Here is a 57,671-nt window from a genome sequence, read left to right as displayed (position 1 = left end):
TCAGCGATCTCACGTCTACCCCCATACCCGACGGCGACGTTGACAACCAGCCCGGGATTGCCGGATGTGGCTTCCTCGGCCTCCTTGAGGGCGCGGGCGGTGGAGTCGGGCAGGACGTCGAGGGCTCCGACCGGGCGGGTGTTCCAGCCCTCCCGGCGCAGCCGCGCGATGGTCTCCTCGATGATGCGAACGAGGGGGCCGAGCTCGGCCTCGTCACGGGTGAGGTTGTCGGTGGACAGCATCCACAACGTGACGACCTGCACACCGACCTCGTTGCACCATCCGAGGACGTCGAAGATCTTGTTCGCCCCGGCCTGGTGACCCTGCTCGGCGCCCGGAAGACCACTGCTCTTGGCCCAGCGCCGGTTGCCGTCCATGGCCACACCGACGTGCCTGGGAATCTCCTGGCTGGTCAGACCGCGTTCGAGACGCCGCTCGTACAGCCAGTACAGGGGGTCACGGAGCCCCATTGGCGAAACCTCTCAGAGCTGGATCATGGGACGGCGCACTCCTGTGAACGGATGTGCCGACGGGGATGCCTCCAGAGTAGTTCGCCCGTGGACGTCACGTCACGGCGAGCGATTTGCGCACGTGCTTGCGGCCCTGGTGGATACGGGACTTGACCGTTCCCAAGGCGAGGTTGAGCTCGGAGGCGATCTCGTTGTAGTCCATCTGGCACAGGTCGCGCAGGACCAGCGGGGCCACGAGGTTGGGCCGGTCCTTCTCCAGCTGGTCGAGCGCCTCCAACAGGTCGATGCGCGAACCGGCGATGACGCTCGTGGTGCGGGGGTCGCGCTGGTTCGGCATCCGCTCGGCCTCGGTGGGGAACTCGGCCGACCGGCGCTTCATGGAGCGGTAGGTCTGCCGGGCGGAGTTGGACACCACCGTGTAGAGCCACGTGGTGAAGAGGGAGTCGCCCTTGAAGCTGTCGATCTTGCGGGCGACCCGCAGGAGCGCGTCCTGGCAGGCCTCCTCGGCGTCCTGACGGTAGGGCAGGAACCGGGCGCAGCGGCGCAGTACCTCGGGCTGGATGCGGCGCAGGAGGTCGTCGAGGGCCACCGCGTCACCGTGCTTGGCGCGGCGCGCGAGCTCCTCCAGCTCCTCGTCGACGTTGCTGGCCACCCGGCGGCGGGGGGTGGGGGTCTCCTCGTTCTCCGAGTTGTCACTACTGTGCATGGCTCATTCTCTTCCTGGCTTGCGGCAGACGTCCGGTGGTCCGTACGAACGCGTACGCGCCCACTCATGAGAGGGTCACACGTCAATGGGACGCCTATGAGCCCCGCTCGGCTCCCGCCTCGCGAATCCCATGGTCTGCGCCCCCCGGTGCACATGGCGCACGGAACTCGAAGGGAACCTCCAGTCTCCATGCCCCGGAGGCGTCGACGATACCCGGGGGTGGGGATCATATCCACGGAAGTCCACGTGAAGGCGCAGATGGTGTATTAGTGGGCAACGACCGCGTATTCACCCCCGACAGACCGAGGCAAAGATGAGCCAACCGGAGGCCTTCGGACGTTACCGCGTCATCAGGCGTTTGGGTTCCGGTTCCTTCGCCACCGTCTGGCTGGCGCAGGACGATCTGCTGAACTACCCCGTGGCCATCAAGGTACTCGCCGAGAACTGGGCGCACCAGATGGACATCCAGCACCGCTTCCTGGAGGAGGCGCGCATCCTGCGCCAGACCGACTCCACGTGGCTGGTGGCGGTCCACGACGTCGACGTGCTGCCCGACGGGCGCCCGTACATGGTGATGACCTACGCCGACCAGGGCAGCGTCGCCGACCTCGTCCACCGGGGCCAGCTGCCCCTGGACGAGGCGCTGCGGCTGCTCACGGAGATCGGCCAGGGCATCACGGTGCTGCACGGCCACGGCACGATCCACCGGGACATCAAGCCGTCGAACGTGCTGCTCCAGTCCTCCCCCGTGGGTCAGCGCGTGCTGGTGGCGGACCTGGGTTTCGCGAAGGCGATCGACGAGGCCTCGGGGTTCACCGCGGCGGCCGGGACTCCCGGCTACATGTCGCCCGAACAGAGCATCCCCGGTGGCGACCTGGACGTCCGCTCGGACGTGTACTCGTTGGGCGCGGTCGCCTACGAGCTCATTACCGGACGTCCGCCGTCCCGGCCTCCGGTCAGGGTGGCGCCTGGCCGGATTCGGCCAGGTTTGCCTCCTGCGCTGGACGAACTGATCCTCTCGGCGCTGTCGGTGGACCGGGAGAGCCGCCCGGCCGACGCGAAGACGTTCACCGACCGGGTGCGCGCCATCCGTATGGCTCCCAACCTGAGCGAGGACACCGCCTGGTGGCAGCGGTACCGCATGCCCCGGCAGCGGGCCGGGGCCCTGGTCCTGGCGTGCGGCCTCCTGCTCACGGGGGTCAGTTCGTCGATGGGGACACCGGGCATGGTGTTGACGACGGTGCGCAACTCAGCGATGGAGATCCGCGTGGACGTACCGGCGGTGTGGGCCCGCGAGTTCCACACCGACCAGGAGGCGCGCGACTCGGTCGCCGACTCCGGCGCCGGGCCGGGGCTGTTGGCCGCCACCGACGTGGCCGACTGGCACTCCACGGACGTCCCCTCGTACGGGGTGTACGCCACGGTGGTGCCGGGCGCGCCGAACCTGGACACGGTGGCCGACACCAAGCCGTGTCCGGGGCCGCCGGAGGAGCGGGCGATCAGCGAGGGCGACTGGCAGGGCACGGCCTGGGAGTGGCCGGAGTGCAACGGCAACGGCGCCTTCACCTCGGTCGCCGTGCACCCGCCGGACACCCCCAGAACGGTCTACCTGGAGATCCGCCAGCCCGATTACCGTCCCGACCTGGTGGACGAGATCGTGGAGGGAATCGAGTTGTCGTGACCACCCCGAACTCGCGTCGCGGACACATCCCGTAGTTCGGCCATTCACCGCCGACAGTTCGGGATTGTCGACGGGTCAATGCGCCTTCGGGAATGATGTTGATTTTTCAACCACATTCTCAGCCCGAGTTCGCCTCACCCGACAACTGGGCCCGCAGTTCCTCCGGAGTCGTGACGGGCAGTTTGCAGACGAAGCCCTCGCACACGTAGGCGGTGGGCCTGCCCCCGACCCGCACCCGCTGTTCGAGGAGCGCGACCCCGCCGTCGTCGGTCCCGTCCCCTCGCGTGAGGACCGTGCCCAGGGGCGCCCACCGGAGCACGGTGCGCACCAGCTCCTCGGCGGCCGGCTCCCCCGGCTCCCCCACCACCGCGACGGCGCGCGGCCCGCTGAGCCGTGCCTCCCCTGCGGCCAGACCCCACCCGGCGAAGCGCGGGGCCTTCTCGGCCAGGAGCGGCACCACGGACAGCGCGCCCTCGGCGGCCGTCCGGTAGCGCTCCTGACCGGTCAGCGCCGCGTACGTGAGCAGCGCCGAGGCCGCGGCGAACCGGCCCGAGGGGGTGGCGTTGTCCGTGGGGTCCTGGGGGCGGCTGAAGAGCTGTTCGGCGTCGTCGGCGGTGTCGTAGAACCCGCCCTCCCCGTCCCCGAAGCGCTCCAGGACGGTGTCGAGCAGGCCCCCGGCCTCCCGCGCGTAGCGGGCCTCCCCGGTCACGCCGTGCAGGGCCAGCAGGCCCTCCGCGAGGTCGGCGTAGTCCTCCAGGACGGCGGCGCTGGGCCCGGGCCTGCCGTCCCGCGAGGTGCGCACGAGCCGCCCGTAGAGGAGATGGGTCCCGAGGACGAGGTCGGCCGCCTCCCGGGCCGCCCGGACCCAGTCGGGGCGCTCCAGCAGGGCGCCTGCCTCGGCCAGCGCCGCGATCGCCAGCCCGTTCCAGGCGGCCACCACCTTGTCGTCGCGGGCGGGCGGGACCCGCTCGGCGCGGGCGGCGAGCAGGGCGGCGCGGACCCGGTCGAAGCGCTCGGGGTCGTCGGGGTCCCCGCGTAGCTGGAGCACGGAGGAGCCGTGTTCGAAGGTGCCCCGCTCGGTCACGGCGAACAGGTCGGCGGCCCAGGCGCCGTCCTCCTCGCCGAGAACCTCGGTGAGCTGCGCGGGCGTCCACACGTAGTAGGTGCCCTCCCCGCCCTCGCTGTCGGCGTCCAGGGCGGACGCGAACCCGCCCTCCGGGGTGCGCAGGTCGCGCAGCATCCAGTCGGCGGTCTCCTGGGCCACCCTGAGCATGAGGGCCCGGCCCGCGATCGCGGCGGGGTCGTCGCCCGCCGGGCGCCGGGACAGCCGGGTGTAGGCGCGCAGCAGCAGGGCGTTGTCGTAGAGCATCTTCTCGAAGTGCGGCACGACCCACGCGCCGTCCACCGCGTAGCGGGCGAACCCGCCGCCGAGCTGGTCGTAGATGCCGCCCCGGGCCATCGCCACGGCGGTGCCGCCCGCCATGAGGGCGGCGGGAGTGGGCTCGTCGGCGCTCTGGAAGGGGAAGGTGCGCTCGTGCTGCGCGGTCAGGAAGGACAGCAGCATGGACGGCGGGAACTTGGGTTCGTCCCCGTACCCGCCCTCGGCGACGTCGTAGTCGTGGATGAGGGCCTGCACGGCCAGGTCGAGGTCGGCGGCGGTGGGCGGCGGGGAGGCGGCCAGCCGACGCGGGGCCCCGAGGGCCTCCACCACACGGCGCCCCTGGTCGAGGAGGTCCTCGCGCCGGTTACGCCAGGCGTCGGCCACCCCGTTGAGGAGGTTGCGGAAGTGGTCCCGGGGGAAGTAGGTCCCGCAGTAGAACGGGGCGCCGTCAGGCGTGGCGAACACGGTCATGGGCCAACCGCCCTGGCCGGTCATGGCCTGGGTGGCCTCCATGTACACAGCGTCGACGTCGGGGCGCTCCTCGCGGTCGACCTTGACGTTCACGTACAGCTCGTTCATCCGGGAGGCGGTCTCGGGGTCCTCGAAGGACTCGTGCGCCATGACGTGGCACCAGTGGCAGGCCGCGTAGCCCACGGAGATGAGGAGGGGGACGTCGCGGCGGCGTGCCTCGGCGAAGGCCTCCTCCCCCCAGGGCCACCACTCCACGGGGTTGTCGGCGTGCTGCAACAGGTAGGGGCTGGTCGCGTCGCTCAGGCGGTTGGGCATGCCTCCACTGTGCCACCTCGACCGCCGCGCCGCGCGGGTCCGGGTCAGGCGGACAGGGTGATCTCGGCGCCCAGGCCACGAGCGCGGGCGGCGTCGAGCAGGAGACGGCCGACGGCGGCGTCCTCCAGGCCGATGCCCACCGAGTTGAACACGGTGATCTGCCGGTCGCAGGTGCGGCCGGGGTGTCGGCCGCCGACCACGGCGGCCAGTTCGAGGGAGCAGTCCTCGGCGGTGATGGCGCCCTCTGCGAGGGCGTGCGCGATGTCACCGGACTCGTGCAGGGCGGCCGGGGTGGAGTCCACCACGAGGAGGCCGGAGTCGCGGGCGGCGGCGAGGACGGCCGCGTCCACCTCCCGGTGGTCGGTCCTGGGGGGCGAGCCCACCGCGTTGAGGTGCTGCCCGGGGCGCAGCCAGGCGCCCTCGACCAGGGGTTCGCGGGAGGGGGTCACGGTGCAGACGACCTCGGACGCCTCGACGACGGCGCGGGGAGAGGCGGCGGCGACCACCTCCAGGCCGGGGACCTCCTCGGCCAGCGTCGCACGGAGCCGCTCGACGGTGGCCGAGGAGCGGGACCACACGAGGACCCGTTCCAGGCCCCGTTCGTCGGCGAGCGCGACCGCGTGCGCGGCGGCCAGGGGCCCGGCTCCGATGACGCCGAGGGTGTCCCAGCCGGGGCGGGCGAGGTGGCGGGTGGCCACACGGGTCGCGGCGGCGGTACGCAGCCGGGTGGGGACGGCTCCGTCGAGGATGGCCAGGGGGGCGCCGTCGTCCGCGTCCGCCAGGACCAGCACGGACTGTTGGGAGGGGAGCCCCCGCTCGCGGTTGCCGGGGATGTCGCTGAGGAGTTTGCCCGCCACCAGGCCGCCGCTGCCGAGGAGCCCGACCATCGGAACGAACTGGGCGTCGTGCCCGGGCAGGCGGGCCGGTTCCGCGTGGGGCTGCGCGGCGCGCCCTTCGGCGAGGTCGGCGAAGGCGGCCTCCACCGCCGAGGCCACCTCTCGGGGGGTGACGAGGCCGGTGAGGTCGGATCGGGTGAGGATGGTCGTCATCGGTGCCTTCTCCCTGGGTCCACTGCCGTGCATTAGCGGTATACCACTAACCCGGCCAAGGGAACACCCGGTCTCGGTGCGGAACCGGGGCCGTGGATCGCAGGTCGGGCGCCTACCTGCGGGTGCGGGTGCGGGTGACGTCCACCGGGTCGAACCGCTCCCACGTGTCGGCCACCGTCAGCGTGGGCTCGAGCCCTGCCGCGATGTGCGCGCGGTACAGGGCCGCCGCGCCGTCGCCGTCACCGGCCTCGACGAGTTCGAGCAGGCGGACGTGCTCCTCGCGCTGCTCCCGGGTGTCGCGGTGCCGGGTGAGATGGAAGAGCCACTGCACGCGGGAGTCCAGCGGCGCCATCATCCGCTGGAGGAGCGGGTTGCCGCACGCGGCGACCACGGCCCGGTGGAAACCCGCGTTCGCGGCGGCGGTGGCGGACTCGTCGTCCGCCTTCAGCGCGTGTTCGGCGTCGTCCAGGAGGGAGCGCATCCGCCGCAGGTCGGCGTCGGTGCGCCGGGCGGCGGCCAGGCGCGCGGCCAGGGTCTCCAGCTCCTCGCGCACCTCGAACAGCCGCACGATGTCCTCACGGGACCAGCTCGCCACCATGGCCCCCTGCCGGGGCACCAGCACCACCAGCCCCTCGGCCTCCAACAACCGCAGGGCCTCGCGCAGGGGCACCCGTGAGACGCCGAGCTCGGCCGACGCCTCGCGCTCGGTGATCCGGTGGCCGGGAGGCAGCTCCAGGTCCATGATGCGCGACCTGAGCTCGTGGTGGACCCGGTCGCGCAGGGACGGGGCTCGGGAGGGCTCGGGCAGCATCCCCCCATCGTAGGCACTCCCCCTCATGCGGGGGCGTGCCTGCCGGGACCGCCCCCGCGGGTGCGCGGCGGGGGCGGCGCCGGGTCAGGCGTTCGTGGAGGAGTCCCCCGTGGACGCGGGCCCTCCGGCGGCGGCCTCCACCCCGGAGGTCTCCACACTGTCGTCCCGCCCGGCGGTCTCCTCGGCCTCCTGGAGCTCGGCCCGGGCCGAGACCCCGCGGAGCTTGCCGATCAGGCTCCGCATCAGGAAGTAGAGGCACACGCCGATCGCGAAGATGGCGAGGAAGCCCAGGACACCGGGTGTGACGGTGTCCTTGTCCAGTGCGAAGTCCTGGGCGACCGTCGTGGTGGACGCGAGAAGGGTGTTCATGCCACTCATACTCTCATCGACTCGCGCACACCCGCGAAGAGGTCCTTCTCAGGGACCTCGGTGTCCACGAGGGACCGGACCAGGTGGTAGTCCTCGGTCGGCCAGGCCTCGGCCACGACCTCGTTGGGCACGGCGAACCAGAAGCCGTCCGGGTCGATCTGGGTCGCGTGCGCCTTGAGCGCCTCGTGCGCCGTGTCGAAGTACTCACTGCAATGGACGCGGGTGGTGATGTCCCAGCGCGGGCGCTCCCGGTCCTTGAGGCGCTCCATCCACTCCGCGAAGGGGTTGTCCAGACCGCGATCGGCCAGGATGCGCGCGAGGGCCTCGAACCGCTCGGGCGGGAACGAGACGAAGTAGTAGAGCTTGAGGGGCTGCCACGGGTCGCCGGAGCCCGGGTAGGCGTCCGGCTCGGCGGCGGCGTCGAAGGCGTGCATCGACACCTGGTGCGTCATGATGTGGTCGGGGTGCGGGTAACCACCGTTCTCGTCATAGGTCAGGATGACGTGCGGACGGAACCGGCGGATCGCGGCCACCAGGGGTTCGGCGGCCTCCTCCACGGGAAGGGTCGCGAAGCAGCCCTCGGGAAGCGGGGGGAGGGGGTCGCCCTCGGGCAGGCCGGAGTCGACGAAACCGGCGAACTCCTGCTCGACACCGAGGATCTCGCGGGCCCGGTTCATCTCCTCACGGCGCACCTCGGCGATGTTCTCGCGGACCTCGGGGCGTTCCATCGCCGGGTTGAGGATGTCTCCGCGTTCGCCACCGGTCATGGTGACGACCAGCACGTCGGCACCCTCTCGGGCGTAGCGGGCCATGGTGGCCGCGCCCTTGCTGGACTCGTCATCGGGATGGGCATGGACGGCCATAAGCCGCAGGCGCTCGGACAACGAAGGCTTCTCCTTGGCTCGGTCGACGGCCACTGCACGCGGCTGTCCGACGCCACCCCGGGTCACGGCGTGGACGACTCACGTGCGGGCCGCGTAGGGGGGCTGTCAGGTCGGGGATATCTTAGACAACACCGTCCCCTCGCTCGGAGATTCCCAATGTCAGCGACCCCGGAAGATGATGCCGTGAACAGTGCCGACACCGCGCCAGCGCTACGCAAGCGCCACGGCAACGGGCCCGTCTTCTTCGTCGTCGCGACCATCTTCGCCGTGGCCGTCAGCATCGGCTGGGGCTACTCCGTCATGAACTACACCGGGCTGAGCGGCGGCGTGTACCACCAGGTGATCGCGGTGACCGCGCCGACCGGGAGCGAGGCCCGGATCGACTTCGAGGTCAACAGCAAGAACGGGGCCGAGTGCCTGATCCGCGCCCTGGACGCCCAGATGGTCGAGGTCGGCACGGAGCGGATCGAGGTCGAGGGCGGGAACCGAATGGTCAGCCAGACCGTTGAAACGGTTCGTCAGGCTTCCACGGTAGAAGTGGCCTCGTGCAGGGAACAAGGTTCGCAGGACTGATCAACCGAGCTTTCCCCCTGTTCGGCACAGGTATCCGGAGCGGCTCCCGAGACACGCGTCACCGGTGTGCGATCGCGCACGGTGATATTCTCGTGAGTTCAGCTCTGGCCGCCTGGTGGCCATTGCTACGAGTACACAAGGAGTTCCCGTGACCCAGACCCGCGATGACAACGTCACCTGGCTCACCCAGGAGGCGTATGACCGGCTCAAGGGAGAGCTGGACCACCTGTCGGGGACCGGGCGTATCGAGATCGCGGAGAAGATCGAGGCCGCTCGGGAAGAGGGTGACCTGAAGGAGAACGGCGGCTACCACGCCGCCAAGGAGGAGCAGGGCAAGATGGAGGCCCGCATCCTCCAGCTCACCGAGATCCTGCGCACCGCGCGGGTCGGCGAGGCGCCCCGTACCGAGGGCGTGGTCGGCCCCGGCATGACCGTCACCGTCAGGTTCGACGGCGACGACGAGGAGGTCACCTTCCTGCTCGCCTCGCGTGAGGAGAGCGGCTCCCCCATCGACGTGTACTCCCCCAAGTCCCCGCTCGGCTCCGCCATCAACGGCAAGGGCGTCGGTGAGACGGTCAGCTACAACCTGCCCAACGGCAAGAGCCTCGGCGTGGAGATCATCGAGGCGGTTCCCTACAGCGGTATGTGACACACCGCCGTGGCACCACCGGGCGGACCAGGAACGTAGTACGGCAGGGGCGGCTTCGGCCGCCCCTGCCGTATGCCCGGCCCCCTACTCCGTGACGCACTCGGGGGCGTCGGCACCGCCCACGGCGAAGGCCGCCGGAACGTAGTGGTCCTCGCCGATCCGGTACCAGACGTCGGAGGCTCCGGCGGGTCCGGCGGCCCGGTCACCGGTGGTGCGGCAGGCCACGTCCACGTTGGCCTTGTGGGCGGCCTGGCCCACGGTGTCGTGGTCGGTGCCGGGACCCTCCCGCACGATCACGGGGTCCGCGCCGGTGGCGGTGGTGATCTCGGCGCGGTGACGGTATTCGGCGGTCCACAGGTAGTCGACCCGCACCCACGCGTTGGTGGGGAGCTGGAGGCCCTCGTTGAAGGCCCCGTCGGCGAGGTCGATGCCGGCCGGATTGAGCACCCGGCGGCCGAACCCGTCGAGGCCGCCGTTGTGACTCTCGGTGTAGGCGGCCTGCGCCTGGGGGCGGCCCCGGTCCAGGTCGCGCCAGGACTCGCGGTCGTCGTTCCAGTGGTCGTCGGTGATGTTCCAGGGGCCCACGTCCCACACGGGCAGGTAGGAGCAGCGGGGCTCGTGGTTCTCGGTGTCACCGCTGGCGCCGGGCCCCAGGGCGCCGGTGCTGCACACCCGGACGGTGTACTCGCCGCCGCCCCGGGTGGCCAGGCCCCGGCGGGAGGGCAGGGCCACGAACTGGTCGTCGGGCCGGACGGTGTGCCCGTTGGCGGTCTTGTTGCCGACCAGGCCGATGCGGGTGGCGAACAGGCGGGCCGAGAACGGGCGGGGGACGTCGTCGTCCCGGGCCTCGTCCTGGGTGTCCTCCCCGGCCCCGTCGGTTCCGGTGGCCCCGGCGGGCTCGTCCGTCCCGGTGGACTCCACCGGGCGCACCCGCACCTCGGTGACCGAGGTCGCCTCGTCCCGCTCCTGCGGCCCGTCTCCGCCGACCACCTCGGACTCCACCCCCACTCTCAGCTGCACCTCCGCGACCGGTTCCGGCAGGGTCACCCTGCCTCCGCCGACCCCAGTGGGGTGCCACTCCGTCCACATCCCGTCGGAGCGCACGCCCCGTGCCTCGGTGAGGACCTCCTCGGCGTCGCCCGTGACGCGCACGTCGACGTCGAGGGTGTCGGTGGCCCCGTCCAGCTCCTGACCGGGAAAGGTCGCCAGCCCCGCACGGCGTTGCGCGGGGTCCAGACGCGGCGAGGCGCCGAGGTCGGTGGACCGGCCGGTGTTCAGACGCAGCGCTCCGGAGTCCAGGGACAGGCCGATCCGGTCCGCCGAGGTCAGGTCCTGCTCCATCCAGGCGGACTCGGCGGCCAGCGCTGGGGTGGGTGTCGCCAGCGGAGCCAGGAGGGCGAACGCCCCGAGGGCAACGAGGGACGTGGTCGTGCGCCGGTTGTCGGCCATCGTTCCTTCTCTCACCAAGCACGCAAGTGATGAAAACGCAGTCACTCTTAGTAATCACCCTGGTGTGCGCACACTCAAGCAGGTTGGTCAGGGTGTTGGTGATCCGAGGGTAAAAGTCCGACTTGACCCGACGCCCGGCGGTCAGGCCCCGAACGCCAGCAGACAGGCCGTGAAGCCGTGCACGTGGTTTACCCCCGCGACCGGGCCGATCTCACCCGCCGCGAACAGGCCCGCCACCGGACCGGCTCCCAGGACGCGCCGCACCGCCAGGACGTCGTGGTCGGCCTGGGAGAACAGCGCCTCCCCCCGGCCTTGGCACGAGAACAACAGTCCCGCGGCCACCGCGTGCTCGGCGCCGAACTCCGCCAGTTTGCGCGCGAGGTCCTCGTCCGCCGTCCCCGCGTCCCGCACCTGGAAGCGGACGGTCTGGCCCACCTCCACCATCTCGTCAATGGTGAGCGCGCCCAGCTCCGGGTCGGCGCCGTTGAGCGTGCGGATGAGGAAGTCGCCCTGTTCGTGCTGGTCGGCGTACTCGTCCATCGCGATCCCGATGTGCAGGCCCCGCGCGGCCAGCTCGCGGTCCTTCTCGGGCAGCTCCTCCACCAGGGCCTCCAACCGCTCGTAGGCGTTGGTCCCGGCCAGCTCCAGCACGAGGTTGCCCTCGGCCTTGGTGATGGTCATGTTCGGCCCCACCGGGCGGCACCCCTGGCTGACCACCGTTCCCAGCACCCCCTCACCGCCGACGAGCACTCCCACGGCTCCGTTGGGGGCCACCTCGCCCTCGCAGAACAGCCGCACGGAGTCCTCCCCGCGCAGCCCGTCCGCCATCGCCCCGACCAGCGGGAGCCCGCCGAGGGCCTCGGTAGTTTCACGGACGAACGCCTGGGTGGGGAACTCGTAGGGGTTGGTGAGCAGGATGCCGACCCGGTCACGCGGCGACGGTTCGCGCATACCCACCACGGCCAGCTGGTCGCCCTCGACCACGGTGTCCAGGTGGAAGGGGGTCAGCTCGACCCCGGGCAGGCGGGCGCACCACACGCTCACCGCGCCCTGGCCCTCGACGCCCCGGCCTGCGCCGAACACGCCGGTGGCGCTGCACCCCAGGGTGAGGGCGTCCCCGGCCAGTTCCATGACCCGTCTCCCGGCCAGGGTGACCTCGTCCGGGTCGGCCCCGCTCACGAAGAAACAGACCAGGTCGGCGGGGCCGTCCACCTGTTCCAGGGCCTGGAGGACGGCTCGCTCGCCCGCGTTCACGAGGTCGGCCCCCGTCGTCAGTGCATCGCCGAACCTAGCCACCAGCCGCCACCCCCGCCTTCACCGGCCACCTGGACCGGGCCTGGGAACCCTGTCGTCCCATTCTTCCATCCGACTCCCAACAGGGGCTATCCACCAGAGGAACCCTCAAACGCCCCCGTCCCGGCGAACGCCCCTTCGGTCCCGGCCCGCCCGAGGCGGCCGAGGGCGGTCGGGCACGCCCTACACTCCCCCTTGTGACCCATGCCGCACCTGTCCCGAGCGGGCTCCCGCGCACGCGCGCCGCGCTGCGCGAGTCCGGCCACGTCCACCGTTCCACCACGGCGGAGGTACGTGAGAACCTGCTGGCCCGGATGGCCTCGGGCGGCCCCCGCTTCCCCGGTGTGCACGGGTTCGACGCCACCGTGCTCCCCCAGCTGGAGCGCGCGCTGATCGCCGGACACGACATCGTGCTGCTGGGCGAGCGCGGCCAGGGCAAGACGCGGCTGATCCGTACCGTGGCCGGTCTGCTCGACGAATGGAGCCCCGTGGTGGAGGGCTGCCCGGTCAACGACCACCCCTACGCCCCGGTCTGTCCCGCCTGCCTGCGCCGGAGCGCGACCGAGGACGACGCCCTCCCGGTGACCTGGCGGCACCGCGAAGCCCGGTACGGCGAGAAACTGGCCACCCCCGACACCGGCACCGCCGAGCTGATCGGCGACGTCGACCCGGCCAGGATCGCGGAGGGGCGTTCGCTCGGTGATCCGGAGACCGTCCACTACGGCCTCCTGCCCCGCGCCAACCGGGGCGTGTTCTGCGTCAACGAGCTCCCCGACCTGCCCGCGCGCGCCCAGGTGGCCCTGTTCAACGTCCTGGAGGAGCGCGACCTCCAGGTACGCGGGTACACGCTGCGCCTGCCCCTGGACCTCCTGCTGGTGGCCAGCGCCAACCCCGAGGACTACACGAGCCGGGGGCGCATCGTCACCCCGCTCAAGGACCGGTTCGGCGCCCAGGTGCGCACCCACTACCCGCCCGGTCTCGACGACGAACTGGCGCTGGTCCGGCAGGAGGCGGACCTGCCCCCGGGCACGACCGTCCCCTCGCACCTACTGGAGGCCGTGGTGCGCTTCGCCCGACTCGTGCGCGCCTCCAACCGGGTGGACCAGCGCTCGGGGGTCTCGGTGCGGTTCACCGTGGCGGCCGCCGAGACCCTGGCGGCGTCGGCGCTGCGCCGGGCCGCGCTGACCGGTGAGGAGGTCCCCGTGGCCCGGGTCTGCGACCTGGCGGGCGTCCCCGAACCCCTGGTGGGCAAGGTGGAGTTCGAGACGGGGTCGGAGGGGCGCGAGGCGGCGGTCCTGGAGACCCTGCTGCGCCGGGCCGTCTCCGAGACCTTCCGGGCCCGGTTGGGCGACGCGGACCTGGAACCGCTCAGTGACCGGTTCGCGGGCGGCGGGACCGTGGAGAGCGGCGACCTCGTGGGGGCGGCCGAGCTGCTGCGCCGGGTGGGAACGGTGCCCGGCCTGGCCGGACTGTTGGAACGGGCCGCCCCCGAGGAGACCGACGGCCCTCCCACCCCGGGGCTGGCCGCGTCGGTGGTGGAGTTCGCGTTGGAGGGCCTGTACCTGGAGCGGCGGCTGTCCAAGGACACCGCCCCGGAGGGTGGTGTCTACCGCTTCTGATGAGGTTCCGGTACCGGGAGTACATGGGTGGCCCCGACCCCCTCGCCGAGCCCGACCCGCCCCCTGAGGAGGCGGTGCGGGCCGCCGAGGCTCTGGTGGGTCTGATCGCCGGGGCCCGGTCACGGGAGGACACCCCCGAAGGGGACGTCCGTGGGGCGGTGCTCGCCGCCGCCGAGGAGGCGCTGTCGGCGTACGCGGAGGGCGACCGCGACGCTCTGGGGGGCCTGGACTCCGACGCGCTGCGCGGCGTGCTGGGCCCGGCCGCCCACGGCCCGCTGGAGCGGTTGGACTCCGCCGACCACGGGCTGACCCCGCGCGAGCTGCGCAGGTTGGGCGAGGTGGCGTTGAGGGAGGTCGAGAACGCGCGGCGGACCGTGCCAGGGGGGCGTCCCGGCGGCGACGCCCCGGGCGGCGAACCGACCGGTGCGGCCGTCCCCCACGACGGTCTGGACCGGACGCTGGACGCGGTGGCGACCCTGCGCGAGGCGATGCTGCGCCGGGCCTCGCAGGGCGGTTCCCGCGCGGCGCCGCTGCGTGCGGGGGACGTCCGGTACGCGGAGACCGAACCGGCCGGCGCGGCCGCCGTGTGCCTGCTCGTGGACCTGTCCCACTCGATGGTCACGCGCGGCCTGCACGAGGCCGCCGTCCGTACGGCGCTGGCCCTGCACACCCTGGTGCGCACCCGGCACCCCGAGGACCGGGTGCTCCTGGTCGGGTTCGGCGACCACGCCCGGGAGATGTCCCCCGCCGACCTCGTGGAGCACGACTGGCGCCGGGTGCCCGGCACCAACCTCCAGCACGGGCTGCGCCTGGCCCGGCGGCACCTGCGCCGCCACCGGGGGCTGCTGCCGATGGTGCTGGTCGTCACCGACGGCGAGCCCACCGCCCACCTGGGCGAGGACGGGGACGCGCGGTTCTCCTGGCCGCCCGCGCCGCGCACGGTGGAGGTCACCGCCGCGGAGTTGGACTGCGTACTGGGCGAGGGCGCCGGGGTGACGTTCTTCCTGCTCGCGGACGACCCCCGCCTGCGGGGGTTCCGGGAGCTCCTCGAACGCCGCCGCGGGGTGGGCGTGGTGGACGCGGGCGCCGACGCCCTGGGGCCGCTGGTCGTCGACCGGTACCTGCGGCGGCGGTCCGGGCCCTGAACGCGCGGGGCGGTGCGCGGCCGGTCACCGCGCGGGCTGCACCGGGCTTGCGGCGGTCGGGGCGGTCAGTGGTCGAAGACGCTGACGCCGGAGTCCAGCACCGGTAGCTCGTCGGGGGCGTCGCCGCCCGCGTACAGGAGCTGGTGGCGGTTGGCCGGCATGAGCGCCTCCGTGTAGCGCAGCGGACGCTGCCCCTGGTAGGTGACCCGTTCCTGGACCAACAGCGGGATGCCGGGCCCCAGCCCGAAGGCGTCGGCCTCGTCCTGGGAGGGCATGCGCGCCCCCACCACGTCCCAGTTCCATTCCTCGTGGAATCCGAGCTCGCGCAGGACGGCGCCGATCCCGCCCTCCAGGTATTCGGGGGACATCAGCGGGGTGTTGTTGGCGATCCCGAACGGGAAGTACGTGACGTGGGACTGCCAGAGACCGCCGTCCACGAAGTGCTCCGAGGACCGGATGACGACCAGTCCCCCGCTGGCGGCCCGGCCGTCCGCGGCGTCGACCAGTCGCTTGGCCACCTTCGGGCGCATGGTGTCCAGGCTGACCTTGACCTTCTCGTCGATGTCGCCGAATCCGGCCCGCCGCAGGCGGTCGCGGGAGCCGAGGTCGAAGCGGGAGGGGTCGTCCGTACCGTCGGGGGTGGCCTTGTGCGTGACCGGGTGGTGGTCGGAGACGAAGGCTCCCCGGCCGACGCGGATGGAGACCCGGCCCTCGTCCTGGAGGATGCGCATCCCCAGGCGCGCGGTGGCCCGGGAGACGTCGAGCTCGTCGGCGAGTTCCTCCTCGCCGGGCAGCCGGTCGCCCGGGCGGTAGTCACCCCTGGCCAGCGCCTCCCGCAGGTAGTCGGCGACCACGGTCTTCTTCGTCGCGCTCATTGGCTTGTCAGTCCCGGTGGTAGGCCTGGAGGTTACCGTGCTCGAACTGGTAGCGGATGCTGTGCCCCGCGTGGACAGTGTGCACCATCCGTAGCGGTCGCTCGTCGGAGTAGTCGGTGCGGTTCACGTTGAGGACCGGGACTCCGGGCGGGAGTTCGAGCTCGGAGGCCTCCTGAGGGGTGGGCATGCGCGTCTCCAGCTCGTCCACGTAGCCGACCTGGCGGTGGCCGTGCTCCAGGAGCACGGCCAGGGCGCTCCCGACGTTCTCGGGGAGCATCAGCGAGGTGCCCTGGACCAGGTCGACCGGGTAGTGGGCGGAGCTGATCGATCCGGACCGCTCGCCGGAGAAGCGGTGCATGCGCCGGACCACCGTCATCTCCCCCTCCGGGACCCGGAGGCGGCTGGCGATGTCGGGGGTGGCGCTGAGCAGTTGGAGCTCCTCCAGGGTCAGGCCGCTCATGTTGAACTCGTTGAGCCCCTCCGGGCCGCCCGTCTTGCGGGTGGCGTAGAAGATCTCGGGGACCACGTCCTGGACGAAGTGTCCGCGCCCGGGCCTGCTGACGATGAGGCCCTGGTTGCGCAGCATGCCCAGGGCGAGGCGGATGGTGTTGCGGGAGGCCTCGAAGCGCTCCTCCAGCTGCTTCTCCGAGGGGAGTTGGCCGCCCAGGGGGAGGCTCCGGTCCTGGATCTCCCGTCGCAGGACACGGGCGATCTGTCGGTATCTGCTCTCTGCCCGCATGAGTCCGCCCTAGGAGGGGTAGAAGACCAACAACACAGCTTGTACCAACAAGCTAAGTGCTACACCAGCCAAACAGCTCTGACTGGTTCTCATGAACCATCCTAAAGGAAGGTGACCCTCAGTACAGGGCACACCGGCCCCCAGAACCGGAGACCGACAGCATGCGACAGCCCCTCCAGGACCACCCGCCCCATACCGGCAGAGGAACACGGCACCAGTGATCCCCGGCACCACCCTCCCCCTGTACGGCAGGGGGCCCACCAGGAACTGACCACCCGCCTACGCGAAGGACTTCCCCATGAACATCGCGTTCGTCATCCTCATCCTCGCCGCCCTGTTCCTGACCGCCCTCGCGGTCGGCTTCCTCCTCGCCGTCTCCATCGGCATCCGCCGCGCGGACCGCGGCGGCACCTACCGCTCCCTGCGCCGGAGCGACGACGACAACGCCCTCACCCGCTCCAGCCGGGCCGTGGTCGGCCTGCGCTTCCGGGGCCAGGGCCCGGGCGACCTCCCCGACCGCGGCCGTACCCCCACCGCCGTCTGACCCCGGCACGTACGAGGGCACCGCCCCCGAGCACCATCGACGCGGAGGCCGCGACGGGCCCGGCACACGGCCGGGGCACCCGCGCGGCGTGGCGCGGGCACCCCCGCCGGGGGTCGCCCCGCAGGACCCACCCCGAAGGTCAGCCCTCCAGGGCCTGGGTCAGGTCCGCCACGAGGTCGTCACCGGACTCGATGCCCACGGAGATCCGCACCAGGTCGGCCGGGACCTCCAGCGCCGAGCCCGCCGTGGACGCGTGCGTCATCCGGCCCGGGTGCTCGATCAGCGACTCCACACCGCCCAGGGACTCACCCAGGGTGAACACCTTCGTCCGCTCGCACAGGTCCAGCGCGGCCTGCTCACCGCCCCTGAGCGTGAACGAGACCATGCCGCCGAAGGCGCGCATCTGCCGTTCGGCGATCTTGTGCCCCGGGTGGGTGTCCAGGCCCGGGTAGTAGACCCGCCCGACCGCCGGGTGGCCCTCCAGCGCGGCCACCACGCGCTCGGCGTTCTCGCTGTGGCGGTCCATGCGCACGCCCAGGGTCTTGACCCCGCGCAGCGTCAGCCAGGCGTCGAAGGGGCCCGCGACGGCGCCCATGGTGTTCTGGTGGAAGGCCAGCCGCTCGCCGAGCTCGGCGTCGGCCACGACCAGCGCGCCGCCGACCACGTCGGAGTGGCCCCCGACGTACTTGGTCGTGGAGTGCACGACCACGTCGGCGCCCAGGGTGAGCGGCCGCTGGAGGTAGGGCGAGGCGAAGGTGTTGTCCACCACGTGCAGGGCGTCGGCCTCGTGGGCGATCTGCGCGACCGTCTCGATGTCGGTGATGCCCAGGAGGGGGTTGGTGGGCGTCTCCGTCCACACCACGCGGGTGTTGGGGCGGACGGCGTCGCGGACCGCGTCGACGTCGGTCTGGTCGACGGCGTCCCAGGTGACGCCCCAGCGCTCGACCACCTTGGAGATGAGCCGGAACGTGCCACCGTAGGCGTCGCCGGGGATGATGATGTGGTCGCCCGGGGAGAGGACCGTGCGCAGGAGGGTGTCCTCGGCGGCCATGCCGGAGGCGAAGGCCAGGCCCCGGGCACCGGACTCCAGGGCGGCCAGGCACTCCTCCAGCGCGGTGCGGGTGGGGTTCTTGGTGCGGGAGTACTCGTAGCCCTGCCGCATCCCGCCCACGCCGTCCTGGGCGTAGGTACTCGTCTGGTAGATCGGCACAACCACGGCACCGGTACCGGCGTCCGGCTCCTGCCCCGCGTGGATGGCCAGCGTTTCAAAACCGTCGAACTTCATGGGGCCACCCTAGTGCCCCGGGACCGCCCGGAACCCGTTGTCAACAGGCATATCTCAGGATGTGGTCGTCTTCTCGCGCGTCGCGGCCGCGCGCGCGGCGACCGATGCCGACACGGAGCCCTCCGAGGCGCCGCGGGCCCCGGGAGCCTCCCGCGCGGACGGTCCGTCAGGCCGGGGGGAAACGGGTCGGCGACCCCGGTTCGGGGGGCTCGGCGGGAACCTCGGGCGGCAACCCCGTCACCGGAGTGGGGACCCGGGTGGGGGTCCCGGTCTCGCGCAGGGGCGGGTCCCATCCGAGCTCGGTGTCGTGGGTGCGCACGACCTTGCCGGGGACGCCCGCGATGACCGCGTGGTCGGGGTAGGTGCCCGGTCGCACGACCGTACCGGCCGCCACCACGGAGTTCCTGCCCAGGTGCACACCGGGCAGGATCACGCAGTTGGCGCCGAGCCAGCTACCGTCGCCGATGCTCACCGGATCGTCCACCGGCCACTGGAGGCCCACGGGGATGTCGGTGTTGGCGTAGGCGTGGTTCTGGTCGGTGATGTAGACGTAGGGGCCGGTGTACACGTGGTCGCCGATGTCCACCGAGCGGTGCGCCACGATGTGCGAGCCGCGTCCGATGGCGCACCCGGAGCCGATCCGCACCACCGTGCCCTCGCCGAGGTCGTAGTCGGGGCCCATCCCAGCGGCGAGGGTCATGTCCCCGCCCAGCACGGTGTGGACGCCGATCTCGATCCACGGCTCGCCGTAGACCGTCGCCGTGGGGAAGGCGATCGCCGATCCCGCGCCGAAGCGCGCGAACCTGCGGGCCGCCCGGGAGTCGGCTCGGATCTCTCCGTGACTGCGCGCGTACGACCAGGCGGAGCGGATGATCCAGTTGAGGAGCCGCGACACGGGTGCACCTACTTATTACCGGCCAGTACGTACTGACGCGAACATTAGCAGTGTCCGAGTATGCGGCACCCTGTCCGGTACCGGGACCCCGGGGCCCGAACCGCGCTCGGAACCCCGGGGAGGCCGACTCAGCCCGACAGGTGGGCCAGCAGGTCCTGCCTGGTGAGGATGCCCACAGGCTTGCCGTCGCGCAGCACCACCAGCGCGCCGGAGGTGCGCAGGAGGCGGACGCAGTCGCTGACCGGGGTACCGGTGCCCACCGTGGCCAGCGGCTTGCCCATGTGCGTCTCGACGAGGTCGTCGAGCTCCGCCCGGCCGTCGAACAGCGCGTCAAGGAGGTCGCGCTCGGCGATCGAGCCGACCACCTCGGCCGCCATGACGGGCGGCTCCTCCTTCATCACCGGCAGCTGGGAGACCCCGTACTCGCGCATGATCGCCACGGCGGTGCCGACCGTCTCGTCCGGGTGGCTGTGCACGAAGTCGGGCATACCGCCCTCCTTGTCCGCGAGCACCTGCCCCGCGGTGGCCTCCTCGGTGTCGGCGGACAGGAAGCCGTAGTCGGCCATCCACTCGTCGTTGAAGATCTTGCCGAGGTAACCGCGCCCGCCGTCCGGAAGCAGCACGACGATGACGTCGTCGGGACCGGCGTCCTTGGCCACCCGCAGCGCCGCCTCCACAGCCAGGCCGCAGGAACCGCCCACCAGGAGGCCCTCCTCCTTGGCCAGGCGGCGCGTCATCAGGAAGGAGTCCTTGTCGCTGACCGGAACGATCTCGTCGCAGATCGCCGTGTCGTAGGTGCCGGGCCAGATGTCCTCGCCCACTCCCTCGACCAGGTACGGGCGGCCGCTGCCGCCCGAGTACACCGAGCCCTCCGGGTCGGCGCCGACCACCTGCACGGCCCCCTTCGAGACCTCCTTGAGGTAGCGACCGGTGCCGCTGATGGTGCCGCCGGTGCCGATGCCCGCCACGAAGTGGGTGATCCGGCCCTCGGTCTGGTCCCACAGCTCGGGGCCCGTGGAGTGGTAGTGCGACTCCGGGTTGTTCTCGTTCTCGTACTGGTTCGGCTTCCACGCCCCGGGGATCTCGGCCGCGAGCCGGTCCGAGACCGAGTAGTAGGAGTCGGGGTGCTCCGGAGCGACGGTGGTCGGGCAGACCACGACCTCCGCTCCGTAGGCGCGCAGCACCGACAGCTTGTCCGGCCCGACCTTGTCGGGGCAGACGAAGACGCAGCGGTACCCCTTCTCCTGCGCCACCAGGGCCAGGCCGATACCGGTGTTGCCCGAGGTGGGCTCGACGATCGTGCCGCCCGGCCCGAGCTCACCGCTCTTCTCGGCCGCCTCCACCATGCGCAGTGCGATGCGGTCCTTGACCGACCCACCGGGGTTGAAGTACTCGACCTTGGCCAGGATCGTCGGGGCCAACCCCTCGGTGACCTTCCGAAGACGGACCAAGGGGGTGTCTCCGACCAGGTCGATCAGTGAATCGTGTACCCGCAACTTCGCTCCTTCGCATCGTGGCGACCGGGTCTTCGGCCCGCCCTGTGTGGTGTCCCCGGTGACGCCCGAGGCAGGTGGGACCGGTCCGGCTCCCACATGCAGACTCTAAGCCGATTTCGCCGTCGGCGCGCCGCTCACCTGGTTCAAGGCCCCGATGAGCGGTGTGGACCGGTCCGTACCGGTCCGCCGATTCGTCGGTACGCCGTACCGGACCGGTCCGACTTCGGTGGCGCCCGCGCCCCGATGGTGTGTCGTCCGGGTACGTGACCCCGGACCGGCCCGCCGGTACCGTCGGGAAGGAGGTCAGGGGCGGGGCGGACACTGCGGGGGGTACCGATGCTGCGAGCCGCGCGGGCACGGCGCATCGCCGCCGCCACCGCGTTCGGCGGGGGCGGGCTCACTCTGGTGGGCGGTGGCACCGTCGCGCTGCTCTACCTCCAGGCCCGGCTGGCCAAGAACGCGATCGGCCGCACCGCCTGGGACCGCCCCAGGGCCGACGGGACCTACGGCGAGGGACCGGGCCCGGCCCTGCGCCTGCTGATGCTCGGCGACTCCACCGCCGCCGGCTTCGCCGTGAGCGAGGCGTGGCAGACCCCGGGCGCGCTGCTCGCGGCGGGCGTCTCCGCCGCCGCCGAGCGCCCGGTGCTCCTGCGCTGCACCGCCACCCCGGGAGCCACCTCCGCGGACCTGGACGCCCAGGTGGAGCGGGCCGGTGCGCGCGAGCCGGGAAGGCGTTACGACGTCGCGGTGGTCTTCGTGGGCGCCAACGACGTCATCCGCCGGGTCCGTCCCAACGACGCCGTGGCCGCCCTGCGCGAGGTCTCCGCCGAACTGGTGGGGCTCGGCACACCCGTGGTGGTCGCGACCTGCCCCGACCTCGGCACCGTCCGGCCCATCGGCTGGCCGCTGCGGTCGGTGGCCCGACGCGCCTCCCGGCAGCTGGCGGCCGCGCAGACCATCGCGGTGACGGAGGCGGGCGGGCGCACCGTCTCCCTGAGCGACGTCCTCGCCGACGACTTCCGGGCCGACCCCGGCTCCATGTTCGGCCCGGACCGGTTCCACCCGTCCGCACGCGGGTACGCCCAGGCCGCCCTGGTGGTCCTGCCCTCCGCCTGTTCCGCCCTGGGGTTGCTGCCCGAGCTCGACGAGGCCGACCGCACCGAGGGCGTCCTGCCGGTGGACCGCGCGGCCGTGGTCGCCGCGCAGACCCCCGGCACGGAGGTCTCCCCCGCCTCCGACCAGGCACCGACCGGGGCGCACGGACGCTGGGCCGCGCTGGTCCGGGGCCCCTTCCGCACCAGGGGCGGGGCCCGCCCGGCGCCGCCCGCCCCCACCGGGGACGAGGACGCGCCAACGACGACCCCGGATGGCGCGGAGGGGCACCGGACGGGTTAACTGGTCAGTAACAAGTCTCGCCGTGACCCGAACAAGGACGAAGAACATGCCCGAAGCAGTCATCGTCGCCACCGCGCGCTCCCCGATCGGCCGAGCCTTCAAGGGCTCCCTCAAGGACCTGCGCCCCGACGACCTCACCGCCCAGATCGTCGGCGCCGCCCTGGCCAAGGTGCCCGAGCTCGACCCGAAGAGCATCGACGACCTCATGCTCGGCTGCGGCCTCCCGGGCGGCGAGCAGGGCTTCAACCTGGCCCGCATCGTGGCCGTGCAGCTGGGCCTGGACACCGTCCCGGGCACGACCGTCACCCGCTACTGCTCCTCCTCCCTCCAGACGACCCGGATGGCCTACCACGCCATCAAGGCGGGCGAGGGCGACGTGTTCGTCTCGGCGGGCGTGGAGACCGTCAGCCGCTTCGTCAACGGCAGCAGCGACAACCCGCAGAACGAGAACCCGCTCTTCGCCGACGCCAGGGCCCGCACCGAGAAGCGCAAGGAGGGCGGCCAGGGCACCTGGACCGACCCCCGCGAGGACGGCCTGCTCCCCGACGCCTACATCGAGATGGGCCAGACGGCCGAGAACGTCGCCGAGATCACCGGCGTCTCCCGCCAGCGCCAGGACGAGTTCGCGGTCCGCTCGCAGAACCTCGCCGAGAAGTCCCTCGACAACGGCTTCTGGGAAAGGGAGATCACCCCGGTCACGCTGCCCGACGGCACCGTGGTGAGCACCGACGACGGCATCCGCCGGGGCACCACCTACGAGAAGGTCTCGCAGCTCAAGCCGGTGTTCCGCCCCGACGGCACCATCACCGCGGGCAACGCCTGCCCGCTCAACGACGGCGCCTCCGCGCTGGTCATCATGAGCGACACCAAGGCCAGGCAGCTGGGCATCACCCCGCTGGCCCGCGTCGTCTCCACGGGCGTGACCGGCCTCAGCCCCGAGATCATGGGCCTGGGCCCGGTCGAGGCCTCCAGGCAGGCCCTGGCCCGCGCCAACATGGCCATCGGCGACATCGACCTCGCCGAGATCAACGAGGCCTTCGCCGCCCAGGTGCTGCCCTCCGCCGACCAGCTGGGCATCGACATCGACACCCAGCTGAACGTCAACGGCGGCGGTATCGCCGTGGGCCACCCGTTCGGCAGCACCGGTGCCCGCATCACCACCACGCTGATCAACGGCCTCCAGTTCCACGACAAGACGTTCGGTCTGGAGACCATGTGCGTCGGCGGCGGCCAGGGCATGGCGGCCGTCTTCGAGCGCCTCAGCTAGCCCACCGCCGCGTGGAGGGGCCTCGGACCGGCTGGTGTCCGGGGCCCCTCCGCGTTCCCCCTCGGCCGCGCCGTAGCACCCGGGGGGGGCGGCCACGGGTGACGGGAGGGCGAAGGTTCCCCCACCTGCCGGGTAAAAGCTGGCGGCCGGGTCTTGTCCCCGTGGTGATCCTGATGCAGGGTCGCAGTACGTGCCACAGCCCATCGCACTGCGGAGGTGCCTATGACGGTGACCCACTCGCCGGAGATCCACGCCAAGCTCATCGAACGCATCCCGGTGGTGACCGGTCGGGGGCTCCGCGACTGGTTCGACTCGCTCGACCGGGGGCCCGGGCTCGTGCGCCCCGCGGACCGGTCCCGCTGGCTCGCCGACGAGTACGACCTCACCCACGGCTACGCGCAGGCCATCGTCACCGAGTACGACCGCAGGCGGCGCAACCGCTCCATCCCGTCACCCCGTCCGCGGACCGCCTGACCGCACCGACGGCGGAGGGGCCGCCCCCGGGCAGAACCCGGGCGACGGCCCCTCGTCACGCGAAAACCGGCACGACCGGAGGTCGCTAGTCGGCGAACATCGTCTTGATCATCCAGAGCAGGCGCAGGATCTCGATGTACAGCCAGACCACGGAGACGGTCAGGCCGAAGGCGAACTGCCAGGCGAAGTTGTTCGGGATGCCCGCCTCGACGCCCTCCTCGATGCCGCGGAACTCGATGGCGAGGGTGAGCGCGGCCAGGACGACGAACACGATGCCGACGCCCAGACCCAGCCAGGTGGGCTCGCGCAGACCCATGCCGCCCGCGATGAAGAAGCTGAGCACGAAGTTGACCAGCATCAGGGCGGCGGCGCCCATGACGGCGTACGAGACGGCCTTGACGAAGCCGTCGGTCACCTTGATGATGCGGAACTTGTACAGCGCCAGCATCACGCCGAACACCGCGACGGTGCCGATGACCGCCTGGGAGACCAGAGAGGTGCCCGCTGACGGGTCGCCCATCTGCATGGACAGCATGTTGCCGAGCACGGCCGACAGACCGCCGACGAGCAGGCCCTCCAGGGCCGCGTACGACAGGATGGCGATCGGGTTGGTGATCTGCTTGAAGGCGATCACCAGGCCCAGGATGAGCCCGCCGATCATGCCGACGAACATCAGCGCCAGGGCCAGGCCCGGGTTGCCCGAGAAGAAGAGGAAGTAGTTGATGACGCCGAAGAGGGCGACGGCGCCGAGGGTCATACCGGTGCGCACGACGACGTCGTCGATGGTCATCGGCTGCGCGGCCTGGGTCTGCTGGGGGTAACCCGGCTGCGGGTACGCCTGCTGGGGGTAGCCCTGCTGGCCGTGGGGCTGCGGGTACGCCTGTCCGTACCCCTGCTGCCCGTAGCCCTGCTGACCGTAACCGGGCTGTCCGTAGCCCTGCTGGGGACCGGACTGCTGCTGAAGCGCCCGCTTGAGGACGGGGTTGGAACTCCGCATCCGCATGTCTAGTAATGGCCTTTCACGCGTGGATTGCTGCCCACAAAGTAACGTACGGCCCGGCTCCCGGGTTCCGCCGCCAAGGTCACCGTTGCGAAACGGGCCCGCGCCGGTCGTACCGGCGCGGGCCCGTCCACCCGTCGCCCCGGGGGCGCGGCCGCGCTGCTAGTTGCGGGTCACCAGGGACCGCGCGAGGAAGAGCATGTTGGCCGGACGCTCGGCCAGACGGCGCATGTAGTAGCCGTACCACTCGTCGCCGTAGGGGACGTAGACGCGCATCCGCTTGCCCTCGGCGGCCAGGCGGACCTGCTCGCCGTCCCGGATGCCGTAGAGCATCTGGTACTCGTAGTCGTCCGCGCCGCGGTCGTTGAGCGCGGCCAGCTCGCCCGCGATGGCGACCATGCGCGGGTCGTGCGAGGCCACCATCGGGTAGCCGTCGCCCGCCATGAGGACCTTGAGCGCACGCACGTACGCCCTGTCGACCTCGTGCTTGTCGCGGAAGGCGACCGACTCGGGCTCGTCGTAGGCGCCCTTGCACAGGCGCACGCGGGAGCCCGCGCCGCTGAGGTCGCGGCAGTCGGCCTCGGTACGGCGCAGGTAGGCCTGGAGCACCGCGCCCACGAACGGGAAGTCCTCGCGCAGGTCGCGCAGGATGCCCAGCGTGGAGTCGGTGGTGGTGTGGTCCTCCATGTCGAGGGTCACCGTGGTGCCGATCGCCTGGGCGGCCTCGGCGATCAGGCGCGCGTTCTCCAGCGCGATCTTCTCGCCGTCCTCGTTCAGGAACTGGCCGACGGCCGACAGCTTGACCGACACCTCGGCACGGTCTCCCAGCCCGGCCTCGCCGAGTGCGGCGAGCAGGTCCTGGTAGGCGGTCACGGTGGCGGTGGCCTGCGACAGGTCGGTGGTGTCCTCACCGAGGAAGTCCAGGGTGACGTACCGGTCCTTGGCCAGCTCGTGGACGGCCGGCAGGGCCTCCTCCTGGGTGGAGCCCGCGACGAAGCGCGAGACCATGGCCCGGGTCATGGGAGTGCGCTCGACGATCGTGCGGCAGGTCGCGGACCTGGCGGCGAGCAGCAGGGGCTTGCGAAGCATGGTGACCTCGAAGAGACGTGCGCGAGCCGGTGGGGCTGGCGCGGACGATACGCGCGGCCGGTGGGCCGACCGCGCTGTGGGTCTCGGGGGGTCGGGGCCCGCACCCGGCGCCGGGCGGCGCGGGAGCGGGCCCCGTGGTGGCGGCGGGCCCTCCGGACGGAGGAGGGGCGCGGCCGCCGGTGACTACCCCTGGTGGGGGTAGGAGGAGACCGTCGGCGCGACGAACGTCTCCTTGATGGCGCGCGGGCTGGCCCAGCGGGACAGGTTCTGGGCGGAACCGGCCTTGTCGTTGGTGCCGGAGGCGCGACCGCCGCCGAAGGGCTGCTGACCGACGATGGAGCCGGTCGGGCGGTCGTTGATGTAGAAGTTGCCCGCCGTGAAGCGCAGGGCCTCGGTCGCCTTGGCCACCGCGGCGCGGTCGTTGGCCAGGATGGCGCCGGTCAGGGCGTACGCGGAGCCCTCGTCGACGATCTTGAGGACGTCCTCGAACTGGTCGTCCTCGTAGACGTGGACGGCGATGATCGGGCCGAAGTACTCCGTGCGGAACACGTCGTTGGTGGGGTCGGTGCCCTCGATGATGGTGGGGCGCACGAAGTAGCCCACCGAGTCGTCGGCGGTGCCGCCCGCGATGATCTCCAGGGTCGGGTCGGACTTGGCGTCCTCCAGGACCTTGGCGAGCTTGTCGAAGGAGCGGCGGTCGATGACGGCGCCGACGAAGTTCGACAGGTCGGTGACGTCGCCCATGGTCAGGGCCTCGGTCTCGGCGACCAGGTCGTCGCGCGTCTTCTCCCAGACGGAGCGGGCGACGAAGGCGCGCGAGGCGGCGGAGCACTTCTGCCCCTGGTACTCGAAGGCGCCACGCACGATGGCGGTGCGCAGGATCTCCGGGTCGGCGGAGGAGTGGGCGACGATGAAGTCCTTGCCACCGGTCTCGCCCACGATGCGCGGGTAGGAGCGGTAGTTGGAGATGTTCTCGCCGACGCTCTTCCACAGGTGCTGGAAGGTCTTGGTGGAACCGGTGAAGTGCACGCCGGCCAGCTCGGGGTCGTTGAGCGCGATGTCCGACACGGCCAGGCCGTCACCGGTGACCATGTTGATGACGCCGGGGGGCATCCCGGCCTCCTCCAGGAGGCGCATGGTGAGCTCGGCGGAGAACTGCTGGGTCGGGGACGGCTTCCACACGACCACGTTGCCCATGAGGGCGGGGGCGGTGGGGAGGTTGCCCGCGATGGCGGTGAAGTTGAAGGGGGTGATCGCGTAGACGAACCCCTCCAGCGGACGCTGCTCCATGCGGTTCCACACGCCGCGCACGCTCAGGGGCTGCTGCTCCATGAGCTGACGGGCGTAGGAGACGTTGAAGCGCCAGAAGTCGATGAGCTCGCAGGCCGAGTCGATCTCCGCCTGCTGGACGGTCTTCGACTGGGCGAGCATGGTGGCGGCGTTGATGGTGGCGCGCCAGGGGCCGGCGAGCAGCTCGGCGGCGCGGAGGATGATCGCGGCGCGGTCGTCGAAGGACATGGCGCGCCAGGCGGGAGCGGCGGCCTTCGCGGCGGCGATGGCGTCGCGGGCGTCCTGGTGGGTGGCGTTGCGCATGGTGCCCAGGACCGACGCGTGGTTGTGCGGCTGGACGGCGTCGATCGGGTCGCCGCCACCCATGCGGCTCTCACCGTTGATGCGCATCGGCAGGTCGATGCTCTCCCGGCCGAGCTCTTCGAGCTTGGCGACGAGCTCGGCGCGCTCGGCGCTCCCGGGCGCGTAGGTGAGAACGGGTTCGTTCACCGGCTGCGGGACGTTGGTCACGGCGTCCATGGGCACCTCCCTGGAAGAATGTCCCTGTCTGAGCAGGGTTGACTGATTCAACAGTCCCAGAATCGGGCTCCGGCGACCTTGTGGGACGGGCCACTCTTTACCGGTCCTCTTTGTTCACCAGAACAAACCCTGGCAGACGCGCCGCCGCTCGGCCCGTCACCCCGCCTCCGGCGCTCCGCTAGTGTCGGTCCCCGGACCCGACCGGTGAGGACGAACATCATGCCAGGTCAATCAGGAGAACATACGGACGATGGCGCGGGGCTGCCCCTGCGCAGGCTCCTCCTGGCCCTCGGTGACCCGATCGTGGACGTCGCCGCCGCACCGGACGGGCTCGATGTCCAGGTGGACAACGTCGTGATCATCGACCCCGAGGACCGTGTGGAGGCGCGCGAGGGTGACCTGGTGCTGCTCATCGGCGTGCGTGGCGGGGCCGCCCGACGCCTGGTCCGGGCCCTGGCCGCGCAGGGGGCGACCGCGGTCGCGGTCAAGGCCGGGGGCCACGGGCCCGCCGAGGAGACCATCCCGCCGTCCGGCGAGGCGCGGGGGCGTTCCCGGCCCGGCGCGGACGAGCTGCGCACGCTGCGCGCTGAGGCCGAGGACAGCGGGGTGGCCCTGCTCGCTGTCCGCCCCGAGGTGCGCTGGGACCAGCTCCAGTCGGTGTGTCAGAGCATCGTGGACGACGCCCGGTTGACCGCCTCGGAGGATCTGGGCGAGGCCACCGGCGACCTGTTCTCCATGGCGCAGACCATCGCGCAGCTCACCGGCGGCCTGGTCAGCATCGAGGACTCGGCCAGCCGCGTGCTGGCCTACTCCAGTGGCGCCGAGGTCGACGAGCTGCGGCGTCTGTCCGTGCTCGGCCGCCAGGGCCCGGAGTCCTATCTGGCTCTGCTACGCGAGTGGGGGGTGTTCACCAAGCTGCGCGCGGGCGAGGAGGTGGTGCGGATCGAGGAGCACCCCGACCTCGGCATCCGCCGCCGCCTGGCCGTCGGCATCCACGCGGGCCGCCAGCCGCTGGGTTCCATCTGGGTGCAGGAGGGTTCCCAACCGCTGTCCGGGCACGCGGAGGAGGCCCTGCTCGGCGCCGCCCGCACGACCGCGCTCCAGATGATCCGCCAGCGCACCCAGACCAGTGCGGGGCTCCGGCTGCGCGAGGACCTGTTGTCGAGCCTGTTGGAGGGGCGCATCGACGCGAGCGCCCTGGCCGACACCGTCCAGGTGCACGCCGAGCGGGCCGCCCTGGTGGCGGCCTTCTCCCTGACCGGCGGCGAGGCGGAGCCGGTGGGCGACGCCGAGCCCGCCGACCGGCCCGTGCGCGAGCTGCGCCGCCGCCAGCTCATCGACCTGGTGTCAGTGCACACCGCCGCCTACCGGCGCAGTTCCCTGGTGACCGAGCTCGACGGCCGCGTGTACGTGCTGCTTCCGGACCTGACCCGGACACCGAGCGGGGACGGCTGGCGCGGGGTGGAGCAGTCGGTGCTGGCGCTGACCCGCAAGACGGTGGCCGCGGCGCGGGCCGCACTGGGCCTGCGCGTACAGGCGGCGGTGGGGTCGCTGGTGGAGCGGTTGCGCGACGTGCCCGAGTCACGGGCCGAGGCCGACCGGGTGCTCGACGCCATGAGCCGCGACCTGGACGGCGGTACGGACTGGGAGGTGGCCACCATCTCCGACGTGCGCTCGCGGGTGCTGATCAGCGAGACCCTGGCGCACCTGCGCGCCGACCCGTCGCTGCGCGACCCCCGGGTGAGCCGGTTGATCGAGTACGACCAGGCGGGCGGCGCCGACCTCGTGCATTCGCTGCTCGCCTACCTGGAGGCCTTCGGCGACGCCCGGGCCGCCGCCGAGCGGTTGCACATCCACCCGAACACGCTCCGGTACCGGGTGCGCCGCGCAGCGTCGGTGAGCGGGATCGACCTGTCCGACCCGGGTGAGCGCCTGTTCACCCAGCTCCAGCTCCTCATGGAGCAGGGCTGATCCGGCCCCGGTCAGCCCGTGAGCCCCACCCCGCACCCCAACCCCAACCGTGAGCCCCGACCGCGCGTCTCCGCCACGAGCCGTGAGCCCCACCCGCACCTCAACCCCAACCGTGAGCCCCGACCACGCGTCTCCGCCACGAGCCGTGAGCCCCACCCCGCACCTCAACCCCAACCGTGAGCCCCGACCACGCGTCTCCGCCACTGGGGGTGCCCGTTCGGGCGCCGCCAGGGTTCTGCAAGACGAGTCAAGCCGCTAGCGAGGAACGAGCGTCAGGCGTAGACGAGGATGAAGAAGTCCCTGGCTACTCGGGCGCTCGAACACGGGCCGAAGCGAAGCGGAGGCCCAAAGCAAACACGTCTGAACCCGCACCGCACCGAAGCGGAGGTGCGGGAGAGCACTGGTACCCCCGGTCGGACTCGAACCGACACTTGTGACCCTTTTAGGGGGCCTGCCTCTTCCATTGGGCTACGAGGGCGTGCCCATCATACCGGCCGGGCCGATTGCCCACTTTGGTTCGGCTTGGCCGGATGGGGACACGAAAAGACCGGCTTCCCGAGGAAGCCGGTCTTTTCGTTCGGGTTCGGGCCCGGCCGGGTCAGCTGACGCGGCGCAGGCGCCCGTCCTCGACCTGGGGCTGGCTGGCCTCCTCGAAGGCCTGGCGGGGCTCGGACATCTCCGGGAGCGCGGCGAAGTCGCGGCGCAGGAAGAAGGCGAGCGTCCAGTCGGAGAGGACCCGGAGCTTGCGGTTGAAGGTCGGTACCGCGAGCAGGTGGTAGGAGCGGTGCGCGTACCAGGCGAGGCGGCCGTTGAGCTTGATCTTGCCGAACAGCTGGGCGGCGCCCTTGTGCAGGCCGAGTCCGGCGACGGCGCCGAGGTTCTTGTGCCGGTAGGCCTTGAGCTGGCCGTTGCGCAGGGTCGCGATGACGTTGTCGGCGAGGACCGGCGCCTGGCGGACCGCGTTCTGGGCGTTGGGCGGGTAGTAGCCGCCGTTGCCGTCCGGGACCTGGGCGTTGTCACCGCCGGCGAAGACGTTGTCCGTGCCGTTGACGGTGAGGTACTCGCTGGTGTCGACGTGACCCTTGGGACCGAGCGGCAGGTCGCTGGCGGAGACGACGGGGCTGGGCTTGACACCCGCGGTCCACACGAGGGTGCCCGCGTCGAACTCGGTGCCGTCGCTGAGCTTGACGCGCTGGTCGGTGGCCGACTCGAGGAAGGTCTTGAGCCGGACGTCGATACCACGCCGACGGAGCTGGTTGAGCGCCTTGCCGCCGACCTCGGGGCCGACCTCGGGCAGGATCTTGTCCGCGGCCTCGATGAGGTAGAAGTTCACGTCGCTCTGGTCGATCGACGGGTGGAGGCGGACCGCGTCGCGGACCATGTCCTCCAGCTCGGCGATGGCCTCGGCTCCGGCGAACCCGCCGCCGACGAACACGAAGTTGAGGGCCTTGGCGCGCACGTCCGCGTCGTCGGTGGAGTCGGCGATGGTGAGCTGGTTGAGCACGTGGTTGCGCAGGTAGGCCGCCTCTTCGACGGTCTTGATGCCGATGCCCCACTCGGCGAGGCCGGGGATGGGCAGGGTGCGCGAGACCGCTCCGGCCGCCATCACGAGGTAGTCGTAGTGGAGCGTCTCGGGCTCACCGACGTTGGGCTCGTAGCGGACCGTGTTGTCGGCGTGGTCGATGCGCACGACGCGGCCGCCCAGCACGCGGACGCGGTCGAAGACCTTGCGCAGGGGGACGACGACGTTGCGCGGGGAGATGTTCCCGGCGGCCGTCTCGGGCAGGAAGGGCTGGTAGGTCATGTAGGAGTTCGGGTCGATGACGGTGATACGGGCTTCACCGGTCCCGAGCTTCTTCTCCAGTCGCCTTGCGGTGTACATCCCGAGGTAACCGCCACCGACGATGAGGATGTGCGGGATCTCCGCCTCGTCCCCGCCGCCGTGCACCAGCCGGTAGTTCCTGCTCTCGGTCATCGCATTTCCGCCCTAACGGTTCATCTTTGGCGCCCTTGCCTCAAGGGCCGCGAAGGCTGTCACGTTCCTCGATCCCCCGACCGGGGCCCGCTGAGCCGTGGTTCTTGCTCCCGACACTGTGGAAGGTTGCTTGTGCATTCTTTCACAAGCCCCTCCCCGCAGAGAAGGTTCACATTCGCCCACCTTCCGACCATCCCCACGTGCGAGGGGAGGGCATTCATGCAGGTCAGACGGGTTGTGAATGCGTTCACAAGGGTCTTCCGAGGTGACACGTCTCACCCGGGGGCCCTGTCGGACCCCCTCGAAAGGCCCCTCCGGAGCACCCGAAGGTCCCTTTCGAGGAGACTATGTCCTGTTCAGTACTAGTTTGCCCGGATTTCTACTCGGGCGCGATGAGACTCCACGCGACACCGTCGAGGATGTCGTGCTCGCTCGCCGTGAAGTGGTCCGCGCCGGTGCGCGCCAGCACACGGGACAGCACGAGGGCGCCCGCCGCGATCACGTCCACCCGGCCCGGGTGCATGACCCCGATCTCCGACCGCTCCGCGTGCCGCGAGACCAGCAGCTCATGGGTGATCCGCTCCAGGTCCTCCGCGGACACCCGCGTGTGGTGGATGCGCTCGGAGTCGTACACCGGCAGGTCCAGCGCGATCCCGGCCACCGTCGTGGCGGTCCCGGCCACGCACACCACCGAACCGGCCTCCCTCAGCGGAACGACCTTCTCCACCTCGTCCAGGGCGGCGTCGATGTCGGCCGTGGCCGCCTCCACCTGCTCCTTCGTGGGCGGGTCGTCGCGCAGGTGGCGCTCGCTCATGCGCACGCAGCCGACGTTCACCGACAGGGCCGCCCGCACCAGGTCCTCGTCGTCGTCCAGGCCGCCGAGTACGAACTCCGTGGAGCCCCCGCCGATGTCGACCACCAGGAACGGCGGAGCGAGGTCCTCGCTCGCCTCGCCCTCGGCCGCCAGCGCCTCCAGCTCGGCCGTGGCGCCCACGAAGGACAGCTCGGCCTCGTCCAGACCGGTGACCACCTCGGGCTCCACCCCCAGGATCTCGCGGACGCCGTCCACGAAGACCTGGCGGTTACCGGCGTCGCGGGTCGCGCTGGTGGCCACCATACGCACCGTGTCCGGTCCCAGCTCGATCCCGTGCGCCTCGATGGCCTCGGCGTAGCCGCGCAGCGCCTCGAAGGTGCGCTCCAGGGCCTCGGGCGCGAACGCGCCGGTCTCGTCGACCCCCTGGCCCAGGCGCACGATCTCCATCCGGCGGTCGGCGTCGACCACCTGGACCTCGTCGTCGCCCAGGAAGACCACGTCGGCGATCAGCAACCTGATCGAGTTGGTTCCGCAGTCGATCGCCGCGACACCGCTCATGAGGCGTCCGTCCCTTCAGCGCCCTCGGGGGCGTTCTCGTCGACACACACGCACGGGCCCTTGGCCCACCACTCCGGCAGCTCGGCCAGCGCCTCCGCGCCGAACGGGTTGGTGCCGGGCGCGGCCAGCTCGTGGCCGACCAGCGCGTGCAGGCACTTGACCCGGGTCGGCATCCCGCCGGTGCTCTGCATCCCCTCGGGCAGCGGCTCCAACCCGTCGGCGCGGGCCTGCTCGGCGCGCTCCTCCAGGTAGGACTCGTGCGCCCTGGTGTAGGCCTCCTGGAGCTCGGGCTCCTCGCCCAGGCGCTCCTGCATCCGGCGCATACGGCCTTCGTTCTCCAGACGGCCGATCGCCGAGGCGGCGCGCGGGCACGTCAGGTAGTACAACGTCGGGAAGGGGGTGCCGTCTTCCAGACGGGGGGCGGTCTTCACCACGTCGGGGAGACCGCACGGGCAGCGGTGGGCGACCGCGCGGACGCCACGCGGCTGGCGGCCCAACTGGAGTTCGATGGCGGCGAGGTCCCGTTCGGACGCGGGACCGCCGTCGGTGTGCCCCGGAACGGGCTGATCTGCGGAAGTCATGTCCCGCCCAGCATAGATGGCGAGCGGCGGGTTCACGGACCCCGGTCGGGGTCGGGGCCGTCGGCCTCCTCCACCGAACGCCACAGCTCGGTGAACCAGGGCTCGGTGGGCGCGGCAGGACCGGCGTCGGCCTCGTCGTCGGCCCCGGGACGGACGACGATGTAGGCGGTCTCGCCGGGGTACTGGTAGTGGAGCCGCTCGCGGGCCTCGCGTTCCACGTAGTCCTCGTCGGTGAGCGCCTCCTCGCGCTCCTGGAGGTGGGCCACGTTCTCCTCCATGCGGGCCCGGTCCTCCTTGAGCTGCGCGATCTGCGACTGCTGCATCACGTACTCGCGCAGCGGGTAGGCCAGGCTCAGCGCGATCACGCACACCACCAGCGCGAGGATGGCGGCCCGGCTGGTGAGCATGGGCCGCACCCTGGAGGTGCGGCCCACACCGGAGCCCTTCGTGCCCGCCTTCGCGCCCGCCTTCGGGGCACGCTCGGCGCCCTTCCGGGCAGCGGCCCTCCCCGGCCTGTCGGCTTTGGTCGCCTTCTTGGCCTTTGTGGGCGGCTGCTGGGTTTCGCGGGACACTGGGGCAGACTAGCCGCGCTTGGCGAACCTCGGGAAGGCCGACACGCCCGCGTAGACGGCCGCGTCGTCCAGTTCCTCCTCGATGCGCAGCAGCTGGTTGTACTTGGCGACCCGCTCGCTGCGCGCCGGGGCGCCGGTCTTGATCTGCCCGGCGTTGGTGGCCACCGCGATGTCGGCGATGGTGGTGTCCTCGGTCTCGCCGGAGCGGTGGCTGATCATCGCCGTGTAGCCGCTGCGCTGGGCGAGGGCGACCGCGTCCAGCGTCTCGGTGAGGGTGCCGATCTGGTTGACCTTCACCAGCAGCGAGTTGGCGGTGTCGGCGAGGATGCCGCGCTGGAGCCGCTCGGGGTTGGTGACGAACAGGTCGTCGCCGACCAGCTGGACCTTGGCGCCGAGCTGCTCGGTGAGCTTCTTCCAGCCGTCCCAGTCCTCCTCGTCGAGGGGGTCCTCGATGGAGACCAGCGGGTAGGCGTCGACGAGCTCACCGTAGTAGGCGGCCATCTCCTCGGCCGTGCGGGACTTGCCCTCGAAGGTGTACACACCGTCGGAGAACAGCTCGCTAGCGGCCACGTCCAGGGCCAGCGCGATGTCGGTCCCTACCTTGTAGCCGGCCTTCTCGATCGCCTCCACGATCAGGTCGAGGGCGGCGCGGTTGCTCTCGAGGTTGGGGGCGAAGCCGCCCTCGTCGCCGACACCGGTGCCCAGGCCGTGCGACTTCAGGACCGACTTGAGGGAGTGGTAGACCTCGGTGCCCCAGCGCAGGGCCTCGGAGAAGGTCGGGGCGCCGATGGGCGCGACCATGAACTCCTGGATGTCGACGTTGCTGTCGGCGTGCGCGCCACCGTTGAGGATGTTCATCATCGGCACGGGCAGGACGTGCGCGTTGGGACCGCCGATGTAGCGGAACAGCGGCAGACCGGCCTCCTCCGCGGCGGCCTTGGCGACGGCCAGGGAGGTGCCCAGGATGGCGTTGGCGCCGATCCGGGACTTGTCCGGGGTGCCGTCCAGGTCGATCAGCGCGCGGTCGATGATGCGCTGCTCGTCGGGGGTGTGGCCGAGCAGCTCGTCGGCGATCTCGTCGTTGACGGCGGTGACGGCCTTGGTCACGCCCTTGCCGCCGTACCGGTCGCCGCCGTCACGCAGCTCGACCGCCTCGAACTTGCCGGTGGAGGCACCGCTGGGGACACCAGCGCGGGTGATGGTCCCGTCGTCGAGCAGGACCTCGACCTCGACTGTCGGGTTGCCCCGGGAGTCAAGGATCTCCCGCGCCTGGACTGACTCGATGGACGCCACGATCTCTCCGTCTCTTCGGTGTCTGGGCCCACAGTTCCCGGGCCCGGACACGAGACTAGCGACACCCGTACCGGTCGTGGGTGCCCGCCCACCCGGATTGGTCTAGTCCATACGGGGTCGCCCCGGCGCTGAGAGCGGCCTGGGCGATCGCCACCGCGGTCTCACGGTGGGCGGCCGCCTCCTCCGGCGGGAACATGACGGCGACGTCCTGGATGCCCCGAGGGCGACCACCGCGCCCATGCGGGCGGGGGTTCCCGGGCTCTCGCCAACCAGTGCGGCGTCCAACCGGCGCCGCCAGTCCATGATCAGGTCGACCAGGCCGACCTCGTTGAGCGAGCCCAGGTCGTTGAGCAGGGCCCGCATGAGGGTGCCGTGGCGCACACAGAGGTCGAAGTAGGCACCCAGCACCTCACACGAATCGCCCGCCCCACCACCGAACCGCCGCACCAGGTCCTCCGCGTCGCGGCGCAGTGGTTCCACGAGCGAGCGGAGCGGGCCGCCGAAGGAATCGACCTCGACGTGCCCCGTCTCCAGGTCTCAACCGAACCGCCCGGAAGTGGCCGATCTCCTTGCCAGACCCCGGCCCGTGTCTATAGTTCCTCCTGAGGGCCACCCGTCCCCCCACCCTCGCCCGGAAGCCATGGCCCCGCGTGAACGGTAGAGGACGAACATGGCCAACCCGCGGACCGAACCGGCGGACGGGGCACTGCGCCCCGCACGGCAAAGACGCGCCGAACTCGCGCTGCTGCTCGCCTCGATCGGGGCGACCTTCGCGGCCCTGCTCTCCGCGTCGCTCGCGGTCACCGACGGCGTCGACACCCGTGTGCTGGTCTACGGTACGGTGCTCGGCGCCGGGGCCCTGGCACTGCACGTGCTGATGCGGTTCGTGGCTCCCTACGCCGACCCCGTCCTGCTCCCCGTGGCGACCGCGCTGAGCGGGCTCGGCATCACCATGATCTGGGCGCTCCAGATGACCCGCGCCACCGCGCCCGGGTACAGCGAGGCCGACCGGCAGCTGATGTGGACGCTGGTCGGCATGGTCCTGTGCGCCGCCGCCATCGCGTTCGTCCGGCAGCCGCGGCGCCTGACCATGTACACCTACCTGATCGCCCTGGCCGCGCTGGTCCTGCTGCTGCTGCCGCTGTCCCCCCTGGGACACGAGGTGCTCGGCGCCCGGCGGTGGATCATGCTCGGCCCGTTCACCATGCAGCCCTCGGAGTTCGCCAAGGTGCTGCTGGTGATCTTCCTGGCCTCCTACCTGGGACGACAGCGCGACGTGATGGCACTGGTCACCCGGACCTTCCGAATCGGCGGCGTGAAGGTGTTCAGCGCGCCGCGCGCCCGCGACCTCGCGCCCATGGCGGTGGGCTGGGGCGTGGCGATCCTGCTGCTCGTGGGCACCAAGGACCTGGGCACCTCCCTGTTGCTGTTCGGCACGTTCCTGGCGGTGCTCTACGCGGCGACCGCCCGCAAGTCCTGGGTACTGATCGGGCTCGTGGCGTTCTCCGCCGGGGCGTACGTCGCCTACCTCGTCTTCGGCCACGTGCAGAACCGTGTGCGGATCTGGCTGAACGCGTTCGACCCGGAGGTCTACCACAGCGAGGGCGGCAGCTTCCAGGTGGTGGAGGGCATGATCGCCCTTGCCTACGGCGGACTGCTCGGCACCGGCTTCCACGACGGGCAGGCACAGAACCTGTTCGCCGCGGACAGCGACCTCATCCTGGTGTCGGTCGGCGAGAAGCTCGGCCTGACCGGGCTCCTGGCCGTGCTCACCCTGCTGTTGCTCTTCGCCCAGCGCGCCCTGCGCGTCTCCCTGGGGTGCAGGGACGTGTTCCTCAAGCTCACCGCGCTGGGCTACGGATTCATCACCGCGTTCGACGTGTTCATCGTGCTCGGCGGGGCCACGCTGATCATCCCGCTCACCGGGATGACCACCCCGTTCCTGTCGGCGGGCGGGTCGGCGCTGATGGCCAACTGGCTGATCGTGGGCCTGCTGCTGACCATCAGCGAGACCGCCCGCCGCCCGCAGGAGTCGTTCAGTTCGGGTCTGGCCCCGAGCGACCCCTCCACCGAGGTGATCAACGTGCGGGACCTGCCGCACGGGGTCCGGGACCGCTGAGGCGGGCCGGTCCGGTCAGGTGAGGAACGTGATGCACAGCGAGGCGACGAGGATGCCGAAGAGCATCACGACCGCCGAGTAGCCCAGGATGCGGCCCGCCCGCAGCTTGGTGAGCGCCAGCAGGGGCAGCGCCCAGAACGGCTGGATGCCGTTGGTGAGCTGGTCGCCCATGGCCACCGCCATGACGCCCACACCGGGGCGGATGCCCAGGGACTCCGTGGCGCCGATGACCACCGGCCCCTGGATGGCCCACTGCCCGCCCCCGGAGGGCACCGCCAGGTTGACCAGGCAGGCGCTGATCAGGGCCCAGAACGGGTACGTGAACGGCGTCGAGAACGAGATGAACCACTGGGTGATGACCTCCAACAGCCCGGAAGTGTCCATGATCCCCATGATCCCGGCGTAGAAGGGGAACTGGATGATCACGGCGGCGGCGTTGCGCGCCCCGTCGGCCGCCGCCGCCGAGTATCCCGCCAGGGTTCCGTGCAGGCCCAGCCCGGCCATCAGGAACGCGAAGTTGAGCAGGTTGATGTCCATACCCACCACCCCGTTGGTGACCAGCGCGGGCACCAGGTACACCAGGCCCACGGCCACGACGGCGTACACCAGGACGCGGCTGTGCATGAGTCGCTGGGCCGGGGACAGGGCGCGCAGCTCCTCCCGGTCGGGCCGCCCGGCCCCGACGGTCCGACCGTCCTCCGAGGTGTCCGCGATCTCCTCGCTCTCCTCCGGCTTGGGGGTCATGCTCATGAGCAGCAGCGGGGCGCCGATCAGCATGGCCGCGAGGAAGACGAGGTTGAAGGGCTGGAAGATGGTCTCGCTCAGCGGGACCAGGCCGATCTGGTCCTCCAGGAAGTGGCCGGGGGTGTTGACCAGCAGCGGAGCCGAACCGGAGAGGCCGCTGTGCCAGACCATCAGCCCCGTGTAGCCGCCCGCGACGACCAGCGGGAAGTGCACCCGGACGCCCCGCTCCTTGCACGAGCGGGCCACCTCCACCGCCAGGAGCGCCCCGGCGATCAGGCCCAGCCCCCAGTGCAGCATGCCCAGCAGGGCAGAGCCCACCGCCGTCACCAGCACCGCCGTCAGCGGCCCCCGGGCCAGGCCCGCGAGGCGGCCGATCGCCCGCCTCGCCGGGGGCGAGGAGGCCAGCGCGTACCCGGTGACCAGGACCAGGGCCATCTGCATACCGAACTGCAAAAGGCCCCAGAACCCGCCGTACCAGTCCCCGACCAGCTGGAGCGGGGTCCGGTCGGTGAGGAACAGGGCCATGCCGAAGACCAGGGCGGAGAGGATGACCGCGAAGACGAAGGCGTCCGGCACCCACCGGGTGCTGAACGCCGCGAGCGCGTTTCCGAAGCGACGCATGAGGGGGCTCCCACGAGGTTCGGGGGCCCGTCCCCGACACCGGAGGGGAGGTGGCGGAGCCCCGGGCCCCGAGGTGAGAGCACTGTGTTGCACACGTCACACGAGAGTCAAGATCACCGCCTCCGCTTTGCGTCCCGCTTGAGGAACCGCCACCGAAAGCGACCGCGCGGTGACCGGACGCCGCTACTCCAGGGCCTTCGACCAGTAGGCGCGCCACTGCTCCTCGCCCAGCTCACGGGGCTCGTGACCGTCGGCGCGGGCCGCCCCCTCCGCCGCCCGCACGCGGGCGTCGAAGCGTCGGGCGGCGGCGCGCAGGTCCGTCTCCGGGTCCCGGCCCTCACCGCGTTCGAGGGCCACGGCGGCGAACAGCTCCCCGCCCTCGGCCCCGTCGTCGCCCACCAGGTCGGCGGGGAGCCCGTTGCGCACGGCCCGCTTCTGGAGCTCGTAGGCCAACAGCACGGCGGGCTGGGCGAAGGGCACCCCGTCGAGTACCGACGTCTCCCCGGTGCTCCCGGCGGCCCGGGCCCGCTCCGCCCGTTCGGCCGCCTTGATGGCCTCCCAGTTCGACCGCACCTCGTCGGCCCCCGACACGTCCGCCCCGCCGAACACGTGCGGGTGGCGCCGGGTCATCTTGTCGATGATGGCGTCGGCGACGTCGTCCACCGTGAAGCGGGCGGGGTCGCCCTCGGGGCGCTCGGCGCCGATCGCGGCGTGGAAGACCACCTGGAGCAGGACGTCCCCGAGCTCCTCGCTCAGCCGCGGGTAGTCGCCCTCCTCGACGGTCTCCAGGGTCTCGTACGACTCCTGGATCAGGAACCTCGCCAGGGACGCGTGGGTCTGGGCGCTGTCCCACGGGCACTCCCGGCGCAGCGTCTCCATCACCTCGACCAGGCGCAGCACCCGGTGCCCGGGCACCGGAGGGGTCGGGGTGTCGCTCGTCATCGGTCCTCACTCACGTGCTGGTCGGAGTCGGGGAGCCAACCGCCCCCGCGCAGGGCGTCCAGCACCAGGGCCACGGACTCGGCGGGGTCCGCGCCGACGGTGTCGACCACCAGGTCGGCGTCGGTCGGTTCCTCGTAGGGGTCGGAGACCCCGGTGAACTCGGGGATCTCCCCCGCCCGGGCCTGCGCGTACAGGCCCTTGCGGTCACGCGCCTCGCACTCCTCCAGGGGTGTGGCGACGTGCACCAGGAAGAAGTCCCCGAACTCCTCCACCATGGCACGGACCTCGGCCCGCCCGGCCGCGTACGGCGCGATCGGCGCGCACACCGCCACCCCGCCGTGCCGGGTGATCTCGGCTGCCACGAAACCGATGCGCCGGATGTTCAGTTCCCGGTCCGCACGGGAGAAGGTCAGGCCCTTCGAAAGCACCCGTCGCACCACGTCGCCGTCGAGCAGGCTCACCGTACGCCCGGAACGCCGGACGCCGTCGCTCACCCCCCGCGCGATGGTCGACTTGCCCGAACCGGACAGGCCGGTGAACAGCAGGGTGAGGCCGCGCCGGGTACGGGCCGGTCGCAGCCGGGCGAGCTCGGCGCCCACCCGGGCCGGGGTGAACCACGAGGGCAGTTCCCGGCCGTGCGCGAGCTCGGCCGCGACCTCCTCGTCTGTGGGCTCCGCGCGGACGGCGCGCGGGTCCACGCGGGTGCGGGGCTTCCACAGGTCCGCGTCCGCGTCGTAGCGCCAGGGCTCGGGGTCCAGGACGGTCAACGGCGGCTTCAGTGCCATGACCCGCTCGGTCTCGGGCGCCCGCCCGCCCGCTTCCAGCAGCATGTGGGTGGCGCCGTACGCGGCGGCCACGTGGGCGGCCAGCGCGGCGTCCCGTTCGCTCCAGGTTCCGCCCAGCGCCCCCGCGGCCCGGGACGCGGAGCGCGGCAGCGTGACCACGACGAACCCGGACCGGGGCGGCAGCAGCGGTTCCGCGGCCAGCACGGCGGTGGCCAGGCCCTCGTCGTGCAGTCCGGCGTCTACGACGACCAGGACCCCGGCCCGTTCGCCGCCGCGTCCCAGCGCGTCGGCCTCGGCACGGATCTGGTGCAGGGCGCGGTGGTGCAACGGCCGGTCGGTGACCACCGCGAGCAGGGGGCGCCCCGAGGAGGGCTCCAGTCCCCGCTGGGCGCGCACCTCGGCTGGGGTGGACCTCAGCTCGCGCAGGACACCGTAGGCGGGCGGCCCCAGCAGGCTCACGTCACCGGCGAGGTGGTGCAGGGTCGCCCCGTCCTCGCCGGTGGACTCCCAGCGCTCACGTACCGCCAGTTCCGCCAGCGGCGCCCCCTCCAGGTCGGTGAGGGTGAGCCGCGCGTTCCCCGCCACCTCCTCGGGCACCTCCAGGGTGACCGGAACCGGCCAGGGGCGGCCGTCGGGCAGGCGTCCGCGCCCGGCCACCGACTCCGCCTGCTCCCGGGTCATGAAGCCGGGCAGCGGGTAGGCCCCGCTCAGGATCAGCTCCAGGTGGGCGAGACCGTTCGGACCTGGAGCGAAGGCCGGCGCGCCCGGCCCTCCGGCGTTCGCCGCCGGACCTCTTCCCTGACTGTGGGCACCCACCACGCGTCTCCTCTTCCCGCGACCTTCCCCGACCCGTACCGGGCCCGGACAGCAGCGTCCAGCGTATGCCCGCCGGGGGCCGCACCCCGGCGCCGAACCCGTCCCTGAGGAATACCAGCAGCTCGGAACGGGTTCTGTGGCATGTGATCACCGCGGTCGTCTCCGGCCGTGGACCGGTTGCGGCCGCACGGCCGCCGAACCGCCCACCCCGCCGCCCGACCCGCGCGCGACGGTGGTACTGGATAAGCTGAGGGAAGCCGGGTGGTCACGCCCATCCACACACACGGCCGCCCACAACCGTCACCGTTCACGTACACGGACCCGTCCCCACTCGCCTCGCGGGACGGCGGCAACCGTGCCCGCCGCACTCGGGTGTCGGCGTCAGGGCAGGACCCGACTCCTGAACCGGACCACTTCCAGTTTTTGGTGCTATGAGCCTCATTGGACTTCTCGCCGACGTCTCCAGGGACCCGGCACTGCACAGCGCGATCGACACCGCCCGCAGCGGTGGCGATCCTCATCTCGACCTCGTCGCCCCGGCGGCGCTGCGCCCCTTCATGGTGGGGGCGCTGGCGGCCGACGCCCCGGTGGGCGCGGGCCGACCGGTGCTCGCCGTCACCGCCACCGAGCGGGAGGCCTCCGACCTCACCGACGCGCTCGGCTCACTGCTGCCCGAGGACGCGGTCGCGCTCTTCCCCGCCTGGGAGACGCTGCCGCACGAACGGCTCTCCCCGCGTTCGGACACCGTGGGCCAGCGGTTGGCGGTCCTGCGCCGACTCGCGCACCCCGACCCCGCCGACCCGCTCACCACGCCCCTGCGCGTGGTGGTCGCCCCGGTCCGCAGCGTCCTGCAACCCCTGGTCGCCGGGCTCGGCGACCTCGAACCGGTGCGCATCCGCCCGGGGGACGACGCCTCCCTGGAGGACGTGGTCGCGGCCCTGACCAACACCGGCTACGCCCGTGTGGACCTGGTGGAGAAGCGCGGCGACATGGCCGTGCGCGGCGGCATCCTGGACGTCTTCCCGCCCACTGAGGAACACCCGCTCCGGTTGGAGTTCTGGGGCGACACCGTCGAGGACATCAGGTACTTCCAGGTCGCCGACCAGCGCTCCATCTCCCCCGGCGAGGACGCCGGGTCGCGAGCCGCCTCCGGCCTGTTCGCCCCGCCCTGCCGCGAACTGCTGCTCACCGACACCGTGCGCGAACGCGCCCGCGCGCTGGCCGCCGAACACCCCTCGCTGGCCGAGGTGCTCTCCAAGATCGCCGACGGCGTGGCCGTGGAGGGCATGGAGGCGTTCGCCCCCGTGCTCGCCGACCGCATGGAACCGTTCCTGGCGTACCTGCCCGAGAACGCCATGGTGGTGGGCTGCGACCCCGAGCGCATCCGCACCCGCGCCGTGGAACTGGAGGCCACGAGCGCCGAGTTCCTCGACGCGTCCTGGATCAACGCGGCCTCGGGCGGCGAGGCCCCCATCGACCTCGGCGAGTCCGCCTACATGTCCATCTCCGAGCTGCGTTCGGTCGCCGCGGACCTCGACCTGCCCTGGTGGGGCCTGACCCCCTTCAGCGCCGGTGAGGGCTCCCCCGCCCAGGACGCCGGAGAGGAGGACGACGCGGTCGTGGTGGGCGCGGTCCCCGCCGACTCCTACCGGGGCGACACCGAGCGCGCCCTGGCCGACGTCAAGGGCTGGCTGCACGACAACTGGAGCGTCGTGCTGGTCACCCAGGGGCACGGGCCCGCCGAGCGGCTGGTGGCGATGCTCCGTGACGCCGGCCTGGGCGCCTCCCTCGCCGCCGACCTGGCCGAGCCACCCAAGGAGGCCGTCGCCACCGTCACGACGGGACTGGTCGACCACGGGTTCCTGCTGCGGTCGGTGCGCACGGTGGTCCTCACGGAGACCGACCTCGTGGGGCAGAAGTCCTCCACCCGCGACATGCGGCGCATGCCCAGCCGCCGCAAGGGCACGGTCGACCCCCTCCAGCTCAAGCCCGGCGACCACGTCGTGCACGAGCAGCACGGCGTGGGCCGGTACCTGGAGATGGTCAGCCGCCAGATCCAGGGCGCCACCCGCGAGTACCTGCTCATCGAGTACGCGCCGTCCAAGCGCGGCCAGCCCGGCGACCGCCTGTTCGTGCCGACCGAACAGCTCGGCGAGGTCACCCGCTACGTGGGCGGCGAGGCGCCGACGCTGTCCAAGATGGGCGGCGCCGAGTGGAGCAAGGCCAAGAGCCGTGCCCGCAAGGTCGTCCGCGAGATCGCCGGGGACCTCATTCGCCTGTACTCGGCGCGACAGGCCTCCCCCGGGCACGCCTTCGGTCCGGACACCCCGTGGCAGAACGAGCTGGAGGACGCCTTCCCCTACGTGGAGACGCCCGACCAGCTGGCCGCCATCGACGAGGTCAAGAAGGACATGTCGAAGTCGGTCCCGATGGACCGGCTGATCTGCGGCGACGTGGGGTACGGCAAGACCGAGGTGGCGGTGCGCGCCGCATTCAAGGCGGTGCAGGACGGCAAGCAGGTGGCGCTGCTGGTACCCACCACACTGCTGGTCCAGCAGCACCTGTCGACGTTCACCGAGCGGTACGCGTCCTTCCCCGTCACGGTCAAGCCGATGTCGAGGTTCCAGACCGACGGCGAGGTGGAGCTGACCCGCGAGGGGCTGCGCTCCGGCGAGGTCGACGTGGTCATCGGCACGCACCGACTGCTGTCGCAGGAGACCCGCTTCAAGGACCTGGGCCTGGTCATCATCGACGAGGAACAGCGCTTCGGCGTGGAGCACAAGGAGGCCCTGAAGCGGCTGCGCACCCAGGTGGACGTACTGGCGATGTCGGCCACGCCCATCCCGCGCACCCTGGAGATGGGTCTGACCGGCATCCGCGAGATGACCACCATCCTCACCCCGCCCGAGGAGCGCCACCCGGTGCTCACCTTCGTGGGTCCCTACGAGGACAAGCAGATCACCGCGGCGATCCGGCGCGAGCTGATGCGCGAGGGACAGGTGTTCTTCGTGCACAACCGGGTGTCGTCCATCGACAAGGTGGCGGCGTCCATCAAGCGGCTGGTCCCCGAGGCCCGGGTGGCCTACGCGCACGGTCAGATGAACGAGCAGCAGCTCGAGAAGGTCATGGTCGACTTCTGGGAGAAGAACTTCGACGTACTGGTCTCCACGACCATCGTCGAGTCCGGCCTGGACGTGCCCAACGCCAACACGCTGATCATCGACCGCGCCGACACCTACGGGCTGTCCCAGCTGCACCAGCTGCGGGGCCGGGTGGGCCGGGGCCGTGAGCGCGCCTACGCGTACTTCCTGTACCCGCCGGAGCGCCCGCTCACCGAGACCGCCTACGAGCGGCTGGCCACCGTCGCCCAGCACACCGAGACCGGGGCGGGCATGTACGTGGCCATGAAGGACCTGGAGATCCGGGGCGCGGGCAACATCCTGGGCGCCGAACAGTCCGGGACCATCGCGGGCGTGGGCTTCGACCTGTACGTGCGCATGGTCGGCGAGGCCGTGGCCGAGCTCAAGGGCGACCCGGAGGCCGCCGCCGAGGTCGAGACCAAGGTGGAGCTGCCCATCAACGCGCACATCCCGCACGACTACGTGCCGGGCGAGCGGCTGCGCCTCCAGTCGTACAAGCGCATCGCCAGCGTCACCAGCGAGGAGGACATCCTCGCCGCGTACGAGGAGCTCACCGACCGCTACGGCGCACCGCCGCAGTCGGTGGACAACCTCATGGCGGTGGCGCGGTTCCGGGTGCTGGCCAAGTCCGCGGGCCTGGCCGACGTGGTCATGCAGGGCAACCAGATCCGGTTCTCCCCGGTGGAGCTGCGCGAGTCGCAGGAGCTGCGGCTGCGGCGCATGTACCCCCGGGCGATCCGGAAGGAGGCCACGAAGACGCTGCTCGTGCCGGTCCCCAAGGCGGGGGGGCTGGGCGGCAAGCCGCTGCGCGACCTCGAACTGCTCAAGTGGTGCACCGACCTGGTCAACTCCATCTTCGAACCGGACCGGCGCAGGCCGAACCGGCCCGAACAGGACTAGGGCGTGTTCTGTGGATGCTTTCGCCTTCTGACGGCGAAGCCGCCAGCCCTGCGAGCGGCCGCCGGGCCATCTCTCGTAGGACGATGAGCGACGGTGCCCCTCCTGTGCTCTGCTACGCAAGTTCCGCAGCTCGCACAGCGGGGGCCGCCCCGGGTTGGGCTGGGCGCGGCCCTGGCCGCGCCCCCGCACCGCTCCCGCGTGTTCACGCCCCGCCGTCCTCCAGCACAGCGCCCAGGGCCGCGCGGAGGAGCTCGTCGGCACGGACACGCCCCTCCAGGCGGGGACTGACCAGCGGGGCCTCCAACACGCACAGCTCACGCAGCCGGGGGCGGAGCGAGTCCGCCTCCTTCCCGAGCGCCGCGATCACCTCCGGCAGGCCGCCCAGCCCCCGATCCCAGTCCCCCAGGGACGCGCCCCCGCACATCATGTGCGCGGCGACCGCGTGCAGCGGGCCACTCTCCCCTGTGACCCGGACCAGCGCGAGGGCGCGCTCCCGCTCGTCCCACAGCTCCGGGGCGGGCTCCGCGAACAGCTCCATGACCTCGGCCGACCGGGCGACCTCACGACCCAGTCGGCGGACCAGCGAGCACACGGCGCGGTCAGTCCACCCGAATCGGCGCAGCGCCCAGGCGCAGACGGTCAACGGCGTCGCCGTCTCTCCCACCGCCCGGAACAGGTACTCCGCGGCGTCGACGGCCTGAGAGGACACGTGCCAGTTCCGCGCCACGAACTGTTCGGCCTGCTCACGCTGGTCCGCGACGACCGCCCTTGCCACAACACCACGGCGTCGGGCGTAGTCCACGCCGAACGACCGGTCCCACGGCTTGGCCCGGGCCAGGAGCCCGTCCAGCGGCCCCTCATCCGCGCCGACGGCCACCACCGCCACCGCCGCGCGCAGGCGGTCCCGGGGCTCCAGCCCGAGGTCGGACGCCCGGCGGTACAGCACGGGGAGTGCGGCCATGGCTCTGGGCCCCAGGGCGACGACGGCGTCCATGGGTGCGCTGGAGTGTTCCAGCGCGCCGACGAGCGCCTCCAGCGCCCGCTCCGTCGCTTCGGGCCCCCAGCCCGCCAGGAGCTCGACCGGCATCTCCTCGATCGTGGAGTTGGATTCCGTGGCGGCCACCCGCGCGTAGTACTCGGGAAGTGCGTCGTTCAGCGCTTCGACGAGTTCCGGGTCCGGGGGTACCTCCTCGGAATGCAGCTTGTACACGGGCGGGTAGAGGGAGCACTGCCGTCGGCGCAGCTGGCCCAGCAGGGCCTCCCTCCCACGCGGGTCTCCCAGCCGGACCAGGAGCCGCACCGCCTCCCCGCCATCCACCCGGTCGCCCGGGAGTTCGGAATCCAGTACGGCCGGAGTCGCCAGTGCGGCCGCCGGCTCCCGCGCGGACGTCGCGACCCGGGGCATCTCGCAGAGGGCGCTGAGCGCGTCACCGCGCAACTGCGGGTCTGCGAGCGCCGCGGTGAAGACCGGCACCAGGGTCTGCCGCGCCGACCGGACCCACTCGCACATGGTTCTCGCGGCGTGCAGGGCGGCCCAGCCTTCGACCCGGAGCCGTGCCAGTAGCTCGTCGACGCACGTCGGGTCGGCCACCGCGCGTTCGAGCTCCGGACGGGAGTCGCGGCCGAAGCCCCCCGTATCCGGGACCGGAGCCGACGCCGTCTCCCACGCCCGCCGCGACCAGCACCACACGATCACCCGGGTGGCCTCGGAGGTCCAGGGCCGACCGGACCTCGCGAGCGCGCGGGCGGCCGCGAACCGCACCTCGTCCGTGTGCTCCGGGCCGAGGAGGTCGTCCGTGAGACGCCCCGGGTCCACCCGGGCCAGGGCTGTGAGCGCCTCGGCCCCCAGTACCCCGCCGCAGTCGATGAGGTCGAGCAGCACGGCGGCCCGACGGTCGGCGTCACCGCCGGTCAGGAGCGGCAGGAACCGCACCACCTCACGCCGCACGCCGAAGCCCTGGCCGTCGAGATCGGCGAGCAGGAGCGGTTCGACCTCGGCCAACCCGGCCCGGAGCTCGGGCCACGCGTCCAGATCGCCGCGCACGGCGACCACTCGGAACATCCTGATCACGAGTGCACGGCGCGCCCCCCGCAGGAGCGGGTACAGGGCGATCAACCGTGGGAGCAGATGCACCGCGACCGCGGGTCGGCGGTAGTCGCCCTCGAAGAGCAGGTCCTCGAGGTCCTCCGCCGCCTCCTCCACCACGTCGTCCTCCCCCTCCGCCAGGGCCGCGAGCAGTTCGGGTACGTCCTCGGCGTCGGGGCAGTCCAGATCCGCCCAGTCCACCTCGGGAACGCCCGCGGGGGCGGGAGGGACCGGAGGTCGCGGGGAAGCGGGGGGCTCGGGCGGCTGTGCGTCAGTGGCGGTCACAAGGGTGTCCTGATCGTGTGCTGCGGCGTACCCCGGAAGGGCACCGGGGGCCGGAGGGCCCGGCCCGGTCACACTACGATCCCCGCTCGGGCCGACGGGTTCACCGCTGCGTGGGCTCGACGTCCTCGGGAGCGGCCTCGTAGGTGATGCCGTACATCTCCTCCTCCGACTCCTCGTCCGCGCGCCTCCGGCGCCACCAGCCGCCCTCGGCACGGCGGTCCGCCCTGCGCTGCGCCCGCAACTCCCGCCGGGCCTCCCTGCGCGCCACCCTCTCGACGGCGCGGTCCCGCTTACGGGCACCGCGCACCCGGCGCAGCACCTCACGGCGCTCGGCGATGGTCGGTTCCGGTTCCGTCTCCGCCTCGCGGTCCTCCTCGCGGGGCCGCAGGGCCGTGACCGTGGCCAACCCCTCACCCACCGGAACGTCGGCGGGCAGCTCCACCACCGGCGCCGCGGTCTCGGGGGGCGGCTCGGCCGCCTCCGCCCGCTCCGCCTCGACCCTGCGGGTCTGCTTGCGCGCGTACCAGGCGTTGGCGACCCAGGCCGCCACGGCCGCCGCCACCCCCACCTCCAGGGCGGCCACCACGCCCACCTGCCACGCGGAGGGGCCCACCTCGCTGAGGCGCGCCGCCCCCAGCGACCCGCCCGCGAGCCCGGCCAGGGCCGCGAACAGCATCCCCGTCGTCACACCGCACACGAACCCCCACAGCGGGGCCGCCTCGCTCACCACGTCGGGAGCGCTGCGCTGGGTCAGCACCCCGCCGATCGCCCCCGCCACGAACGGCACCGCCAGGGCCGCCAACGAGAGCACCGGAGCCGCACCGTTGGCTGGCAGCGCGGCCAGCATGGGCAGGGCCGGAACCGCGCCCAACGACACCTCCGTCGGGGCCACCACCGTCGACGTCCCCACCGCGAACCCCGGGCCCAACGCGTAACAGACCGCGAACACCACCGCGTTGGGCAGGTACGCCAACTGCACGATCAACAGGAGCGAACCGCCGACCAACCCGGGACCGAGCGCGCCGGTCATCTCCACCGCCTCCGGCAGGTTCACCGCCAGCGCCGCCAGGAACAACACCAGCCCCCCGGCCAGCAGGGTCGCCGTGGACGCGACCATCCCCACCAGCAGCGAACGCGACCGCGCGGGCATCAGGTCGAGCAGATCCCCCGCCGCCACGCCCTTGTCCCGCATGAGCTGGCGCAGCACCCCCAGGCCGCCCGCGACGAACGCGATCACGAACCCCATGAGGAGCGCACGCGGCATACTCGGCACCGCCTCCTCGGTTCGGGCCAGCAACGCGAGCGTGCCCGCGATCGCCGCATAGGGACCCGCCACGGCCAGCGCGGCCCGGTGCACGTGCCGCAGCCGCTCGATCACGCAACAGCGCGCCAACCAGCGGCCGAACCGGTACAGCAGTAACCCCGGCAGCAGGACCAGGCCCAGCGGCAACAGGCTGATCTGCCCCTCCGCGATGGAGAAGGAGACGTGGTGGCCGACCAGCCAGGCCAGCACGGCCCCGCGCAACAGGTCGACGATGTCCTCGCCGAACGTGTCGTGCGGCGCCGCCACCCACCCGGCCATGGTCAGGGTCACGATGACCGCCAGGCCGATACCGGCGGCCGACGCCGCCGCCACACCCCCCGTGGAGTAGATCGGACGGCCCACCTCCGAAGCGGCCGCGGGCACACCCCCGGAGGCCCCGTCGGAGGTACTCGTGGACCGCTTCGACTGTCGGCCTCGGTCGGGGGGAGATCCTGGCGTACTCACCCGACTTATGCTGCCAGGGACCGGAATGCTCCGGGGTATCCGGGCCGCGCGTGTCGTGTGCGCGTCACCACGCGGGAACGCCCCGCAAACGCGATACGTCGTAAGATGAGACCCCCGCCCCCGCATGAAGGACACCCCATGGCAGAGCCCGAACACGACCGCAGCTACCGGCTCTCCGACGACGAACGCGACGAGGCGCTGGCGAAACTGCGCGTGGCCTTCGAGGAGGGGCGGCTCGACACCGACGAGCACGAACAGCGCTCCGAGGCCGCGCTCCGGGCCGTGAACTCCGCCGAACTCGTCCCGCTCTTCGACGACCTCCCCCCGCGACTGGCTCCGGGGACCGTCGCCGTTCCCGAACCAGGTGCCGACTCCTCTCCGACCGTCGCCGCCGGGAAGAACGCGGAGGTGTCCGAGGACGACGAGAAGGACAAGGGCGTGAACGTCGGCGGGCTCCTCGGCTGGGGCGGCTTCCTCCTGCTGGTGTGGGGCACCCCGTCGTTCATGAGTGGCAACGTCTACGCCATCACGGTCTTCCTCGGGTTCTTCTGCCTCATGGTGCTCGGCCCGCTGGCCGGACAGCTCCTCGCCCAACGCAGACGGCGGAACCGGCGCGGGGAGATCGAGGGCGGTTGACCGCCCCCCGGCCCGCCCCGGACTCGAAACGGCTCCGCCCCACCGACCGGATCACCGGCGGCGGGGCGGAGCCGTACGGAACGAGCGCCCTGCGGGGCACGCCTCCTAGAAGAGGTCGCGCACCAGCTGAGCCGTCTCGCTCGGGGTCTTGCCGACCTTGACGCCAACGGCCTCGAGGGCCTCCTTCTTGGCGGCGGCCGTGCCGGAGGAACCGGAGACGATGGCGCCGGCGTGGCCCATGGTCTTGCCCTCCGGGGCGGTGAAGCCCGCGACGTAGCCGACGACCGGCTTGGTCACGTTCTCCTTGATGAAGTCGGCCGCGCGCTCCTCGGCGTCGCCACCGATCTCACCGATCATCACGATGACGTCGGTGTCCGGGTCGGCCTCGAAGGCCGCCAGGGCGTCGATGTGCGTGGTGCCGATGATCGGGTCGCCACCGATGCCGACGGCGGACGAGAAGCCGATGTCGCGCAGCTCGTACATCATCTGGTAGGTGAGCGTGCCCGACTTCGAGACCAGGCCGATACGGCCCGGCTTGGCGATGTCGGCCGGGATGATGCCGGCGTTGGACTGGCCCGGGGTGATGAGGCCGGGGCAGTTCGGGCCGACGATACGGGTCTTGTTGCCCTTGGAACCGGCATAGGCCCAGAAGGCGGCGGTGTCGTGGACCGGGATGCCCTCGGTGATCACGACGGCCAGACCGATCTCGGCGTCGATCGCCTCGACGACGGCGTCCTTGGAGAACTTCGGCGGAACGAAGATCACGGTGACGTCGGCGCCGGTGGCGGCCATGCCCTCGGCGACGGAGCCGAAGACCGGCACCTCGGTGCCGTCGAAGTCGACGCTCTGCCCGGCCTTGCGCGGGTTCACGCCACCAACGATGTTGGTGCCGGACGCGAGCATACGGCGGGTGTGCTTGGTGCCCTCAGAGCCGGTCATGCCCTGGACGAGCACCTTGCTGTCCTTGTTCAGGAAGATAGCCATGGTGTGTTGTCCCCTACTTCGCCGCGAGCTCGGCGGCCTGAGCGGCGGCGCCGTCCATCGTGTCGACCCGACGCACGGCCGGGTGGGCGCGCTCGTCGAGGATCTGGCGGCCCAGTTCGGCGTTGTTGCCGTCCAGGCGCACGACCAGCGGCTTGCTGACGTCGTCGCCGCGCTGCTCCAGGAGCTCCAGCGCCTGCACGATGCCGTTCGCGACGGCGTCGCAGGCGGTGATGCCGCCGAAGACGTTGACGAAGACGCTCTTGACGGCGGGGTCGCCCAGGATGATCTCCAGGCCGTTCGCCATCACCTCGGCGGAGGCGCCGCCACCGATGTCGAGGAAGTTGGCGGGCTTGACGCCGCCGTGGTTCTCACCCGCGTAGGCGACCACGTCGAGGGTCGACATGACCAGACCGGCACCGTTACCGATGATGCCGACCTCGCCCTCGAGCTTGACGTAGTTGAGGCCCTTGGCCTTGGCGGCGACCTCCAACGGGTCACCCTCCTCGGCGAAGGTGAGGCTGTCCAGGTCCTGGCGGAACTCGGCGTTCTCGTCCAGGGTCACCTTGCCGTCGAGGGCGACGACCCGGCCGTCCTTGGTCAGGATGAGCGGGTTCACCTCCACGAGGGTGGCGTCCTTGCCGACGAAGGCGTCCCACAGCTTGGAGACGATCTCCGTGGCACCCGCGGCGGCGGCCTCGGGCAGGTTGCCCGCCTTGACGATCTGCGCGGCGACGTCGGCCGGGGCGCCCTTCAGGGCGTCGATCGAGATCTTGGCGACGGCGTCGGGGTTGGTCTCCGCGACCTCCTCGATCTCCATGCCGCCCTCTTTGGAGCAGATGGAGAGGAAGTTGCGGTTGGCGCGGTCGAGCAGGAAGGAGAAGTAGTACTCCTCGGCGATGTCACTCGCCTCCTCGACCAGGACACGGTGGACCGTGTGGCCCTTGATGTCCATGCCGAGGATCTGCTCGGCCTTGGCCTCGGCGTCCTCGGGGCCCTCGGCCACCTTGACGCCGCCAGCCTTACCGCGACCGCCGGTCTTGACCTGGGCCTTCACGACGACGCGGGGCTTGCCCGCGGCGGCGAACTCATCGGCGATGGCACGCGCCTCAGCGACCGTGCTCGCCACCTTCCCCTGGGGTACGGGAACCCCGTACTCTGCGAAGAGTTGCTTCGCCTGGTATTCGAACAGGTCCACGAGGGTCCGTCCTTGTAACTCGCTGGCTCAAGTGTGTACCGGGGTGGCGTGTCCGGATCGGCGGTGACCCACTGAAGGGGTGTCACACGACGCAAACCCCCGCGGAGGGGGTGAGGCCTACAGAGATCGGGATCGCCGCGGCGTTGCCACCCGCGACATGCGCAAAGCTTAGTCGCCCGATGTCCGGCCACCGGACACCAGGGTCCGGTACATCCCATGGCCTTGGGCACAAACGCCGCTCACGCGGCGCTGCGACGCCCCCCACATGGGAACATATGTGACCAGAGACACCGCTGATAACACCGATCCGGGGCCGATTCGCCCCCATCGGACTTCGCCCGAAGTGCGACGAAGGTCACGGGGCCTCAGGCGGCGTGAACGGGGTGGATGTTCTCGCGTACCCAGTCCGCGATCTCGGAGGTCGGCGCGCCCGGTGTGAAGATCCGGGCGACCCCCATCGCCTCCAGCTCCTCGATGTCGGAGTCGGGGATGATGCCCCCGCCGAACACCCGGATGTCGGTGGCGTCGTTCTCCCGCAGCAGCTCCATGACCCGGCCGAACATCGTCATATGCGCGCCCGAGAGCACCGACAGGCCGATGGCGTCGGCGTCCTCCTGGAGCGCGGCGGCCACGATCATCTCCGGGGTCTGGCGCAGACCGGTGTAGATGACCTCGACCCCGGCGTCCCTCAGGACCCGGGCGACGATCTTGACCCCCCGGTCGTGCCCGTCCAGTCCCGGCTTCGCGACAACGACGCGCGCGGCGGCCTCGGCCATGGCGTACCCCTCACTACGTTCCCCTCAGCCGCCCCTTGTGAGGGCCCTCCCGAGGGGGAGATGAACAGCTCGTGTGAAGAGTAACCCAGGTCACTCACGGGTGCGGGGCACGGGGGCGGGTATCTTCCGACCATGGACGACCGATTCGAGCAGACCAGCACCGAGGACCTGCGGGAACGCGCCCTGGAACTGGCACGCGAGCGCTGGGACGTGGGCTTCCTCTGGCGTCTTCTGCGCCTGCTTCCGGCCGCCGAGGCGGCGGCGGGCAACCGGGACGCGAGCGAGGCCAGCGTCGCCCAGGTCTCGGGGTTCCTCTACGAGGCCTTCTCGGCCGAACACGACCCCCGGGTGCACGAGGCGCTGCGCCCCGTCTACGTCGACTACCTCACCGAACACGGCGAGAACTGACCCGCGTAGGTGTCCGAAAACCGCCAGCGTGCGCCGCCGGACTCGGCGAACATGGTGGATGTGATGGACGACGAACAGCGCTACAGAGCGGTACGGAGCAGGGACTCCCGTTTCGACGGGGTCTTCTACACCGCGGTGCGCACGACCGGTATCTACTGCCGACCGAGCTGCCCGGCGGTCACCCCTCGCCGGGAGAACGTCCGCTTCTACCGCACGGCCGCCGCCGCACAGGAGTCGGGCTTTCGCGCCTGCAAGCGGTGCCGTCCGGACACCGTGCCCGGCTCCCCCGAGTGGAACGTACGGGCCGACGTCGTGGGCCGGGCGATCCGGCTGATCCACGACGGCGCCGTGGACCGGGGCGGGGTGGGTTCCCTGGCGGAGACCCTCGGGTACAGCGACCGCCAGCTCAACCGACTGCTCACCCAGGAGGTCGGCGCGGGACCGCTGGCCCTGGCCCGGGCGGAGCGCACCCACACCGCCCGCGTCCTGGTGGAGACCACGGACATGCCCATGGCGGACGTCGCCTTCGCTTCCGGTTTCTCCAGCGTGCGGCAGTTCAACGAGACCATACGCGCGGTCTTCGACCGCTCCCCCACCGAGATGCGGGCGGCCCGCCGCAGGACGACGGCACCGCCCACCAGCGGCATCGTGCTGCGACTTCCCTACCGGGGCGCCATCGACCTCGCCGGGATGCTCTCCTTCCTCGGTGACCGCGCGGTCCCGGGGGTGGAGGAGTACTCCGACGACACCTACCGGCGCACACTCCGCCTGCCCCACGGCCCCGGGGTGGTCGCGCTCTCCGCGGGCTCCGACCACGTCCTGTGCCGACTGTGGCTGACCGACCCGAGCGACCTGACCAGCGCCGTGCGCCGCTGCCGGAGCCTGCTGGACCTGGACGCCGACCCCGACGCGGTCGCGGAGGCGCTGGGGCCCGACCCGGTGCTCGGCCCGGTCCTGCGCCGACGCCCCGGGGTCCGCGCGCCGGGTCACGTGGACCCCGCCGAACTGGCGGTCCGCGCGGTCCTCGGCCAGCAGGTCTCGGTCCGGGCCGCGCGTACCCTGGCAGGACGGCTGGTGTCCCGCCACGGGGAGCCGTTGGGCGCCGGGCTCGACGGACTGTTCCCCGGACTCACCCACACGTTCGCCTCCCCGGAGGCCCTGACCGATGCCGACCCGGCGGGGATGTCCATCCCCGTGTCCCGGGGCCGGGCCCTCACCCGCGTGGCGGGGGCGATCGCCTCCGGACGCGTCGACCTGGGCCCGGGCTGCGATCGGGACGAGGCGGAACACCGGCTGTTGGAGCTGCCCGGGATCGGCCCGTGGACCGCCGGCTACGTCCGGATGCGCGGGCTGGGCGACCCGGACGTCTTCCTGGAGACGGACCTCGGGGTGCGGCAGGCCCTGGAACGAAAGGGCTCGGCCCCGACGAAGGCCTGGAGCCCGTGGCGTTCGTACGCGACCCACCTCCTGTGGGCGTCGCTGGGACTACCTGAGGAAGAAGGATCAGGATGAACACCCAAGAAGCACTTCCCATGGACCTGGAACCGGTCGGCCCGGCACGCGAGGCAGCGGTGACGTTCCGGACCCCCCTCCCCGGCCCGACCCGCCACACCACGATGGACTCGCCCCTGGGCGAACTGACCCTGTACGGCGACGGCGAGGCCCTGGGCGGACTGCTGACCCCGCCCAAGGACGGGGTCCGACGGGTCGTCCCGTCCGACTGGGTGCGGGACGATGCCTCGTTCACGGAGGCCAAGAAACAGCTGGCCGCGTACTTCGACGGGCGGCTCCGGCAGTTCGACCTGCCCCTCGCTCCCGCCGGTACGCCCTGGCAGCTCCAGGTGTGGCAGGCGCTGACCACGATCCCCTACGGGGAAACGTCCAGCTACGGCCAGCTCGCCGAGGAGATCGGCAGGCCCACCGCGTCCCGCGCCGTGGGCATGGCCAACGGGCGGAACCCGATCAGCGTCATCGTGCCCTGTCACCGCGTCATCGGCGCCAACGGGAGCCTGACGGGGTACGCGGGCGGCCTGGAACGCAAGAAGCACCTGCTGGCACTGGAGCGATCCGGGCGGTAGAAAACCAACCGAATGAGGGGTGTCATCGGAGAAAGTTTCCGGTTACACCCCTTGTCCGTGCCCTAGGGCCTGGTTACTCTGCGGTAGCCACACTCTGATCCTGTGGTGTCACTCCCCGTTCGCTCGACTCCCCTGGAGAAGCGTTGACACTACCCACCCCCCGATACCTCCCCCTGGGTGCCATCGCGCTGACCGCCTCGGTCGCACTGGTCGTCACTGCCGCACCCGCCACCGCACAGACCACCACCGCGCCGCTCAGCACGGCCGACAACGTCGAGATCCTCCTCGAAGCCGAGGTGGCCGACACACTCGGATCGTCCGAGCGGTCCCTGACGGACTCCGTCATCGAGGACGTCCTGTCCGAGCGCTCCACGGAACTCTCCACCCTCGCCGCCCAGGACCGGGACGTGCGGGTCGACATCCGTGAGGCCGACCACGACTCCGCCTTCGGCGTCGCCATCGTCACCGCCCCGGAGGTCGAGGGCGAGGAACCCTACGCCTGGCTGTTCGCCGCCGAACAGGACGGCAACGGCTGGGACGTCGGCCTGGAAGGCACAGAGGAGTTCTCCCAGCTCCTCGCCGGATCGGGGCTGATGGACACCGAGCAGCGCGAGACCGTCGCGGCCTCCACCGACCCCGACCAGCTCTCCCCCATGGCCTACACCGGCGTGGGCCTACCGTTCTCCATCGGCACCTCCATGATCATGACCGGCGGCCCGCACGGGTTCAGCGGCGGTCCCCCGTACAGCTCCGTGGACTTCGCCGGAGGCAACGGTCAGGCCCGAGCCGCCAGGGGCGGATACGCCTACTCCCTGTGCACCGGCTGGACCCGGGTCATCCACGACAACGGGTACTCGACCGACTACTACCACCTGGAGGACTACCAGTGGCTTCCCGGTAACAACGTCGGCACCGGCCACTACCTGGGAACCCAGGGCAACAGCCTCTGCGCGGGCGGCTCCACCACCGGGGCGCACATCCACTTCGCGCTGCGCGGGTACACCGACCCCAACGCGGCTGGCTGGTACGTGGCGCTGAACGGCAGGACCCTCGGCGGCTGGACCTTCGTGGAAGGCGCCAACTACGGCGGCTACGCCTACAGGAACGGCGTGGGCAACGTCTACCCGGGCGGGTCCATGTACAACTACGGCTTCTAGGACCGAAGCGCCCGGCCGAACAGCCGGGCGCTTCACCCTGCTGTGAGCTGGGGGCCGCTTTCCCCCTCAACCCCCAGGGGTTCGGCACCCCAGCCATGTGCGGTAGTAAGCCGCACGGCGCAAACCCCCTGAACCACAGCGGGATACAGCCGAAGGCGAGGTTTCCCCTTCACCCCCAGGGGTTTTGAACCTCAGTCATGTGCGGTAGTAAGCGGCACGGCGCAAACCCCCTGAGCCATAGCGGGGTACAAACGTGCACGTGAGTGCTGGGTTCAGGAGAGCGGGTTGGCCGTAGAGCGGCAAGCGGTGCCCGGACGGCGGGGGTTTTTACCAGGGCTGGGGACACGCATCTCTCGAACACATCGGTTGTCCTGGGGGGTGGCCCGGTGCCGTGCTTGGCCCTTTCCCGCCAGTCGTGTCACACGAGAGCGCGTCCGCCAAGTGCGGTCCGGGCAGAGCACCATCCACACACCCCGCCCTGACCAGAGTGCTCAGCACACAAGGGGTACGCAGTAAGCCGCACAGAACCTACAGGCCCAAAGGGATAAACGGGTTGGCCGTAGAACCCTCGCGCTACAGCAACCACAGGCCCTGTACCCACAGCTCACCTCAACCACAGACCCCAGAACACACCCACCCCACACCCACCCACCATTCACAAACGCACAAACCCCAACAAAAAAGAGAGGAAAGAGAAAGAACCCACCCAACGGCGGACACTTCCCCTTCCCTCT

48 protein-coding genes and 1 tRNA gene (1 of these 49 running past the window's edge) are annotated in these 57,671 nt (G+C 71.5%); 17 read left to right on the top strand and 32 right to left on the bottom strand.

The window, feature by feature from the left end; genetic code table 11:
- Positions 1-470: the 5' portion of an isoprenyl transferase gene (locus ABZ635_RS04000; protein ID WP_357758531.1), read on the bottom strand. The gene continues 292 nt to the left of window position 1, outside the view; the window shows 470 of its 762 coding nt (coding positions 1-470); it begins with the start codon at positions 468-470; its stop codon lies beyond the left edge, outside the window.
- Positions 471-564: 94 nt separating this feature from the next.
- Positions 565-1,176, bottom strand: coding sequence for a sigma-70 family RNA polymerase sigma factor (locus ABZ635_RS03995; protein WP_357758528.1), 612 nt, complete (start codon positions 1,174-1,176; stop codon positions 565-567).
- Between the two features lie 313 nt (positions 1,177-1,489).
- Between ABZ635_RS03995 and ABZ635_RS03990 the strand changes: the two genes are divergently transcribed.
- Positions 1,490-2,857, top strand: a complete 1,368-nt coding sequence (locus ABZ635_RS03990; RefSeq protein WP_357758525.1) for a serine/threonine-protein kinase — start codon at positions 1,490-1,492, stop codon at positions 2,855-2,857.
- A gap of 118 nt (positions 2,858-2,975) precedes the next feature.
- Here the strand turns inward: ABZ635_RS03990 and ABZ635_RS03985 are convergent, their stop codons facing one another.
- The 5 genes from ABZ635_RS03985 to mca all read right to left on the bottom strand — a co-directional run bounded on the left by ABZ635_RS03985 (position 2,976) and on the right by mca (position 8,137).
- The gene (locus ABZ635_RS03985) at positions 2,976-5,024 is read right to left on the bottom strand and encodes a thioredoxin domain-containing protein (protein WP_357758522.1); all 2,049 of its coding nucleotides are present in this window, start codon (positions 5,022-5,024) and stop codon (positions 2,976-2,978) included.
- A 44-nt stretch (positions 5,025-5,068) separates the two neighbouring features.
- Entirely contained in the window at positions 5,069-6,073 is a 1,005-nt protein-coding gene (locus ABZ635_RS03980) for an ornithine cyclodeaminase family protein (RefSeq protein ID WP_357758519.1), read from the bottom strand.
- A 112-nt stretch (positions 6,074-6,185) separates the two neighbouring features.
- The gene (locus ABZ635_RS03975; RefSeq protein WP_357758516.1) at positions 6,186-6,884 is read right to left on the bottom strand and encodes a GntR family transcriptional regulator; all 699 of its coding nucleotides are present in this window, start codon (positions 6,882-6,884) and stop codon (positions 6,186-6,188) included.
- Between the two features lie 84 nt (positions 6,885-6,968).
- On the bottom strand, positions 6,969-7,253 hold the full coding sequence (locus ABZ635_RS03970) for a hypothetical protein (RefSeq protein ID WP_357758514.1): 285 nt from the start codon (positions 7,251-7,253) through the stop codon (positions 6,969-6,971).
- 5 nt (positions 7,254-7,258) lie between these two features.
- Entirely contained in the window at positions 7,259-8,137 is an 879-nt protein-coding gene (gene mca, locus ABZ635_RS03965; protein WP_357758511.1) for a mycothiol conjugate amidase Mca, read from the bottom strand.
- A 156-nt stretch (positions 8,138-8,293) separates the two neighbouring features.
- Between mca and ABZ635_RS03960 the strand changes: the two genes are divergently transcribed.
- Positions 8,294-8,710, top strand: coding sequence for a DUF4307 domain-containing protein (locus ABZ635_RS03960; protein WP_357758508.1), 417 nt, complete (start codon positions 8,294-8,296; stop codon positions 8,708-8,710).
- Between the two features lie 148 nt (positions 8,711-8,858).
- On the top strand, positions 8,859-9,359 hold the full coding sequence (gene greA, locus ABZ635_RS03955; RefSeq protein WP_357758505.1) for a transcription elongation factor GreA: 501 nt from the start codon (positions 8,859-8,861) through the stop codon (positions 9,357-9,359).
- 84 nt (positions 9,360-9,443) lie between these two features.
- Here the strand turns inward: greA and ABZ635_RS03950 are convergent, their stop codons facing one another.
- A complete protein-coding gene (locus ABZ635_RS03950; protein WP_357758502.1) occupies positions 9,444-10,808 on the bottom strand; it encodes a hypothetical protein in 1,365 nt (454 codons plus the stop codon).
- Positions 10,809-10,949: 141 nt separating this feature from the next.
- Entirely contained in the window at positions 10,950-12,104 is a 1,155-nt protein-coding gene (locus ABZ635_RS03945) for an FIST N-terminal domain-containing protein (RefSeq protein WP_357758499.1), read from the bottom strand.
- Positions 12,105-12,298: 194 nt separating this feature from the next.
- Here ABZ635_RS03945 and ABZ635_RS03940 point away from each other — a divergent pair, with 194 nt between their 5' ends.
- Both ABZ635_RS03940 and ABZ635_RS03935 read left to right on the top strand, forming a co-directional pair.
- Positions 12,299-13,720, top strand: a complete 1,422-nt coding sequence (locus ABZ635_RS03940) for a sigma 54-interacting transcriptional regulator (protein WP_357758497.1) — start codon at positions 12,299-12,301, stop codon at positions 13,718-13,720.
- A complete protein-coding gene (locus ABZ635_RS03935) occupies positions 13,720-14,865 on the top strand; it encodes a VWA domain-containing protein (protein ID WP_357758494.1) in 1,146 nt (381 codons plus the stop codon). The genes ABZ635_RS03940 and ABZ635_RS03935 overlap by 1 nt, the downstream gene beginning before the upstream one ends.
- 65 nt (positions 14,866-14,930) lie before the next feature.
- On the opposite strand, the gene ABZ635_RS03930 is transcribed toward ABZ635_RS03935, so the two are convergent.
- Both ABZ635_RS03930 and ABZ635_RS03925 read right to left on the bottom strand, forming a co-directional pair.
- On the bottom strand, positions 14,931-15,740 hold the full coding sequence (locus ABZ635_RS03930; RefSeq protein ID WP_357758491.1) for a GntR family transcriptional regulator: 810 nt from the start codon (positions 15,738-15,740) through the stop codon (positions 14,931-14,933).
- A 7-nt stretch (positions 15,741-15,747) separates the two neighbouring features.
- Complete coding sequence (locus tag ABZ635_RS03925; RefSeq protein WP_357758488.1) at positions 15,748-16,479, bottom strand: GntR family transcriptional regulator; 732 nt, start codon at positions 16,477-16,479, stop codon at positions 15,748-15,750.
- Between the two features lie 298 nt (positions 16,480-16,777).
- Between ABZ635_RS03925 and ABZ635_RS03920 the strand changes: the two genes are divergently transcribed.
- On the top strand, positions 16,778-17,023 hold the full coding sequence (locus ABZ635_RS03920; RefSeq protein WP_357758485.1) for a hypothetical protein: 246 nt from the start codon (positions 16,778-16,780) through the stop codon (positions 17,021-17,023).
- A 139-nt stretch (positions 17,024-17,162) separates the two neighbouring features.
- On the opposite strand, the gene ABZ635_RS03915 is transcribed toward ABZ635_RS03920, so the two are convergent.
- From ABZ635_RS03915 to ABZ635_RS03905, 3 genes are all read right to left on the bottom strand, one after another.
- Positions 17,163-18,308: a cystathionine gamma-synthase gene (locus ABZ635_RS03915; protein WP_357758483.1), complete on the bottom strand. Its 1,146-nt coding sequence runs from the start codon at positions 18,306-18,308 to the stop codon at positions 17,163-17,165.
- Between the two features lie 166 nt (positions 18,309-18,474).
- Positions 18,475-19,203, bottom strand: a complete 729-nt coding sequence (locus tag ABZ635_RS03910; RefSeq protein ID WP_357758480.1) for an acyltransferase — start codon at positions 19,201-19,203, stop codon at positions 18,475-18,477.
- 128 nt (positions 19,204-19,331) lie between these two features.
- On the bottom strand, positions 19,332-20,699 hold the full coding sequence (locus tag ABZ635_RS03905; protein WP_357758477.1) for a cystathionine beta-synthase: 1,368 nt from the start codon (positions 20,697-20,699) through the stop codon (positions 19,332-19,334).
- Between the two features lie 336 nt (positions 20,700-21,035).
- Here ABZ635_RS03905 and ABZ635_RS03900 point away from each other — a divergent pair, with 336 nt between their 5' ends.
- The 3 genes from ABZ635_RS03900 (at position 21,036) to ABZ635_RS03890 (ending at position 23,835) form a co-directional block, all read left to right on the top strand.
- Complete coding sequence (locus ABZ635_RS03900; RefSeq protein WP_357758474.1) at positions 21,036-22,094, top strand: SGNH/GDSL hydrolase family protein; 1,059 nt, start codon at positions 21,036-21,038, stop codon at positions 22,092-22,094.
- Positions 22,095-22,140: 46 nt separating this feature from the next.
- The gene (locus tag ABZ635_RS03895; RefSeq protein ID WP_357758472.1) at positions 22,141-23,361 is read left to right on the top strand and encodes an acetyl-CoA C-acetyltransferase; all 1,221 of its coding nucleotides are present in this window, start codon (positions 22,141-22,143) and stop codon (positions 23,359-23,361) included.
- Positions 23,362-23,583: 222 nt separating this feature from the next.
- Positions 23,584-23,835, top strand: coding sequence for a DUF4287 domain-containing protein (locus tag ABZ635_RS03890; RefSeq protein ID WP_357758469.1), 252 nt, complete (start codon positions 23,584-23,586; stop codon positions 23,833-23,835).
- 85 nt (positions 23,836-23,920) lie between these two features.
- Here ABZ635_RS03890 and ABZ635_RS03885 read toward each other — a convergent pair whose 3' ends face one another.
- The 3 genes from ABZ635_RS03885 to pruA form a co-directional block, all read right to left on the bottom strand.
- Complete coding sequence (locus tag ABZ635_RS03885) at positions 23,921-24,838, bottom strand: Bax inhibitor-1/YccA family protein (RefSeq protein WP_357758467.1); 918 nt, start codon at positions 24,836-24,838, stop codon at positions 23,921-23,923.
- A gap of 159 nt (positions 24,839-24,997) precedes the next feature.
- On the bottom strand, positions 24,998-25,924 hold the full coding sequence (locus ABZ635_RS03880; RefSeq protein ID WP_357758464.1) for a proline dehydrogenase family protein: 927 nt from the start codon (positions 25,922-25,924) through the stop codon (positions 24,998-25,000).
- 183 nt (positions 25,925-26,107) lie between these two features.
- Positions 26,108-27,733, bottom strand: a complete 1,626-nt coding sequence (gene pruA / locus ABZ635_RS03875; RefSeq protein ID WP_357758461.1) for an L-glutamate gamma-semialdehyde dehydrogenase — start codon at positions 27,731-27,733, stop codon at positions 26,108-26,110.
- 219 nt (positions 27,734-27,952) lie between these two features.
- Between pruA and ABZ635_RS03870 the strand changes: the two genes are divergently transcribed.
- Positions 27,953-29,704, top strand: a complete 1,752-nt coding sequence (locus ABZ635_RS03870; RefSeq protein WP_357758458.1) for a helix-turn-helix domain-containing protein — start codon at positions 27,953-27,955, stop codon at positions 29,702-29,704.
- A 401-nt stretch (positions 29,705-30,105) separates the two neighbouring features.
- On the opposite strand, the gene ABZ635_RS03865 is transcribed toward ABZ635_RS03870, so the two are convergent.
- From ABZ635_RS03865 to ABZ635_RS03835, 7 genes are all read right to left on the bottom strand, one after another.
- A tRNA-Leu gene (locus ABZ635_RS03865) sits at positions 30,106-30,182 on the bottom strand.
- Positions 30,183-30,302: 120 nt separating this feature from the next.
- Positions 30,303-31,679: an NAD(P)/FAD-dependent oxidoreductase gene (locus ABZ635_RS03860; RefSeq protein WP_357758455.1), complete on the bottom strand. Its 1,377-nt coding sequence runs from the start codon at positions 31,677-31,679 to the stop codon at positions 30,303-30,305.
- A 379-nt stretch (positions 31,680-32,058) separates the two neighbouring features.
- The gene (locus ABZ635_RS03855) at positions 32,059-33,051 is read right to left on the bottom strand and encodes a Ppx/GppA phosphatase family protein (RefSeq protein WP_357758453.1); all 993 of its coding nucleotides are present in this window, start codon (positions 33,049-33,051) and stop codon (positions 32,059-32,061) included.
- Positions 33,048-33,632, bottom strand: coding sequence for a DUF501 domain-containing protein (locus tag ABZ635_RS03850; protein WP_357758450.1), 585 nt, complete (start codon positions 33,630-33,632; stop codon positions 33,048-33,050). The genes ABZ635_RS03855 and ABZ635_RS03850 overlap by 4 nt, the downstream gene beginning before the upstream one ends.
- 32 nt (positions 33,633-33,664) lie before the next feature.
- Positions 33,665-34,039: a septum formation initiator family protein gene (locus tag ABZ635_RS03845; protein ID WP_357758756.1), complete on the bottom strand. Its 375-nt coding sequence runs from the start codon at positions 34,037-34,039 to the stop codon at positions 33,665-33,667.
- Between the two features lie 174 nt (positions 34,040-34,213).
- Entirely contained in the window at positions 34,214-35,497 is a 1,284-nt protein-coding gene (gene eno, locus ABZ635_RS03840; protein ID WP_357758447.1) for a phosphopyruvate hydratase, read from the bottom strand.
- A 102-nt stretch (positions 35,498-35,599) separates the two neighbouring features.
- Positions 35,600-35,977 (bottom strand): hypothetical protein, encoded by a 378-nt coding sequence (locus tag ABZ635_RS03835; protein ID WP_357758444.1) that lies wholly within the window; start codon positions 35,975-35,977, stop codon positions 35,600-35,602.
- Positions 35,978-36,167: 190 nt separating this feature from the next.
- On the opposite strand from ABZ635_RS03835, the gene ABZ635_RS03830 reads away from it, so the two are divergent.
- The gene (locus ABZ635_RS03830; RefSeq protein ID WP_357758440.1) at positions 36,168-37,616 is read left to right on the top strand and encodes an FtsW/RodA/SpoVE family cell cycle protein; all 1,449 of its coding nucleotides are present in this window, start codon (positions 36,168-36,170) and stop codon (positions 37,614-37,616) included.
- Positions 37,617-37,631: 15 nt separating this feature from the next.
- On the opposite strand, the gene ABZ635_RS03825 is transcribed toward ABZ635_RS03830, so the two are convergent.
- From ABZ635_RS03825 to cysC, 3 genes are all read right to left on the bottom strand, one after another.
- Positions 37,632-38,981: a TIGR00366 family protein gene (locus ABZ635_RS03825; RefSeq protein WP_357758438.1), complete on the bottom strand. Its 1,350-nt coding sequence runs from the start codon at positions 38,979-38,981 to the stop codon at positions 37,632-37,634.
- A 183-nt stretch (positions 38,982-39,164) separates the two neighbouring features.
- Entirely contained in the window at positions 39,165-39,923 is a 759-nt protein-coding gene (locus ABZ635_RS03820) for a MazG family protein (protein ID WP_357758435.1), read from the bottom strand.
- A complete protein-coding gene (gene cysC / locus ABZ635_RS03815; RefSeq protein ID WP_357758432.1) occupies positions 39,920-41,527 on the bottom strand; it encodes an adenylyl-sulfate kinase in 1,608 nt (535 codons plus the stop codon). Before cysC ends, ABZ635_RS03820 begins: the two co-directional genes overlap by 4 nt.
- Before the next feature lie 428 nt (positions 41,528-41,955).
- Between cysC and mfd the strand changes: the two genes are divergently transcribed.
- Positions 41,956-45,564: a transcription-repair coupling factor gene (gene mfd, locus ABZ635_RS03810; protein WP_357758430.1), complete on the top strand. Its 3,609-nt coding sequence runs from the start codon at positions 41,956-41,958 to the stop codon at positions 45,562-45,564.
- A gap of 202 nt (positions 45,565-45,766) precedes the next feature.
- Here mfd and ABZ635_RS03805 read toward each other — a convergent pair whose 3' ends face one another.
- Positions 45,767-47,851, bottom strand: a complete 2,085-nt coding sequence (locus ABZ635_RS03805) for a hypothetical protein (protein ID WP_357758427.1) — start codon at positions 47,849-47,851, stop codon at positions 45,767-45,769.
- Positions 47,852-48,035: 184 nt separating this feature from the next.
- Positions 48,036-49,622 (bottom strand): DUF6350 family protein, encoded by a 1,587-nt coding sequence (locus ABZ635_RS03800; RefSeq protein WP_357758424.1) that lies wholly within the window; start codon positions 49,620-49,622, stop codon positions 48,036-48,038.
- Positions 49,623-49,841: 219 nt separating this feature from the next.
- Here ABZ635_RS03800 and ABZ635_RS03795 point away from each other — a divergent pair, with 219 nt between their 5' ends.
- A complete protein-coding gene (locus tag ABZ635_RS03795) occupies positions 49,842-50,339 on the top strand; it encodes a DUF1707 domain-containing protein (protein ID WP_357758421.1) in 498 nt (165 codons plus the stop codon).
- Positions 50,340-50,444: 105 nt separating this feature from the next.
- Here the strand turns inward: ABZ635_RS03795 and sucD are convergent, their stop codons facing one another.
- From sucD to ABZ635_RS03780, 3 genes are all read right to left on the bottom strand, one after another.
- A complete protein-coding gene (sucD, locus tag ABZ635_RS03790; RefSeq protein WP_357758419.1) occupies positions 50,445-51,323 on the bottom strand; it encodes a succinate--CoA ligase subunit alpha in 879 nt (292 codons plus the stop codon).
- Positions 51,324-51,336: 13 nt separating this feature from the next.
- Complete coding sequence (gene sucC, locus ABZ635_RS03785) at positions 51,337-52,518, bottom strand: ADP-forming succinate--CoA ligase subunit beta (protein ID WP_357758417.1); 1,182 nt, start codon at positions 52,516-52,518, stop codon at positions 51,337-51,339.
- 365 nt (positions 52,519-52,883) lie between these two features.
- The gene (locus ABZ635_RS03780; protein ID WP_357758414.1) at positions 52,884-53,294 is read right to left on the bottom strand and encodes a cobalamin B12-binding domain-containing protein; all 411 of its coding nucleotides are present in this window, start codon (positions 53,292-53,294) and stop codon (positions 52,884-52,886) included.
- A 132-nt stretch (positions 53,295-53,426) separates the two neighbouring features.
- On the opposite strand from ABZ635_RS03780, the gene ABZ635_RS03775 reads away from it, so the two are divergent.
- From ABZ635_RS03775 to ABZ635_RS03760, 4 genes are all read left to right on the top strand, one after another.
- A complete protein-coding gene (locus tag ABZ635_RS03775) occupies positions 53,427-53,702 on the top strand; it encodes a hypothetical protein (RefSeq protein WP_357758412.1) in 276 nt (91 codons plus the stop codon).
- A gap of 63 nt (positions 53,703-53,765) precedes the next feature.
- Positions 53,766-55,214, top strand: coding sequence for an AlkA N-terminal domain-containing protein (locus tag ABZ635_RS03770; RefSeq protein ID WP_357758409.1), 1,449 nt, complete (start codon positions 53,766-53,768; stop codon positions 55,212-55,214).
- On the top strand, positions 55,211-55,780 hold the full coding sequence (locus tag ABZ635_RS03765; protein WP_357758406.1) for a methylated-DNA--[protein]-cysteine S-methyltransferase: 570 nt from the start codon (positions 55,211-55,213) through the stop codon (positions 55,778-55,780). Before ABZ635_RS03770 ends, ABZ635_RS03765 begins: the two co-directional genes overlap by 4 nt.
- Positions 55,781-55,923: 143 nt before the next feature.
- On the top strand, positions 55,924-56,937 hold the full coding sequence (locus ABZ635_RS03760; RefSeq protein ID WP_357758403.1) for a peptidoglycan DD-metalloendopeptidase family protein: 1,014 nt from the start codon (positions 55,924-55,926) through the stop codon (positions 56,935-56,937).
- Positions 56,938-57,671: the final 734 nt, after the last annotated feature.

Origin of the sequence: Nocardiopsis sp. NPDC007018, assembly GCF_040635075.1 — a bacterium.
In the GTDB taxonomy this organism is placed as follows: Bacteria; Actinomycetota; Actinomycetes; order Streptosporangiales; family Streptosporangiaceae; genus Nocardiopsis.
This window is presented reverse-complemented; position numbering and strand designations above follow the sequence as displayed.

Coding starts and splice junctions, on each gene's coding strand:
- ABZ635_RS03960 (WP_357758508.1), top strand. CDS start 8,294: ATGTCAGCGACCCCGGAAGATGATGCCGTGAACAGTGCCGACACCGCG.
- ABZ635_RS03935 (WP_357758494.1), top strand. CDS start 13,720: ATGAGGTTCCGGTACCGGGAGTACATGGGTGGCCCCGACCCCCTCGCC.
- ABZ635_RS03820 (WP_357758435.1), bottom strand. CDS start 39,923: ATGACGAGCGACACCCCGACCCCTCCGGTGCCCGGGCACCGGGTGCTG.
- ABZ635_RS03770 (WP_357758409.1), top strand. CDS start 53,766: ATGGACGACGAACAGCGCTACAGAGCGGTACGGAGCAGGGACTCCCGT.
- ABZ635_RS03775 (WP_357758412.1), top strand. CDS start 53,427: ATGGACGACCGATTCGAGCAGACCAGCACCGAGGACCTGCGGGAACGC.
- ABZ635_RS03930 (WP_357758491.1), bottom strand. CDS start 15,740: ATGAGCGCGACGAAGAAGACCGTGGTCGCCGACTACCTGCGGGAGGCG.
- ABZ635_RS03920 (WP_357758485.1), top strand. CDS start 16,778: ATGAACATCGCGTTCGTCATCCTCATCCTCGCCGCCCTGTTCCTGACC.
- ABZ635_RS03830 (WP_357758440.1), top strand. CDS start 36,168: ATGGCCAACCCGCGGACCGAACCGGCGGACGGGGCACTGCGCCCCGCA.
- ABZ635_RS03765 (WP_357758406.1), top strand. CDS start 55,211: ATGAACACCCAAGAAGCACTTCCCATGGACCTGGAACCGGTCGGCCCG.
- ABZ635_RS03915 (WP_357758483.1), bottom strand. CDS start 18,308: ATGAAGTTCGACGGTTTTGAAACGCTGGCCATCCACGCGGGGCAGGAG.
- ABZ635_RS03795 (WP_357758421.1), top strand. CDS start 49,842: ATGGCAGAGCCCGAACACGACCGCAGCTACCGGCTCTCCGACGACGAA.
- ABZ635_RS03885 (WP_357758467.1), bottom strand. CDS start 24,838: ATGCGGATGCGGAGTTCCAACCCCGTCCTCAAGCGGGCGCTTCAGCAG.
- ABZ635_RS03900 (WP_357758474.1), top strand. CDS start 21,036: ATGCTGCGAGCCGCGCGGGCACGGCGCATCGCCGCCGCCACCGCGTTC.
- ABZ635_RS03890 (WP_357758469.1), top strand. CDS start 23,584: ATGACGGTGACCCACTCGCCGGAGATCCACGCCAAGCTCATCGAACGC.
- pruA (WP_357758461.1), bottom strand. CDS start 27,733: ATGGACGCCGTGACCAACGTCCCGCAGCCGGTGAACGAACCCGTTCTC.
- ABZ635_RS03845 (WP_357758756.1), bottom strand. CDS start 34,039: ATGCTCACCAGCCGGGCCGCCATCCTCGCGCTGGTGGTGTGCGTGATC.
- ABZ635_RS03990 (WP_357758525.1), top strand. CDS start 1,490: ATGAGCCAACCGGAGGCCTTCGGACGTTACCGCGTCATCAGGCGTTTG.
- ABZ635_RS03950 (WP_357758502.1), bottom strand. CDS start 10,808: ATGGCCGACAACCGGCGCACGACCACGTCCCTCGTTGCCCTCGGGGCG.
- ABZ635_RS03870 (WP_357758458.1), top strand. CDS start 27,953: ATGCCAGGTCAATCAGGAGAACATACGGACGATGGCGCGGGGCTGCCC.
- ABZ635_RS03880 (WP_357758464.1), bottom strand. CDS start 25,924: ATGCTTCGCAAGCCCCTGCTGCTCGCCGCCAGGTCCGCGACCTGCCGC.
- ABZ635_RS03970 (WP_357758514.1), bottom strand. CDS start 7,253: ATGAACACCCTTCTCGCGTCCACCACGACGGTCGCCCAGGACTTCGCA.
- ABZ635_RS03925 (WP_357758488.1), bottom strand. CDS start 16,479: ATGCGGGCAGAGAGCAGATACCGACAGATCGCCCGTGTCCTGCGACGG.
- ABZ635_RS03780 (WP_357758414.1), bottom strand. CDS start 53,294: ATGGCCGAGGCCGCCGCGCGCGTCGTTGTCGCGAAGCCGGGACTGGAC.
- sucD (WP_357758419.1), bottom strand. CDS start 51,323: ATGGCTATCTTCCTGAACAAGGACAGCAAGGTGCTCGTCCAGGGCATG.
- ABZ635_RS03995 (WP_357758528.1), bottom strand. CDS start 1,176: ATGCACAGTAGTGACAACTCGGAGAACGAGGAGACCCCCACCCCCCGC.
- mfd (WP_357758430.1), top strand. CDS start 41,956: ATGAGCCTCATTGGACTTCTCGCCGACGTCTCCAGGGACCCGGCACTG.
- ABZ635_RS03975 (WP_357758516.1), bottom strand. CDS start 6,884: ATGCTGCCCGAGCCCTCCCGAGCCCCGTCCCTGCGCGACCGGGTCCAC.
- ABZ635_RS03855 (WP_357758453.1), bottom strand. CDS start 33,051: ATGAGCGGTGTCGCGGCGATCGACTGCGGAACCAACTCGATCAGGTTG.
- ABZ635_RS03825 (WP_357758438.1), bottom strand. CDS start 38,981: ATGCGTCGCTTCGGAAACGCGCTCGCGGCGTTCAGCACCCGGTGGGTG.
- ABZ635_RS03980 (WP_357758519.1), bottom strand. CDS start 6,073: ATGACGACCATCCTCACCCGATCCGACCTCACCGGCCTCGTCACCCCC.
- ABZ635_RS03895 (WP_357758472.1), top strand. CDS start 22,141: ATGCCCGAAGCAGTCATCGTCGCCACCGCGCGCTCCCCGATCGGCCGA.
- ABZ635_RS03850 (WP_357758450.1), bottom strand. CDS start 33,632: ATGACTTCCGCAGATCAGCCCGTTCCGGGGCACACCGACGGCGGTCCC.
- ABZ635_RS03860 (WP_357758455.1), bottom strand. CDS start 31,679: ATGACCGAGAGCAGGAACTACCGGCTGGTGCACGGCGGCGGGGACGAG.
- ABZ635_RS03985 (WP_357758522.1), bottom strand. CDS start 5,024: ATGCCCAACCGCCTGAGCGACGCGACCAGCCCCTACCTGTTGCAGCAC.